The 55,847-nt window shown below is 70.0% G+C and carries 52 protein-coding genes and 1 pseudogene (1 of these 53 running past the window's edge); 24 read left to right on the top strand and 29 right to left on the bottom strand.

What is annotated here, in order from left to right; genetic code table 11:
- Positions 1-1,467, bottom strand: the 5' portion of a protein-coding gene (locus CG740_RS34270; protein WP_100579218.1) for an NACHT domain-containing protein. It extends 918 nt beyond the left edge of the window; the window shows 1,467 of its 2,385 coding nt (coding positions 1-1,467); the start codon lies at positions 1,465-1,467; the stop codon falls past the left edge of the window.
- 155 nt (positions 1,468-1,622) lie between these two features.
- Here CG740_RS34270 and CG740_RS34265 point away from each other — a divergent pair, with 155 nt between their 5' ends.
- From CG740_RS34265 to CG740_RS34245, 5 genes are all read left to right on the top strand, one after another.
- The gene (locus CG740_RS34265; protein ID WP_100579217.1) at positions 1,623-2,675 is read left to right on the top strand and encodes a BTAD domain-containing putative transcriptional regulator; all 1,053 of its coding nucleotides are present in this window, start codon (positions 1,623-1,625) and stop codon (positions 2,673-2,675) included.
- Positions 2,672-3,400 carry a hypothetical protein gene (locus tag CG740_RS34260; protein ID WP_100579216.1) on the top strand — a complete coding sequence of 243 codons (729 nt, stop codon included), beginning with the start codon at positions 2,672-2,674 and terminating at the stop codon, positions 3,398-3,400. The genes CG740_RS34265 and CG740_RS34260 overlap by 4 nt, the downstream gene beginning before the upstream one ends.
- Before the next feature lie 162 nt (positions 3,401-3,562).
- Positions 3,563-3,958, top strand: coding sequence for a hypothetical protein (locus CG740_RS34255; RefSeq protein WP_100579215.1), 396 nt, complete (start codon positions 3,563-3,565; stop codon positions 3,956-3,958).
- 20 nt (positions 3,959-3,978) lie between these two features.
- Positions 3,979-4,620, top strand: coding sequence for a hypothetical protein (locus CG740_RS34250; RefSeq protein WP_100579214.1), 642 nt, complete (start codon positions 3,979-3,981; stop codon positions 4,618-4,620).
- 127 nt (positions 4,621-4,747) lie between these two features.
- Positions 4,748-5,968 carry a metallophosphoesterase gene (locus tag CG740_RS34245; RefSeq protein ID WP_100579213.1) on the top strand — a complete coding sequence of 407 codons (1,221 nt, stop codon included), beginning with the start codon at positions 4,748-4,750 and terminating at the stop codon, positions 5,966-5,968.
- 8 nt (positions 5,969-5,976) lie between these two features.
- Here CG740_RS34245 and CG740_RS34240 read toward each other — a convergent pair whose 3' ends face one another.
- The 3 genes from CG740_RS34240 to CG740_RS34230 form a co-directional block, all read right to left on the bottom strand.
- Positions 5,977-7,173: an acyltransferase family protein gene (locus CG740_RS34240; RefSeq protein WP_100579212.1), complete on the bottom strand. Its 1,197-nt coding sequence runs from the start codon at positions 7,171-7,173 to the stop codon at positions 5,977-5,979.
- Positions 7,174-7,440: 267 nt separating this feature from the next.
- Complete coding sequence (locus CG740_RS40515) at positions 7,441-8,343, bottom strand: hypothetical protein (protein WP_199846657.1); 903 nt, start codon at positions 8,341-8,343, stop codon at positions 7,441-7,443.
- The gene (locus CG740_RS34230; RefSeq protein ID WP_100579211.1) at positions 8,340-8,675 is read right to left on the bottom strand and encodes a PadR family transcriptional regulator; all 336 of its coding nucleotides are present in this window, start codon (positions 8,673-8,675) and stop codon (positions 8,340-8,342) included. The genes CG740_RS40515 and CG740_RS34230 overlap by 4 nt, the downstream gene beginning before the upstream one ends.
- 110 nt (positions 8,676-8,785) lie before the next feature.
- Here CG740_RS34230 and CG740_RS34225 point away from each other — a divergent pair, with 110 nt between their 5' ends.
- Positions 8,786-9,430 (top strand): GNAT family N-acetyltransferase, encoded by a 645-nt coding sequence (locus CG740_RS34225; protein WP_100579210.1) that lies wholly within the window; start codon positions 8,786-8,788, stop codon positions 9,428-9,430.
- Positions 9,431-9,512: 82 nt separating this feature from the next.
- On the opposite strand, the gene CG740_RS34220 is transcribed toward CG740_RS34225, so the two are convergent.
- Positions 9,513-11,351: a gamma-glutamyltransferase family protein gene (locus tag CG740_RS34220; RefSeq protein WP_100579209.1), complete on the bottom strand. Its 1,839-nt coding sequence runs from the start codon at positions 11,349-11,351 to the stop codon at positions 9,513-9,515.
- A gap of 136 nt (positions 11,352-11,487) precedes the next feature.
- Between CG740_RS34220 and CG740_RS34215 the strand changes: the two genes are divergently transcribed.
- Complete coding sequence (locus CG740_RS34215; RefSeq protein ID WP_100579271.1) at positions 11,488-12,054, top strand: GNAT family N-acetyltransferase; 567 nt, start codon at positions 11,488-11,490, stop codon at positions 12,052-12,054.
- 90 nt (positions 12,055-12,144) lie between these two features.
- On the opposite strand, the gene CG740_RS34210 is transcribed toward CG740_RS34215, so the two are convergent.
- Positions 12,145-12,633: an ATP-binding protein gene (locus CG740_RS34210; RefSeq protein ID WP_100579208.1), complete on the bottom strand. Its 489-nt coding sequence runs from the start codon at positions 12,631-12,633 to the stop codon at positions 12,145-12,147.
- A 101-nt stretch (positions 12,634-12,734) separates the two neighbouring features.
- A complete protein-coding gene (locus CG740_RS34205) occupies positions 12,735-13,082 on the bottom strand; it encodes an STAS domain-containing protein (RefSeq protein ID WP_100579207.1) in 348 nt (115 codons plus the stop codon).
- Between the two features lie 226 nt (positions 13,083-13,308).
- Here CG740_RS34205 and CG740_RS34200 point away from each other — a divergent pair, with 226 nt between their 5' ends.
- Both CG740_RS34200 and CG740_RS34195 read left to right on the top strand, forming a co-directional pair.
- On the top strand, positions 13,309-14,544 hold the full coding sequence (locus CG740_RS34200) for a phosphodiester glycosidase family protein (RefSeq protein WP_100579206.1): 1,236 nt from the start codon (positions 13,309-13,311) through the stop codon (positions 14,542-14,544).
- Between the two features lie 64 nt (positions 14,545-14,608).
- Positions 14,609-14,824: a hypothetical protein gene (locus CG740_RS34195; protein WP_100579205.1), complete on the top strand. Its 216-nt coding sequence runs from the start codon at positions 14,609-14,611 to the stop codon at positions 14,822-14,824.
- A 78-nt stretch (positions 14,825-14,902) separates the two neighbouring features.
- On the opposite strand, the gene CG740_RS34190 is transcribed toward CG740_RS34195, so the two are convergent.
- Entirely contained in the window at positions 14,903-15,559 is a 657-nt protein-coding gene (locus CG740_RS34190; RefSeq protein WP_100579270.1) for a GNAT family N-acetyltransferase, read from the bottom strand.
- A gap of 202 nt (positions 15,560-15,761) precedes the next feature.
- The gene (locus CG740_RS34185) at positions 15,762-16,418 is read right to left on the bottom strand and encodes an FMN-dependent NADH-azoreductase (protein WP_100579204.1); all 657 of its coding nucleotides are present in this window, start codon (positions 16,416-16,418) and stop codon (positions 15,762-15,764) included.
- A 100-nt stretch (positions 16,419-16,518) separates the two neighbouring features.
- Between CG740_RS34185 and CG740_RS34180 the strand changes: the two genes are divergently transcribed.
- Entirely contained in the window at positions 16,519-16,902 is a 384-nt protein-coding gene (locus CG740_RS34180) for a winged helix-turn-helix transcriptional regulator (RefSeq protein ID WP_100579203.1), read from the top strand.
- 73 nt (positions 16,903-16,975) lie between these two features.
- On the opposite strand, the gene CG740_RS34175 is transcribed toward CG740_RS34180, so the two are convergent.
- The 4 genes from CG740_RS34175 to lanL form a co-directional block, all read right to left on the bottom strand.
- Positions 16,976-17,866 carry an ABC transporter permease gene (locus CG740_RS34175; RefSeq protein WP_199846656.1) on the bottom strand — a complete coding sequence of 297 codons (891 nt, stop codon included), beginning with the start codon at positions 17,864-17,866 and terminating at the stop codon, positions 16,976-16,978.
- Positions 17,863-19,044, bottom strand: coding sequence for an ATP-binding cassette domain-containing protein (locus CG740_RS34170; RefSeq protein WP_100579202.1), 1,182 nt, complete (start codon positions 19,042-19,044; stop codon positions 17,863-17,865). The genes CG740_RS34175 and CG740_RS34170 overlap by 4 nt, the downstream gene beginning before the upstream one ends.
- Positions 19,045-19,158: 114 nt before the next feature.
- Positions 19,159-19,314: a VenA family class IV lanthipeptide gene (locus tag CG740_RS40510; RefSeq protein WP_189389786.1), complete on the bottom strand. Its 156-nt coding sequence runs from the start codon at positions 19,312-19,314 to the stop codon at positions 19,159-19,161.
- Positions 19,315-19,381: 67 nt separating this feature from the next.
- Positions 19,382-22,054 carry a class IV lanthionine synthetase LanL gene (gene lanL, locus CG740_RS34165; RefSeq protein ID WP_100579201.1) on the bottom strand — a complete coding sequence of 891 codons (2,673 nt, stop codon included), beginning with the start codon at positions 22,052-22,054 and terminating at the stop codon, positions 19,382-19,384.
- Between the two features lie 1,410 nt (positions 22,055-23,464).
- Between lanL and CG740_RS34160 the strand changes: the two genes are divergently transcribed.
- Positions 23,465-24,127, top strand: coding sequence for a deoxynucleoside kinase (locus CG740_RS34160; protein WP_100579200.1), 663 nt, complete (start codon positions 23,465-23,467; stop codon positions 24,125-24,127).
- 138 nt (positions 24,128-24,265) lie between these two features.
- Here CG740_RS34160 and CG740_RS34155 read toward each other — a convergent pair whose 3' ends face one another.
- The 4 genes from CG740_RS34155 to CG740_RS34140 form a co-directional block, all read right to left on the bottom strand.
- Positions 24,266-25,387 carry an aminotransferase class V-fold PLP-dependent enzyme gene (locus CG740_RS34155; RefSeq protein WP_100579199.1) on the bottom strand — a complete coding sequence of 374 codons (1,122 nt, stop codon included), beginning with the start codon at positions 25,385-25,387 and terminating at the stop codon, positions 24,266-24,268.
- A 112-nt stretch (positions 25,388-25,499) separates the two neighbouring features.
- Complete coding sequence (locus CG740_RS34150; RefSeq protein WP_100579198.1) at positions 25,500-27,227, bottom strand: thiamine pyrophosphate-dependent enzyme; 1,728 nt, start codon at positions 27,225-27,227, stop codon at positions 25,500-25,502.
- 143 nt (positions 27,228-27,370) lie between these two features.
- Positions 27,371-28,957, bottom strand: a complete 1,587-nt coding sequence (locus CG740_RS34145) for an FMN-binding glutamate synthase family protein (RefSeq protein WP_100579197.1) — start codon at positions 28,955-28,957, stop codon at positions 27,371-27,373.
- A 75-nt stretch (positions 28,958-29,032) separates the two neighbouring features.
- Complete coding sequence (locus CG740_RS34140) at positions 29,033-31,297, bottom strand: SpoIIE family protein phosphatase (protein WP_199846655.1); 2,265 nt, start codon at positions 31,295-31,297, stop codon at positions 29,033-29,035.
- Positions 31,298-31,875: 578 nt separating this feature from the next.
- Between CG740_RS34140 and CG740_RS34130 the strand changes: the two genes are divergently transcribed.
- Positions 31,876-32,313 (top strand): hypothetical protein, encoded by a 438-nt coding sequence (locus CG740_RS34130; RefSeq protein ID WP_100579195.1) that lies wholly within the window; start codon positions 31,876-31,878, stop codon positions 32,311-32,313.
- A gap of 82 nt (positions 32,314-32,395) precedes the next feature.
- On the opposite strand, the gene CG740_RS34125 is transcribed toward CG740_RS34130, so the two are convergent.
- Entirely contained in the window at positions 32,396-33,055 is a 660-nt protein-coding gene (locus tag CG740_RS34125; RefSeq protein ID WP_100579194.1) for an MSMEG_1061 family FMN-dependent PPOX-type flavoprotein, read from the bottom strand.
- A 78-nt stretch (positions 33,056-33,133) separates the two neighbouring features.
- A complete protein-coding gene (locus CG740_RS34120; protein ID WP_100579193.1) occupies positions 33,134-34,057 on the bottom strand; it encodes a quinone oxidoreductase family protein in 924 nt (307 codons plus the stop codon).
- An 89-nt stretch (positions 34,058-34,146) separates the two neighbouring features.
- Here CG740_RS34120 and CG740_RS34115 point away from each other — a divergent pair, with 89 nt between their 5' ends.
- Positions 34,147-34,629, top strand: coding sequence for a MarR family winged helix-turn-helix transcriptional regulator (locus CG740_RS34115; protein WP_100579192.1), 483 nt, complete (start codon positions 34,147-34,149; stop codon positions 34,627-34,629).
- A 178-nt stretch (positions 34,630-34,807) separates the two neighbouring features.
- Here the strand turns inward: CG740_RS34115 and CG740_RS34110 are convergent, their stop codons facing one another.
- The gene (locus CG740_RS34110) at positions 34,808-35,548 is read right to left on the bottom strand and encodes a class I SAM-dependent DNA methyltransferase (protein WP_100579191.1); all 741 of its coding nucleotides are present in this window, start codon (positions 35,546-35,548) and stop codon (positions 34,808-34,810) included.
- Positions 35,549-35,823: 275 nt separating this feature from the next.
- On the opposite strand from CG740_RS34110, the gene CG740_RS34105 reads away from it, so the two are divergent.
- The 3 genes from CG740_RS34105 to CG740_RS34095 are packed head-to-tail and all read left to right on the top strand — an operon-like array spanning position 35,824 to position 38,556.
- Positions 35,824-36,600, top strand: a complete 777-nt coding sequence (locus CG740_RS34105) for an ATP-binding cassette domain-containing protein (RefSeq protein WP_199846654.1) — start codon at positions 35,824-35,826, stop codon at positions 36,598-36,600.
- Positions 36,594-37,901 carry a DUF7224 domain-containing protein gene (locus tag CG740_RS34100; RefSeq protein WP_100579190.1) on the top strand — a complete coding sequence of 436 codons (1,308 nt, stop codon included), beginning with the start codon at positions 36,594-36,596 and terminating at the stop codon, positions 37,899-37,901. Before CG740_RS34105 ends, CG740_RS34100 begins: the two co-directional genes overlap by 7 nt.
- Complete coding sequence (locus CG740_RS34095) at positions 37,888-38,556, top strand: hypothetical protein (RefSeq protein ID WP_234376644.1); 669 nt, start codon at positions 37,888-37,890, stop codon at positions 38,554-38,556. The genes CG740_RS34100 and CG740_RS34095 overlap by 14 nt, the downstream gene beginning before the upstream one ends.
- Here CG740_RS34095 and CG740_RS42020 read toward each other — a convergent pair.
- From CG740_RS42020 to CG740_RS34080, 4 genes are all read right to left on the bottom strand, one after another.
- Entirely contained in the window at positions 38,486-39,214 is a 729-nt protein-coding gene (locus CG740_RS42020) for a hypothetical protein (RefSeq protein WP_442802867.1), read from the bottom strand. The two genes, CG740_RS34095 and CG740_RS42020, sit on opposite strands and share 71 nt — an antisense overlap.
- Positions 39,175-39,465: an alpha/beta fold hydrolase gene (locus tag CG740_RS41255; RefSeq protein ID WP_234376643.1), complete on the bottom strand. Its 291-nt coding sequence runs from the start codon at positions 39,463-39,465 to the stop codon at positions 39,175-39,177. Before CG740_RS41255 ends, CG740_RS42020 begins: the two co-directional genes overlap by 40 nt.
- A gap of 193 nt (positions 39,466-39,658) precedes the next feature.
- Entirely contained in the window at positions 39,659-41,776 is a 2,118-nt protein-coding gene (gene glgX / locus CG740_RS34085) for a glycogen debranching protein GlgX (RefSeq protein WP_100579188.1), read from the bottom strand.
- Between the two features lie 204 nt (positions 41,777-41,980).
- Positions 41,981-42,367: an ATP-binding protein gene (locus CG740_RS34080; protein ID WP_159030477.1), complete on the bottom strand. Its 387-nt coding sequence runs from the start codon at positions 42,365-42,367 to the stop codon at positions 41,981-41,983.
- 240 nt (positions 42,368-42,607) lie between these two features.
- On the opposite strand from CG740_RS34080, the gene CG740_RS34075 reads away from it, so the two are divergent.
- The gene (locus CG740_RS34075; RefSeq protein WP_100579186.1) at positions 42,608-42,958 is read left to right on the top strand and encodes a cupin domain-containing protein; all 351 of its coding nucleotides are present in this window, start codon (positions 42,608-42,610) and stop codon (positions 42,956-42,958) included.
- 300 nt (positions 42,959-43,258) lie between these two features.
- Here CG740_RS34075 and CG740_RS34070 read toward each other — a convergent pair whose 3' ends face one another.
- Positions 43,259-43,882 (bottom strand): class I SAM-dependent methyltransferase, encoded by a 624-nt coding sequence (locus tag CG740_RS34070; RefSeq protein WP_100579185.1) that lies wholly within the window; start codon positions 43,880-43,882, stop codon positions 43,259-43,261.
- A gap of 154 nt (positions 43,883-44,036) precedes the next feature.
- On the opposite strand from CG740_RS34070, the gene CG740_RS34065 reads away from it, so the two are divergent.
- Positions 44,037-44,774, top strand: coding sequence for a hypothetical protein (locus CG740_RS34065; protein WP_159030476.1), 738 nt, complete (start codon positions 44,037-44,039; stop codon positions 44,772-44,774).
- A 101-nt stretch (positions 44,775-44,875) separates the two neighbouring features.
- Here CG740_RS34065 and CG740_RS34060 read toward each other — a convergent pair whose 3' ends face one another.
- The 3 genes from CG740_RS34060 to CG740_RS34050 all read right to left on the bottom strand — a co-directional run bounded on the left by CG740_RS34060 (position 44,876) and on the right by CG740_RS34050 (position 48,034).
- Positions 44,876-45,451 carry a dihydrofolate reductase family protein gene (locus tag CG740_RS34060; protein WP_100579183.1) on the bottom strand — a complete coding sequence of 192 codons (576 nt, stop codon included), beginning with the start codon at positions 45,449-45,451 and terminating at the stop codon, positions 44,876-44,878.
- A gap of 651 nt (positions 45,452-46,102) precedes the next feature.
- Positions 46,103-47,074, bottom strand: a complete 972-nt coding sequence (locus CG740_RS34055) for an MBL fold metallo-hydrolase (protein ID WP_100579182.1) — start codon at positions 47,072-47,074, stop codon at positions 46,103-46,105.
- A 90-nt stretch (positions 47,075-47,164) separates the two neighbouring features.
- Positions 47,165-48,034 (bottom strand): MmyB family transcriptional regulator, encoded by an 870-nt coding sequence (locus CG740_RS34050; protein WP_100579181.1) that lies wholly within the window; start codon positions 48,032-48,034, stop codon positions 47,165-47,167.
- Positions 48,035-48,282: 248 nt separating this feature from the next.
- On the opposite strand from CG740_RS34050, the pseudogene CG740_RS41250 reads away from it, so the two are divergent.
- From CG740_RS41250 to CG740_RS34035, 4 genes and pseudogenes are all read left to right on the top strand, one after another.
- A pseudogene (locus tag CG740_RS41250) lies at positions 48,283-48,363 on the top strand (helix-turn-helix domain-containing protein); the annotation flags it as partial.
- A 252-nt stretch (positions 48,364-48,615) separates the two neighbouring features.
- Complete coding sequence (locus CG740_RS41245) at positions 48,616-49,002, top strand: hypothetical protein (protein WP_234376652.1); 387 nt, start codon at positions 48,616-48,618, stop codon at positions 49,000-49,002.
- 588 nt (positions 49,003-49,590) lie between these two features.
- Complete coding sequence (locus CG740_RS34040) at positions 49,591-50,424, top strand: MmyB family transcriptional regulator (protein WP_234376641.1); 834 nt, start codon at positions 49,591-49,593, stop codon at positions 50,422-50,424.
- Between the two features lie 78 nt (positions 50,425-50,502).
- Entirely contained in the window at positions 50,503-51,549 is a 1,047-nt protein-coding gene (locus CG740_RS34035) for a PhlD (RefSeq protein ID WP_100579180.1), read from the top strand.
- A gap of 614 nt (positions 51,550-52,163) precedes the next feature.
- Here the strand turns inward: CG740_RS34035 and CG740_RS34030 are convergent.
- Positions 52,164-52,556 carry a winged helix-turn-helix transcriptional regulator gene (locus CG740_RS34030; protein ID WP_100579265.1) on the bottom strand — a complete coding sequence of 131 codons (393 nt, stop codon included), beginning with the start codon at positions 52,554-52,556 and terminating at the stop codon, positions 52,164-52,166.
- A gap of 125 nt (positions 52,557-52,681) precedes the next feature.
- On the opposite strand from CG740_RS34030, the gene CG740_RS34025 reads away from it, so the two are divergent.
- Complete coding sequence (locus tag CG740_RS34025; RefSeq protein WP_100579179.1) at positions 52,682-53,893, top strand: pyridoxal phosphate-dependent aminotransferase; 1,212 nt, start codon at positions 52,682-52,684, stop codon at positions 53,891-53,893.
- Positions 53,894-54,198: 305 nt separating this feature from the next.
- Positions 54,199-55,434 (top strand): hypothetical protein, encoded by a 1,236-nt coding sequence (locus CG740_RS34020; protein ID WP_100579178.1) that lies wholly within the window; start codon positions 54,199-54,201, stop codon positions 55,432-55,434.
- Positions 55,435-55,847 lie beyond the last annotated feature (413 nt).

Genomic DNA, 55,847 nt, shown 5'->3' with positions numbered 1-55,847 from the left:
TCGCCACCATTCCAGGTCGGGCGTGTCCAGCCGGTTCAAGTGGTGGGCCAGGTAGCCGAGCCAGTACCGGGCGCGGTCCGGGTCCCAGGTGCGCAGCGATCCGCCGCTGAGGCGCTGCCCGGGTCGGGGGCGGTAGGCGGCCGCGGTGAAGTTGTCGAGGAGGTGGTCCTCCAGATCCTCAGGGGTGCCGAAGCGGCTGCTGTCGAGGAGCGTTGCCGGGTCGCTGCCCGGGGTGTCGCTGTAGACGGCGCGGGCGAGGGTGACCATCAGCGGAGTGGTCAGCACCGCGGCGAGGTTGGCGCCGGGTGGACCGTGCGGCCGCTCGCGCAGTTCGCTCAGGACGGGTTCCCATGCGGTCTCCGACGGGCTCTGGCCGCGGGCTTTACGGGTGGTGCGGGGCAGGTAGGCCGCCAGGTCTTCCAGGGTGAGATCGGACAGTTCGACCGCGGCGGCAGAGGTGAGGACATCGGTTTCGGCCACCGCCGCGGCGTACTCGGCCGGACGGCTCGTCAGGAGCAGCGGCAGCGTGGTGGCGTTGAGGGCTTCCAGCGCGGGGCGGCGCAGGCCGTCGGCCATCTCGTCGAAGCCGTCCAGCACAGGGAGGATGCGGCCGGTCTCGACGAGCGCGCCGGCCAGGTTCGTACCGCCGGGTCCCAGGGCGGCGAGGCCGGGGTGATCGCGGGTCAGTTGCGAGGCGAGCCAGTCCCGGAACGCGGCGGCGGTGGGGTCCCACGAGCCGATGCTGAAGATCACCGGTACGGGATCGGCGAGGCCCCTGGCCTTCAGCTGGTCCAGGACGAACCGCACGGCCAGGATCGTCTTGCCGGAGCCCGAGCGGCCAAGGACCACCAGCCGTCCGGACGGGATCCGCCGGTACACCTCCACGATCGCGTCCACCTGGCCGCTCAGATCCAGGGGGCGGTGCCCGCTGCCCGGGGGCAGGCGGCGGATGTTGGCCCAGTGGTCGGTCAGTTCCTCGGCGACGGGACGCCAGCGCACCGGCAGCGGATAGGGATCGTGGACCTGCCGCTGTTCCTCCTCGCGCTGCCAGCGGGCGGCCACCGTCTGCGCGACCTGGTCGCAGACATCGGTAAGGGTTCGGTGCAACGGCGATCCCGGCGGGCCGCCCACTGTCGGCCCGGACGTGCCGAGCGGAAGGGACGGCCCGGGCGGCGGAGTTGGCAGCGATCCAAGGGGCGAGTCGGATGGAACGGCCGATTCCGCCGGTCCGTCGCCGTCCGGGGTCCGGCGGACGGCAGCCGCCAGCAGCCGTTCGCGTCCCTCGGAGCTGAGGTCGAGCGCGTCCGCCAGGAGCCTCACGGTGGTCATCCGCGGGTCGGCGCGCTCGCCGGTCTCCAGCCCACGGATGGTGCGGACGCCCACTCCGGCGCGCTCCGCCAGCGCCTCTTGTGTCAGGTTCGCCTCAAGCCGAAGCTTCTTCAGCAGCGCGCTGAACTCATTGTTCACGGGTCTCGGCCTTCCCCCGGCACGTCGATTTCCCCAGGTGAGGGACTCTAGCGTGGCCACCGGCCGCATACGGCCGGTCGGTCGGCCTGTCCGATTCCCCGCCCTGTGACCAACGTCGACGGCAACGCCCGCCCCCTCATGCCAGGAGCGCACGCATGCCGACGACCATGGCCCTCGGCCGTCCAGCCGTCCCCCAGCTCACCCGCCTGGAGCGCGAGTTGCTCCGCGCCGTCGGCTGCGGTCTGGCCGACCAGGAGATCGCCCGTGCCCTCGCCCTCTCGGAGAGCGGGGTCGACGTCCACCTGCGCGGGATCCTCACCAAGCTCGGGCTGCGGGACCGGGCCGCCGCCATCGTCCACGCCTTCGACAGCGGGCTGGTCGTTCCCGGCCGTGGCCCGCGGGTGCCGGTCCTTCCCGTGCGGCGGTTGGCCGTCCGCGAACGGCCGGTGCGCATCTCCCTGCTCGGCCCGCTGCGGGCATGGCGCGGCGGGCAGCCGGTGGACCTGGGGCACCTCCGCCAACAGGCCGTGCTGGCGCGGCTGGCGCTGTGTCGGGACCGCACGGTCAGCAAGGATGAACTCCTGGACGGAATCTGGGGGATGGAGCCCCCGCTCACCAAGGTCGTGCCGGTCTACATCTACCGGCTTCGCAAGGTCCTCCAGGCGGAAGACGGTACGGATTCGGTCATCAGGCACGACCGGTGCGGCTACCGGCTGGTCCCCGGCGCGGTCGAGGTGGACGTAACGCGCATGGAAGAACTGGCCGGTGCGGCCGCTGCGGCCGAGCGGTCCGGCGAACTGGCCGAGGCAGCAGGGGTCTGCGCCCAGGCGCTGGACCTGTTCCGCGGCGAGCCGCTGGCCGGACTGCCGGGCCCGTTCGCGGAGTTGGAGCGGCTGCGGCTCACTGAGCACAGGACCGGCCTGACGCTGCGCAAGCTGGATCTGCAACTCAGGCTGGGCCGTCACTCCGAGGCGGTCGGCGAGTTGTCGGCGCTGGCCGCGGCCCGGCCACTGGACGAGCCCGTCGGCGCGATGCTGATGCGCGCGCTCTGCCTCAGCGGGCGGCAGGCCGACGCGTTGCGCGTGTTCGAGCGCACCCGGCGCCGGCTGGCCGACGAGCTGGGAGTGGCACCGAGCCGCCTCCTACGGCGGACGCACCGGACGATCATGCTCGGAGGCGACGGCGGCCTCTCCCCGGCCGCGCCATGACGGGACCGACCTCGCGTACCCGCGACGAAGAGCTGCTCCTGGCACGGATCTCCGCGGCGGCCGGCCGCGCACGCCTCGGCAGACGGCTGGCCACCCACACCGCGACCGCGTACCGCCCCCTTACCCGCATCGGCCGCCACCTGGCGATCCGTCGTCTGTCGGCCGGAGCCCGGTACGGCCCCTCCGCCACGACGAGCCCGAGCCCGAGCGCCCGACTCGACCTGTATGCGCAGGGGATGACCGTGGTGGTGAAGGGCCGTGTCCACGTCGTCCGGTACGACACCACCTCGGTGTTCCAGCACAGCACCGGGCGCCGCGGCTCCTCCTTCGCGGGCGCCACCGTCATCCACACGCTCAGCGACGTCGCGGGCAAGCGCCTGGTGCTGTACGGCGGCCCCGGGGGCGGAGGTGACCCGCAGGGCTGGGAGCGCGTGGCGGAACGGGCGATCACCTGTGCCCTGCTGCCCGGCGCCCTGGCCGCGCTCCACCGGGGCGAGCGTGTCTGGTTCGGTGACGTCTGGCTGACCACGGAGCACATCGGACACCAGGACGCGGGCACGGCGTGGCCGTGGTCACAGGTGCAACGGGTGGGCGCGGCCGGGGGGTTCCTCACAGCCACCGTCGACGGGCGTCGGCACAGACTCGGCCCGCCGCTGTCCAGGATCCCGAACGTCTTCGTGCTCCGGGCCCTTGTCGAACACTGCCGCGGCGGGGACGCCCCCTGACCTCCGCAGGGCGGGTCCGCCCGCATCGGGGTTTCATCGCCATTTCAACACACCCCGCCACAGTGGGGCGGGGCGCCGAACAGCCGGTCGCGCACCCGCAGCGCGCTTGACGCGTATCCACTGACGCCCATCCTCTCCACGTCGAGTGAACAGGTCTCCCCCATGAACGATCTCTTGCACAAGCTCGTCTCCGCGCTCATCACCGGCGCACTCATCGCCCTGGTCGGATACATCAGCGTGACCGTGCGCAGGCGCAGGGTCGCCCGCGAGGAGGCCGCCGCGCCGGTTCCCGTCGCGGATCCGACCCAGGTTCTGCTCCGGCAGGCCCAGCAACTCGACCTCAGTCGCGACGACTTGGCCACCCACGGGCGGGCTCCGGAAGCGCTGGCCCGAGCCGGGGAAGCCGCCGACGCCTGGCGCAGGCTCACCGAGGCCCGGCCGGGTCGGTTCCGGGCGGAACGCAGGGCGGCCCTCGGGCGGCTGAGCGAACTGCTGGACGCCGGAGGCCAAGGCCAGCAGGCGGCCAGGGTCCGCCAAGAAGCCGCCGGCCTCTCCTGACCGAGCGGAGGAGACCGCCCATGCCCGCCGCAGTCTGGACCGGCCGGAACGCCACCCCCGAGCAGGCCGCCGTCGACATCACCACCGCACTGGCAGACGAACTCGCCCTGACGGCAACGCCGTTGAGCACGATCCTGCCGGCCGAGAGCACCGGCACACCGGCCGGAAGCCTGCTCCCGCCGCGCCCACGACTCAGCGGCATGCCCGCGCCGACCCACTGCTTCCTCTACATCGACGCCCAGTCCCCCCGGCCCTTCGAACTGCGCGCCTCCGTCCTGACCGGCCGCTCGGGAATCCGCCGTAGCCTGGGACTGGGGCACCTCTGGTACGCGGTGCCGCTGACCCCACCGGTTCCCTCTCCGCTCGAACTGAGCGTCCCCGGCGGCGGCGCCCCCGGCCACTTCGAGGGAGACCCCGCGGTCGCGGGCCGCCTCAACGGGAACACGCCCCTCCTCGATGCCGCCCGTGCGCTGACACCCGCCACGGCCGGCCCCGACCGGAACCACACCTGGCAGGCGGCAAGCCGGCTGGCGATCGAGCCGCTCCCCGAGGGTTCGGTCCTACGCGTCCAGACCCTGCATCGCCCCACTGCCCGCGCCTGGTCCCTCGGCTCCCGCGCGGTGCTGGACTTCGCCGCCCGCGTGGAGTCGTCCCTCGGATAGCACGCGTCGACCACCTCGTGGGCGACCCCACGAGCACCGCTCCTCCGGCCGGCCGAGGACAACCGGTTACAGTGCGCGCAACGGCAGCCCGGTTGACCGAGGACCTGGTTGATGGAGGAGGGGAAGCGTGACCGACACCAGCAACACCCGATCCGCGGACAGCGCGGCGGACGAACCCAAGCCGAGCCGGCTGCGCCGCGTGATGCGCTGGCTGCCCCTGATCGCCCCCATCCTCCTCTGGACCGTGCCCTGCTGGGTGCTGCTGTACGCCGGTCAGCAGTGGCCGCTGCCCGTCACTCTGGCCGGAACCGCCCTGTTCGCCCTCGGCCTGGTCGGCATGCCGCTCGCGATGATCCGCGGTCACGGCCGGCGGCAGCAGGACTGGGCGGCGATCGTCGGGGACACCCTGCTGGGCGCCATCTGGGTCCTGTTCACCTGGTCGGTCCTGCTCGGCATCCTGCTGCGGCTCGCCCTGACCGTGGCCGGTGTCGGCGACGGCCAGGACCGTGCCCGGAGCGTCACCTGGGCGGTCCTCGGCACCGCCGCCGTGCTGCTCGCCTGGGGGTACGCCGAGGCCCGCCGTGTCCCCCGGGTACGCAGCCTCGACGTACAACTGCCGCGCCTGGGAGCCGGGTTGGACGGCACGCGGGTCGCCCTCATCACCGACACCCACTACGGCCCACTCGACCGTGCCCGGTGGTCGGCGCGGGTCTGCGAGACGGTCAACACGCTGGACGCCGACCTGGTCTGCCACACCGGAGACATCGCGGACGGTACGGCCGAGCGCCGCCGCGCCCAGGCCGCCCCACTCGCCACCGTGCGGGCGACGCGCGCCCGGGTCTACGTCACCGGCAACCACGAGTACTACGGGGAGGCCCAGGGCTGGGTCGACCTGATGGACGAGCTGGGCTGGGAGCCGCTGCGCAACCGCCATCTGCTGCTCGAACGCGGCGGCGACACCCTTGTGGTGGCCGGGGTGGACGACGTCACCGCCGAGTCCTCCGGCCTGGCCGGCCACCGCGCCCACCTCGCCGGAGCCCTGCACGGCGCCGACCCCGATCACCCCGTCCTGCTTCTGGCCCATCAGCCCAAGTTCGTCGACCGGGCGGCGGCCGGCGGGGTCGACCTCCAGCTCTCGGGCCACACGCACGGCGGCCAGATCTGGCCCTTCCACCATCTGGTCCGCATCGACCAGCCCGCCCTGGCCGGCCTCAGCCGCCATGGTGCCCGCACCCTCCTCTACACCAGCCGCGGCACCGGCTTCTGGGGCCCGCCCTTCCGTGTCTTCGCCCCCAGCGAGATCACCCTGCTCGTACTCCGCTCCCCGCAAGCGGCCCCCTCGTCTTAAGGACACGGCTAGGCCCCTCGGCTCGGCCGGTCGGGAGCCACGGGGGCGGGGTCGAGGGCGGCGGTCAGGTGGCGCCGGAAGGCACGGCCGAATCTCCGGTCGACCTGATGGTTCAGGAGGGCGGCCAGGAGGAGGGAGAAGCTGAGGCCGACGGCGATCGAGGGGAGCAGCCCGAGTCCCGGCACGGATTTGAGGACGCCCCGGGTGGCGGGTATGCCGAGGCTCTGGTGCACCAGATAGAAGGGGTAGGTCAGGGCGCCGGCGTGGACGAGGCCCCTCCATTGGAGGTGGCGCAGCGGGCCGCAGGCCAGGGCGAGGAGTACGAGGAAGCCGGTGAGGACGGTCGCGCTCAGCCCCCAGTTGGAAGTGGAGTGGGTGGCTACGCGGTCCTCAAGGACGGTCAGGGTGTAGCACCAGGCGAAGCCCAGCAGCAACCACAGGAGCAGGTTGTGGCCGAAGCGGTGCATCAGGTAGAGCGCGATCCCGGCCACGAACAGCCCCGCGTACTGGCTCAGCAGGAACTCGTCCACGACGGTGGAGTGCAGTTCACGGCCGACGGACGCCAGCACCAGCCAGAGGAGCCCGAAGGCCACGACGCGTCGGTAGGTCAGGCCGATCAGCAGCAGCGCGCCCATGAGCAGGTAGAAGCGGGCCTCCACCCACAGCGTCCACGCGACCCCCGCGGTGAAGTCCACGCCCAGCGGCTGCGGAATCATCGTGAGGTTGCCGAGCGTGGTGCGCAGATCCGTGGGTGCGCCCGACCGTTGTCCGACGAGCACGGTGACGGTGCCCATCACGACGATGATCAGCACGACGGCCCAGTACAGCGGGAAGAGGCGGGCGATGCGTGACACGGCGAACTGCGCCGGAGTGCGGCCCCAGCAGCTCATACAGATGACGAAGCCGCTGATGAGGAAGAACGCCTCGACACCGAGCCAGCCGTAGCCACTGATCGCATGCAGCAGGGGCGCAGCCTGTGGCAGGTCGTAGGTCTCGCCCCAGAAGCGGGGAGTGGGGGTGCCCAGGTAGTGGTAGGCCGCAACGCCGGCCGCGGCGAACAGCCGCAGTCCATCGACGGCGGCCAGTCGTCCTGCCCCGCTCGGCGCCCGGGACGTGCGCGGCCCCGCTGCCCGGCGTAGGCGGCTCGAACGGGCGGCCGCGCCCAGTTCGGCAGCGGGCACGGACGCGGTCACGGACGCGGGCATCGGAACTCCTGTGGTGGGGCGGCCGGACGAGCTCCGGCCGCTGATGCGGAGGGAAGATGGGCATGCCGCTTCGGACCGCCGGGGAAAGAGGCGGCCGAAGAAGTGGCATGAGGGGTGCGGGCGGCCACGCCCACGAGCCGAATCACTGGCGCCGGTCGACTGGTCAGCCGCGTGGCCCGATCCCTCGCACGCCGAGCTTCAGGACCCGCTTCGCGGGCCGAGGTCCTGTGATCGGCAGTCGGCCGTCGGGCGACAACAGGCCGTGGATCAGGCGGGGTTGATCCGGTCGGGGGCGCTGCGGCGACGCACTCGCAGGACCACGGCAGTGGCCGCGAGCGCGCCGATGACGGTGTAGATCTCGTCGCTTTGCACCCAGCCCGAGAAGTACATGGTCACGATGAACGGGACTGCCGCGACGGCGAGTTGGCCTGTGGTACGGATGCCGGTAAAAGCTCGACGGCCCACCAGGGCCAGGGCCGCGACCACGGGGACGCCGAAACGCCAGGGAATGAGCAGGCCGATGCCGAGCGGATCGATCACGACGAGGGCAGCCACCAGGAGGACTGCCCACACCGCGAGCACGAGCACGCCCAGCGCCCCGCGCACGCGCCGGGCCGGACGAAGGTCGGGCGGGCAGGCCAGCGGAAGGGCGGCGATCAGGACCGGCGCGAGCAGGAAACCCACGAGTTCCCACCTCAAGTCGGGCGGAGTGAGCCAGACCGGGTAGAGGAAACTCACCGAACTGCCGACCGCCCCGACGATCGCGGCCAGCACTCCGGGGACATGACGCCCGGTGAGTGCGACCACCGCGCCGATCAGGGTCAGCAGATAGCCGGCGTTCATGAGCGTCGTCAGCGCCCCGGCGTCACCCGCGGCCCCCGCGGTGCGCATGACGTACCAGTCGCCCGCGCTTCCGACGAGGTTGAAGGCGGCGTATGCGGCCGTCGCGGCCAGGCTGAAGGGCGCCGCGGTGGCCAGGAGCCGTCCGGCGGAGTGCGCGGAGCCGATGCCGAGGCGCAGCCGCAGGGCGTGCGCGACGACGTCGGCGGCTTCACGGAGGCGGGCGCGTGACCCCGCCCCCGCGGTCGCCTCCCGGTAGGACTCGGCTATCTCGTCGCCGAAGGCACGGCGGAAGCCGGCGGGATACAGGCGCAGCAGGACCGGGTTCACGCGGTGGCCGCCTTGCCGACTCCCAGGCGCCGGGTCGCCTCACGCGCCGTGGCCGCGATCCGCTCCGCCTCGCCTGCGAGTACGGTGCGCCCCGGCGAGGTCAACGTGTAGGTACGCCGCAGCCGACTGTCGACGACCTCCTCGCTGTGCACCTCGATCAGCCCCTGTTGCAACAGCCGCTCCAACGCCCCGTACAGGGTGCCGGTCCGCAGCTTCACCCGGCCGCCCGAGATCACCTCCACCTCACGCGCGATCGCGTAGCCGTGACGTGGCTCGTCCGCGAGCGCGGTGAGAAGGAGCAGGGTCGGTTCCTGCATTGCCCGGTCAGTCATGGCACCACCATATGTCATTGACCGGCATATAGCGGCGCCGGGCCCCTGAGAAGGCCGGCCTCGCGGAAAACGGGATGCGGCGCGCGGGACCGACTGGCTAGGGTCCCGGCGTGCCTCACACTTATCCCCCGCTGAACGTCGAAGTCCGCACACCGCGCCTGACGTTGGCCGGTGCGTCCGACGAGTTGCTGGAACGGCTCGTGCCGCTCGTACGGGCCGGGGTGGCCGACGCCGAGCCGTGGCCGTTCGACGATCCGATCTCGTTCTACGCGGACAGCCCCGAGCGCGAATGGCAATGGCTGCGCTCCATCTGGGCGGGTCGCGGCCGGGTGAGCCAGGATTCGTGGCGGCTGTACTTCGCCGTACTCGTTGACGGTGAACCGGTCGGAATGCAGGATCTCATCGGCACGAACTTCACACGCTTCGGCACGGTGTCCAGCTTCTCGTGGCTGGCCCCGGGCAGCCGTGGACGCGGGCTCGGCAAGGAAATGCGGGCGGCCATCCTGCACCTGGCTTTCGCCGGACTGTCCGCACGCGAGGCCGGCAGCGACGCCTTCACCGACAACGAAGCCTCCAACCGCGTTTCCCGTGGCCTGGGTTACCAGCCCAACGGCACGGACTGGGACACCCGCCGCGGCGAGCCGGCACGGATCCAGCAGTGGCGCCTCACCCGGGACGACTGGTCACGCGTCCGACGGGACGACATCGAACTGACCGGCGTCGAGGAATGCCTGGCGGTCCTCGGCATCCGCTAGCGCCCTTCGCCCGGATCACCGGCGGGCAGTCCCCCTGGCCTGCCCGCCCCACCCGCTGAACAGCTGTAACCGCTGTAACCGCTCAACGGCCGACCGCGTACCCCTGCATCCCCCGCGGATTCGCGGCCGCCGACAGGACTCCCGTACGCACATCGCGAGCGACCGCGCACAGCCTGCCCTCCGACCAGGGCTCCCCCACCAGCACGTCGTGGCCTCGTCGGCGCAGCTCCTCCACCACCTCCGGCTTCATCCGTGACTCGGCGGCGACCAGCCCGGGGCGCATGCCGCGGGGAAAGAAGGAACTCGGAAAACTCTCGTTGTGCCAGTTCGGCGCGTCCACGGCACCCTGGAGGTCGAGGCCGCCCCTGACCTCGCCACGCAGCGCGACCGCGAGGAAGAAGTGCAGCTGCCACTGGTCCTGTTGATCGCCTCCCGGAGTGCCGAAGGCCAGCGTGGGCACTCCGTCGCGCAAGGCTACGGTCGGGCTGAGAGTGGTGCGCGGACGGCGGCCGGGGGTGAGCGAGTTCGGGAGTCCCCGGTCCAGCCAGGCCATCTGGAGCCTCGTACCGAGTGGAAAGCCCAGTTCGGGAACGACGGGGTTGGATTGGAGCCAGCCCCCGCTGGGCGTGGCCGCAATCATGTTGCCCCATCGGTCCACGACATCGAGGTGGCAGGTATCGCCAACCGTGGCACCGTCCTGCGCCACGGTCGGCTCCCCGGAGCCGGTGCCCGAGCCGTGGCCCAACGGACCACCGGCGACCGTGGGTTCCCCCGCTCCGAGGAGGTTGTGGCCCGACGAGGCGACCCCGGCCTCGCGCAGGTGCCTGCTCAGCCGCGGTGTCCGCCCGCCGGGACTGCCGGGCCGCAGTGCGTAGGACGCCTCGGGGCCGATCAGCGACCGCCGCTGTTCGTTGTACGCGGGTGCCAGCAGGTCCTCCAGGGACACGTCGGCCGCATCTCCATACCAGGCCTCGCGGTCGGCCATGGCGAGCTTGCATCCCTCGATGAGGACGTGGGTGTACTCGGCCGAGCCGAGAGTGGGCAACTGCGTGGGCAGGAGCGCGAGTTGCTGGAGCAGCGCAGGTCCTTGACTCCACAGGCCGGGCTTGCAGACGGTCCATCCTTGCCAGTCGTGGACCGCCGGAGCCTCGTACGTCGCGGACCAGTCCGCCAGATCCGCGGCCGTGAGGGTTCCGGTGTGGTGCTCTCCGCTGGTGTCCATGGTGGGCTGCTGAGCCTGGCGCACGAGTGCCTGGGCGATGAAGCCGGATCGCCAGATCTCCCGAGCCCTCTCGATCTGCGCAACCCTGTCCCCCGCACCGGCAGCTTCGGTCACCAGACGCTTCCAGGTCGCCGCGAGTACTGGGTTGCGGAACAACTCGCCAGGCCGGGGCGGCCTGCCGTCCGGCAGGTATATCGCCGCGGAGGAACGCCACTCCGTCTCGAACTGGGCCCGGACCGTCGCCACCGTCTCGCCCACGCGCTCGACCGGCGCGTGCCCGTGCTCCGCATAGCCGATGGCGTACTTCAGCACGTCGGCGAGCGGTTTGCTGCCGTAGTCGCGCAACAGCAGCATCCACGCGTCGAAGGCGCCCGGCACCGCGGCCGCCAGGGGGCCCGTACCCGGTACCAGGTCCAGGCCGAGTCCCTTGTAGTGCTCGATCGTGGCCCCGGCCGGAGCGACCCCCTGCCCGCACAGCACCTTGACCTCACCGTCCGCCGGGGCCAGCAGAATCGGAACCTCTCCCGCCGGACCATTGAGGTGCGGCTCGACCACATGCAGGACGAAACCGGCGGCGACGGCGGCGTCGAACGCGTTGCCACCGTCCTCCAGGACGGCCATGGCGGACTGGGATGCCAGCCAGTGCGTGGAGGACACCATGCCGAAGGTTCCCTGAAGGGTGGGGCGGGTCGTGAACATGCGGTGCCACCTCTCTGCTGCGCGGTGCCGGGACATCAACTCACCGTCCGAATATGGCATTCCGGCCCGTGCCGTGGCTCCCCCGTCCCGTGCGGAACCATTGAACTGTCCGCCCCGCCTGTGCATGATCGGCTCGGTGGACACCTACTTGGAGACCGAGCGCCTGACCTTGCGCCCCTTCACTGCCGACGACGCGGACCTGCTGATCGAGTTGGACAGCGACGCCGCGGTGATGCGCTACCTGAGCGGGGGCATGCCCACCGCCCCCGAGGTTGTCCGCGAGCGCAGCCTGCCCAACATCCTCGCCGGCTACGAGCGGTGGCGGGGCAGGCTCGGGCTGTTCGCCGCGCACGAGAAGGAGGGCGGCGCGTTCATCGGCTGGTTCTGTCTGCGTCCGCAGCCGCAGGGCCCGCTGGAGGAGGTCGAACTCGGCTACCGGCTCCGCCAGGCGGCTTGGGGCAGGGGCTATGCCACCGAGGGTTCGCGGGCCCTGCTGCGCAAGGCGTTCACGGAGCTCGGTGTACGCCTGGTCTGGGCCGAGACGATGGTCGTCAACCGTCCCTCGCGCAATGTCATGGAGAAGCTCGACATGAAACTCGCGAAGGCCATCCCCACTCCGCCCGGCATGGAGAGAGTCGAGGGCTCCGAGCAGGGAGGCGTGCGCTTCGAGATCACCAAAGAGCAGTGGGAACCGCAGGAATAGCGGGAGTAGCTGGAGTAGCGGGGCCAGGGAAAGGGCAATGGCGGTCGGCCATGGCCCCGTGGCCTCGCTCAGCAGATCGAGGGAGCCGGATCACCGCATCGTTGTCGGATCGTCGTCATCGCCGTCAGTGGCGGCCGCGGCGCTGCCCAAAGAGAGGCGGGCGATGATCTGCTTGCCGGACGCCAGGGTCCTGGTGTGCAGCTGCTCGCACAACCTGATGACCAGCAGCAGACCGTGTCCACCGATCCGCCCCGCATCGGGTGCCTGGGGTCGAGGCGGATTCGGGGAGCCGTCGCGGACGGTGATCTCCAACAGGTCCGCGCCCGGGCTCACTTCCAGCGCGAGGCTGCCCGGGCCCGGTGCGTGGCGCAGCGCGTTGGTCACCAGTTCGCTCACGACGAGCTGAGCATCCAGGCAGGGTTGGGCGTCGGGCCTGTGACCGGCTTGGAGGAGCAGCATGCGCACGGCCGTTCTCGCATCGGCGATGGAAAACTCGGTCGTCTGCCAGGCGGTGCTGTATCGCAGGGGCACCGCGGAGTCCTGTTCGATTGATGCGCGGTTTTCGAGGGCAGCGACCATGGAGCTGTTTCCGTAAATCCTTGATCGACGTTTCATCACAAGCTGTCGTCTCTCGCAAGCATTCGCCTACCCCCAACCGTGCTGTCCATGAGAGTCATGCGCTAGCTGATCGGCGCGGGGCCGGTGTCGGCGATCGTGAAGTAATCGAGCGTGCCGCTGACGTCGAGGAGCCGGTGGACGGCCGGCTGCAAGGGGCCGAGGAGAATGAGGTCGCGGCCGTCGGCATCGTGGCGATGCTTGGCTTTGAGGAGGGCGCTCAGGAGCATGCTGTCTCCGAAGACCAGTTGGGAGAGGTCCAGGGCGGTGGTGGGCAGCATCGCGTGATCGGCCGCGTCCCAGGCCGCCTGGAGCGCCGGGGCGTCATCGTGGTCCACCTCCCCCCTCAACGTGATGACGAAGACCTCTCCGTGCCGAATGACGTGGATATTGCCATCGGAAGCCTCTTGCATGGGCCCATTTTCACACCCCGCGCTCCCCGGCCGAACAGGTGCCCCGCCTTCCTGCGTCCCCGAGGCCTGACGCGCGAGCTGGGCCGCAGGCCCCAACAGCCCCCGGAGGGCCCGGACCCGATCACCGGGCCGAGCGAGTGGCAAGGGCCGTGCCATGCGGGTGGTATCAGCCATGCTTGTGTCACGCCTGTAGTCACCAGGCACCGGCCGGCGGGATGTTGGGCGCATGAACCGGGCCCGCGTCGCTGCCGCCGTCCTTCTGCTCACCCTCTCCCTGTGCACCGCCCGCCCCGCGCAGGCGACCACTCCCCTCGACGCGAGCGCCGTCGAGCGCATCGCCCCGGGGGTCGAGTACCGCGCGTTCACCCTGACCACCGCGCACGGACCGACCCGGATCCATCTGCTGACCGTCGACCTTCGACATCGCGGAGTACGGGCCGGCCTGTTGTACCCCGGGGCGGTCGCCGAGCGCGCACCCGTGTCCGTCATGGCCGAACGCCAGGGAGCCGTCGCCGCGGTCAACGGGGACTTCTTCCACATCACCGAGGACCAGCATCCGGGCGTCCCCGCCACCGGCGCCGCCTCCGGAGCCTCCGTACTCGAAGGCCGGCCGTTGAAGGCCGCCGTCCCCGAAGGCCAGCGCTTCGGTGGCGCGTTGCCCCCGGGCGACACCGCTGAGGACGTCCTCGGGGTCGGAACGGACGGCAGAGCCCGCACCGGGCGCCTGACCCTGCACGGTCAGCTCCGTACGGCGCGGACCACACTGCCGGTGCGAGGCCTCAACCAGTACGCGCTCCCCGAAGGGGCGATCGGCCTGTTCACCTCGCAGTGGGGCAGCGTGTCACGTGCCCGCGCCGTCTGCGGAACCGACCACAACCGGGCGGCCCCCTGCACCCACAAGGTCTTCGAGGTGACCATCCGGCACGGTCGCGTCCAACGCACGAGCACCACCCCCGGCACCGGTCCCATTCCGCCCGGGACCACCGTCGCCCTCGGCCGCGAAGGGGGCGCCCGAGCGCTGCGCTCGCTCACCCCCGGCACCGCGGTCGAGGCCGGCTACCGCCTCGCCTCCACGAGCCGAATCCCCTTCGCCTTCGCACTCGGCGCCTACCCCCTGCTCAAGCACCGCCAGCCGCTACCCGGTCTGAACGCCGTCACCGCCGAGCCCCGTACCGCAGTCGGTGTCGCCGACCACGGGCGGTCGCTGCGTTTGATCGCCACCGATGGCCGGGAATCAACGGCCACCGGACTGACCCTGGCCGAACTCGCCCGTCTGCTGCGGTCGTTGGGCTGTGACGAGGGCGCCTACGTCGACGGAGGCGCATCCACCACCCTCACCACCCGCGATCCCGTCACCGGACGGGCCACCGTACGCAACACGCTCGACCACGGCCAGGAACGCCGGGTCCCCAACGGGATCGCTCTCTACGCCCTGCGCCGCAGCGACGGAGCGGGGAGCTAGGGAGGGGCGAAGAGGGCTGAGCGGGTAGGAGAATCGGACGGACCGCGACTGATGGAGAAGACCTGTGACCAGCGATGAGCTGCATAACCGCATCACCCAGCTTGAGGCGCAGCTCGCCCGGCCGACACCGCCCCCGATCGGCGGACAGGTCAGCATCCCGCTTGATCCGATCCGCCACCACGTCTACACGGGTGACGGCGGCCCCTGCACCACCAGCCTCTTCGGCGAGCAGTGCGCCGAGCCGGCCGACCACCACGAGAAGCACGACGTACGCCCCTGAGGGCCGGGGGCTCACCGTCGCCGCCGTCGCCGTTTGCCGTCGCGCAGGGCCCCGTACCGCCCTCTCGGTCCGGTGTTGTCACCGCGCGGCATCCCCGGGAACGCGTGCAGGGTCCGCATGGGGCCGTCGTGGGTCACCGCCCCGACGGATATGTGAGGCGCCGTCGACCGCCACCACGGAGCTGTCCGATGCCCTTGCCACGTCGGGAGCCGGCACCGCCTTCTCCAACAGGGTGAACGACTTGGGTACGCCGCCGGGTTGGGGCTTGCCCTCCTTGCGCCCGACGACCTGATAGCCGGCGTCCAGGTAGTACCCGGTCAGACGCGCGTTGCCCGCGAGGCAGTCCAGGCGTACCCACGCCCGCCCCGCCGCGCCGACCCTGCGCTCGGCGGCCTGGAGCAGCAGCCGTCCCGTTCCCGGCGGGGCATGGCTTCGGTCCACCATCAGGCGGTGGACGTAACCGGCCTCGGGCGGCTGTGTCCCCCAGGCGTCCTCGTCCGCCCACCACAACTCCCAGGCCCCGACCGGTCGATCGGCCGTTTCCGCGAGCCACACCTCTCCGCTCACCATGACATCGCGGAAGTGGTGCTCGTCCAATTCGCCCGGCTGCCACTGGCCCATGATTTTCTGCGCCAGCATCCATCGGGCGGCGTCGTCACGTAGACGCACAAGGAAGGCCAGGTCCGCTTCGGTGGCGAGGCGGAAGTGCAACTCCGCCTCGCGGCTGAAGGTCATATCGGTCATACGACGGAACCGTACGTCGAACGCCTCGCCGCCTTCGCACGGGGGCGCAGCATCCTGGCGATGCACTTGGGCACACGATTTTTGATGTGTCGGCGAGGGTTCCGTCCCGACCGGACCACGGCAGTCGGCCAAGCCCCGGCGGCCGCAGTCGCCCGGCACCCCCATCCGGGCGGTGCCGGGCGGCGCAGCATGGTCAGGCTGCCGAACCGACCCTCGCGGCAAGGGACTTGCCCTTCGCGGCCGCGTCCGAGAGGGCCTTCTCGCGGGATGCCTCCGCGAGCGGGATCAGCTCGGCCATCGCCGGGTTGGAGGCGGCCAGCGTCAGCTCGGGGACGATGAAGTCGACCTCGGCGCCCATGATTTGGGACAGGATCGCGTCCAAGAGGTTCTGCACGTACTCGAAGGGCTCACGCGGGGTGCCCGGGCCGTACGCGCCGCCGCGGCTGGCGACGATGGTGATCGGAAGACCCTTGACCGTCGAATCGGGACCGGCGGTGCGGCCCATCACGGCGATCTGGTCGATCCACGCCTTCAGGGTGGAGGGGATCGTGAAGTTGTACATCGGCGCACCGATCAGGACCGCGTCCGCCTGCTCCAGTTCCGTGACCAGCTTCATGCGCTCGGCGAAGGCGGCCGCCTGCTCCGGAGTGTGCGCGGAGGGGTCGACGAACGCGGCGGAGGCGGCGAGGCCGTCCAGGTGCGGGACCGGGTCCGTGGAGAGATCGCGGTAGACGACCGTGCCGTCCGGGTGCTGTGCCTCCCATGCCGTGCGGAAGGCATCCGTCACCGCGCGGGACGCGGAGGCCCCGGCGGGGAACAGGGACGAGTCGATGTGCAGAAGGGTGGCCATGAGGATCTCCCAGGTGGTAGCACTTTTCGTGTGCCACTATTGATAGCACAGCTACTTACTTTTTTTCACCCCCTCACGGCAGGGTAGTAGTCTTAAGGCCATGGCGGACCAGCGAAAGCGCGACAGCGGGCAGCGACACGAGCCGGAAGCCTGCGGCCGCGTGGGCGACGGCATCACGCAGGTCTTCGGGCTGCTCGGCAAGCGGTGGACCGGGTTGATCGTGTCCGCCCTCACCCAGGGACTCGACCGCTTCACCGATCTGCGCCAGGCGATCCCGGGCATCAGCGAGCGCATGCTGGCGGATCGGCTGATGGAACTCGTCGCCGCCGGGCTCGTGCTGCGCGAGGTGGACGAAGGTCCGCCGGTGCGCGTCTGCTACCGCCTCACGGAGTCGGGCGCGGCACTGGAGCCCGCTCTCACGGAACTGGCCCAGTGGGCCGAGAAGTACCTGCTCAAGGGCGCCGGCGGCTGCTCACCCGCCTAGATCCCCGGCGCGGCCGCGGCGCGGGCGGGTTCGCGCACGACCCGGATCTCCAGGTCCGGGTCCGCGACTGCCGTCACTCGGGGCGGCTGAACCGGTGGGAGGCCCAGAGCAGGGCCAGGATTCCGATGGTCAGCAGGAGGGTGCCTTCCAGGAGCAAGGGAGGCTGCCACCCGGACCACTCGACCGTCGTGGGGGCCGTCCGGTCCGGTACCCGTACGGCGATGCAGCGGCGGAGCAGATCCACTCCATAGGCGAGCGGGTTGGCGGCGGCCAGGGTGTGGGCCCAGCCCGGCAGGTTCCCTACCGGGAAGAAGCCGCCCGACAGGAGCAGGAGCGGCATCATCACCAGGCCGAGCAGCATGTTGAAGACCTCCGGCCGGTCCAGGCTCACGGCCAGGGTCAGGGCCAGCGCCGTCAGGGTGAAGGAGGTCAGCAGCATGCCGCCGAAGAGCATGAGCAGCAGGAGCGGGTCGTAGGGCAGGCCGATCGCACCGACCAGCGCGAGGAGCACGGCGCCCTGCACCGTGGCGACAAGGGTGCCGCCGGCGCAGGTTCCGAGGAGCAGGGTGGGGCGGTGGACCGGCGCCATCAGGAGTTCGCGCACATAGCCGCTCTGCCGGTCGGTGATCAGACGGATGCCGACCATGATGGCGGGCGTCTGGACCGTCATCATCAGCACGCCGGGAAAGAGGTAGGCCTGGTAGCCGCCCCCCAGCGAGGAGTTGGGGATCAGGGCGGCCAGACCACCCCCGAGGATGAACAGGTAGAGCATCGGCTGGACCAGCATCAGTGCGGTGTGCACGGGCTGGGACGCGAGGCGCAGCAAGTCGCGGTGGACCAGCGCGTGGACGGCACGTAGTTCGTGCCACAGCCGGGGCACCCGCTCACGCCCGGTGTCGCCGGAGACACCGTTCCTGTCAGAAGGGGCCGTGGTGTCCGATGCCGGGAGAGCAGGTGCGGTCACGGGGCCTCCTCGGTCGCGGCCGGGGTGACGCCCGGAGTCGCGGCTGCCGGGATGCGGCCCGGAGTCGTGGCTGCCGGGGTGACGCCCGGGATCGCAGCGGGCGGATCCCCTTGGGACGGCGGGGTGTTGATACTGCGCCCGGTGTGGTGGAAGAACACGTCGTCCAGTGTCGGCGGGGTCGCGGAGGCGGCGTGCACGGCGATGCCGTGGGCCTCAAGTGCCGCGCACAGCCGGGGAATCCAGGTGCTGCCCTCCGGGATCCGCAGCGACACCCCTTCGGGGTCCAGGGTGAGAGCGCGCCCCGTCGGCACCAGCCTGCCGACGACCTGCCGCGCCGCCGCGTCGTCACTGGTGCGCAGCGCCACCCGATCGTCCCCGATCGCCGCCTTCAGCGCGCGAGGCGTGCCCTGCGCGACCAGCCGGCCGTGGTCGATGATGCCGAGGCGGTCGCAGTTCTCGGCCTCCTCCAGGTAGTGGGTCGTGACGAAGAGGGTGTTGCCGTGCTGCTCGCGCAGCGTCCGCAGGTACTCCCAGATCTGGGCGCGGGCGTGCGGATCGAGTCCGGTGGTCGGCTCGTCGAGGAACAGGACCTGGGGTGCGTGGAGCAGGCCGCGCGCGAGCTCCAGCCGCCTTCGCATGCCGCCGGACAAGGTACGCACCCGCGCCCGCCGCCGGTCGGCGAGGCCCACCTTTTCGAGCGTCTCGGTGGCACGCAGGCGGGCGTGCCGGCGGCTGAGTCCGTAGAGGCGGGCGTGGATGTGCAGATTCTGTTCGGCCGTCAGATCCGAGTCCAGCGCGCTCTGTTGGAAGAGCATGCCGACCCTGCGTCGCACCTCGTCCGGCTGTCGGCTCACGTCGACGCCCGCCACGGTGGCCCGGCCCGCTGTGGGACGGGCCAGAGCGCACAACAGGGAGATGGTGGTGGACTTCCCCGCGCCGTTGGGGCCGAGGAAGGCGAAGGTCTCGCCCTCGTGCACATCGAGGTCCAGGCCGTGCACGGCGTGGGTGGTGGTGCCGTCCGGGCCCGGGTAGCTCTTGACCAGACCACGCGTGCTGATGGCGTATGCCGTCGGCGCTCCTGCTCCAGAGGCCTCCGGGCTCGTGGGGGCGGCTCCCGAGAGGGTGGCGGCGGTGCGGGTCGCGCGGGTGCGGGCTTCGTCTTCGGCATGTGGCCGCATGGTCGGTTCCTCGTCTACGGGGTCTACGGGGTGTCGTCCGCAGGCCTGCCGGCCGCAGCGGCCGCACTCCGGCCGACGGCTGCGAGGGCAGCCGCCGGCCGGAGGTTTCATGGGCTAGGAACAGCTCACTCCGACGCAGACGGTGTTCAGCAGCGTCAGCAGACCGGTGCACGCACAGGTCCCGCCGAACTGCGCTTCGTCGACGCCAACCGGGTCGGTCTCCGGAAGGGCGTGCAGGTGCGCCAGAACTTCAAGGTCTTGGTTCTCCATGACTTTCTCCTTCTCTGTGAGGTGTTCGGTGAATGGCGACAGCGGCGATGGCGCGTGCCCCTGTCGCTCAGCCCGGCTTCTGGACCATCCAGTGCCGGGGGCTTGTGAGGCGTGTCCGCAGCAGGAACGCCAGGATTCCCGAGGCTCCGTCGCTCCAGCTCGTCGAAACCTTCCCGTGCTCGTTGGGGAAGACGACGTGGCTGCCGCGGTGGGCCCGTTCGGAGGCGATGAGCGTGGCCAGGTCGTCGGCCACGAGGCGGTAGGCCGGGTCCCCGGTGGCTTCGGCCATGTCGAGGAGGAAGTCCCCGTTCCCCGCGAGACCGTGGCACTGGGTGAGGGCGGCACGGGAGGCGCGCTCGACGACCGCTTGTGCGGCATGGCGGGCGAGATCCCCGAAGCGCTTGTCCCCCGTGGCCTGCCAGAGGCGGATCAGGAACGAGCCGATGCCCGCCGAACCATGGCACCAGTACGGGGCCGTGGGCACGTCCTTGCCTTGGGCCGGCCACTGGGCGGCCTGGCCGACCATCACGGCGTTGGCCACGAGGGACTCGCCCGCCGCCAGCGCCAGCCGCATGTGCTCGGGGCGGTTGGAGACGTCGGCGGCGGCCAGGAGGAAGCAGCCGATGCCGGCCGTTCCATGGGCGAATCCCAGGTAGCGCTTGCCGGCCTCCCGGGAGACGGCCTCCGCCGGGACGGGCCAGCTCACCCCGTCGGGCTCCGCCTGCGCGGCGGCAACCAGCCGGTCGGCGTCGGCGACGACCAGCTCGGCCAGGCGCGGGTCGCCGGTTCGGTGCCACAGGTGGGCGGCGGCGAGTCCGCTGCCGGCGGAGCCGTGGGTGATGTCGTAACTGGGTGTCGACTCCAGCGGGGAAAGGGCCAGGGTCACGGCCCGGTCCGTGAGTTCACGGTCGCCGATCGCGCGTCCGGCGTCGTACAGCGCCCAGGCGGTGCCGCGGCCGCCGAAGTGCAGGCCCGGACGAAGGGGAGCGGTGTCGGCGCGTGCCGCGATCCAATGGCCCGCGGTGGAGAGGAGGTCCGGCAGGCGCGGGTCCCCGGTGTCCTCGAAGTACCGGGTCAGGACGGCCAGCACCCCTGCGGCACCTTGCTGCACGGTGCAGGGGCCGGTCTCCCCCGCCTGGGTGGACACGGGCCACAGCCGTCGGTCGTCGGCCGGGGTCATCGAGTCGACGAGGTGGTTCACCATGCCGGTGATCGCGGCCTGTGTCACCTCGTGGGGCGCTGTTGTACGTCCCTTGTCGGCGGCGGGGTGCGCCTGCCTGTCGGGGTTCACCTTGCGGAGGGCTTCGCGCGCCGCGGCCGGGTCCCAACGCTCGGCCGGATCGTCCCGGGTCAGCCCGAGGATCACCTCGGTCAGCCCCTCCGGCAGCCGCAGCACTCCGGCGCACGCGGTGAGCCACTCGGCGAATCGCGCTTCCGCAGGCCTGGCGGCCGGCTCCTCGGTCAGCAGGTTCGCGACCTTCCCTGCGAGTACGAAGCACACGGTGGCGCCGAGGCTGTAGTAGTCGGCCGTCCGCGAGACGGGGGCGCCGACGAGGCGTTCAGGGGCGCTGAAGCAGGGGGTCCCCACGGTGGTCGGGAGCGGGGCGTCGCCTTCCAGGACGGCGAGCTCCAGGTCGATGAGGCGAAGTTCGCCGTCGGGACGGACCATGACATTGCCGGGCGTGAAGTCCCGCAGGATCCAGCCGTGCCCGTGAGCGGCGGCCACCAGGTCCACGAGGCGGTCGACCTGGGCGAGCGCCTCGGCCCGATAGCGCTCGCTCCCGATGTCCCGGTAGCGCTCGGCGACCCAGGTGTGCAGGGGCACGCCCGGTACTTCTTCCTGCGCCAGGAACAGGTGCCCGCCCGTCTCGAACATCGCCAGCGGTTCGGGGGCCAGTCCGGTTCCCCGGAGCTTCTCCAGCGTGCCGGCCTCGGCCCGTAACCAGTCCCGGACGTCGGAGCCCGAGGCGTCGGCATCGACGTGCGGCCGCGCCTCCTTGAGCACCACGGCTCGGCCCGTGGTGACGTCCGTGCCCCGGTAGACGCCTCCCTTGTTGGTGTGCCGGATCGCTTCCCTCACCGAGAACCGGCCGCCGAGCAGCACGGGACTACGAGCCGCCTTCTCCTGCTGTGGTGGTAGCGGTACCGAGGCGGGGAACGGGCTGACCGCCCAGGGCGGCGGCGAGTACTGGCCGGTCCGCTTGTCCTCCACCGGGTTGCCGTCGGGGTCCTCCATGAACCACACCAGCAGACCGTGCTCCGACAGCCTGCGCCGGCCGACGAATGCTCCGTAGCGGTAGTGCACCAGACTCTGTGGAGCGTACGGCTGGTCGGAGAGGATTCGCGGGCCGGCCAGCCCGAGGGTGGCCTGGTGCAGCTCCAGCGCAATTCGTGCCGCGTCGTCGTCGGACGGCGGGTAAACGGTGATGAACTTGCCGGAACTTCCCCGTGGCGTGGCACGGGAGTTGAGCGCGCCCACCTGTTCGAGCGAGCGGGCGAATTTGAATATCGACTCCTCCCGCACCAACACGCTCAGAGCCCTCACAAGAACTTCCGGCGCCGACGCGGCCGTCGCGGAGACATGCAGTTTCCAGCCCTGCCGGCGACGAATACCGGACGGGCGCGCAAGGCGGCACCACATCTCGTCCACGTCGACCGTCCAGCACTCGCTCATACCCGCGGCCCGTAGTGTCCGGTGCAGCAGAACTTCCAGATCGACCTCGGTTGCGTGACTCGTCATGCGCGTCCCTCTCAACGGTTAAAACCGCTGGTGGAATATGCCTTCGGTAAGAAGAAAGGTATAGCGTGAACCGGCTGGAAGATACTCGCCCAAGCTGGCGCACGGTGGCACTTGAGCGATGGACGGCGCAGTCCGGCGCGAATGGAGGCGCACGGGTTCCGATCTGCGGAAATAATTCACGTGTTCGATGTTCCACCTCGGTCGCTCACGACCCCGGGAAAGCAATCGGTCCAGGATCATTTCTCCACTTCGTAGGGATTCCAGAGGTACCACGAGCCCGAATGAATCATCGGTCGACGGATTCTGCCGACGAACCCACTGGTCAGACGGCTGTTGACGCACTGTCGAGCACGCAGCACTGTCCCTCCGTCCGCCGTTCCCTCGTATCCGTTCGGATCAAGCGGCGAGCCGATCAGCGGCAGCGGCCGATCACATCGGGGGCATTGGCTCGGCCCGCCCGTCGCACAGCTTCGCGCCCCACCCGGCCCCGGGTAAAGAGCGCGATCCCGCCACGGTTTCCACCGCCGAGGTCGCGATCCAGGCCATCGATACGACCTTGAAAACCAGCCTGATTTAGGCCACCCTCTCAAGATATTGAATCGTCAACTCGCAACGCTGGATTCGTTCAGCCAATTGATACCGGGCGGCCGGAGCATTCCTGAATTTGATCAAAAAATGATCAATGGGGCATAGATCAGGTGTGTATTGAATGTTGGCACCCGCCGCTTCAGCGGAAGATCCCGGCCACTGAGGTGCAGCGTTGAAGGAGCTGCGCCGGGAGACCACCGCCGGAGGTGCGGTACGCGGCGGGAAGGCGCGGAGATGGACGACGCATTCGCGCCGCTGTCCATTTCGGCGTCGTTCATGAATTCCTCACACCATAAATGCGCGGTGGCGGGATCACGGCACTCCTGGACTCGGGGGATTCTCGATCCGCACACCGAAAAAATCGAGCGGGGAGTGGTGGGTGCCGCACGGGCGCTGTTTTCGGAGTGTGACGTCTCCTGGACGGCCGGAGAATGCGGGCGCCGCTGGGCCGGCGGGGCCGGCGGGGCCGGCGAGAGATCGCCGCGACCGTGCGCACGTCGGGCGCATCGCGCGCCGGGCGGTTGCCGCGCGCCGATTCCGGACGGAACCGGCCACGGCGTACGCCGGTTCACCGCCTGGCCCAAGTCCGGATAGCAGCGGCTGCGCCGGGGCCGGGGTCAGGCGCAACCCGTGCGGCCGGGGTGGGTACTTCGTCCTTTATGCTTCAGGGCGGCCTCGGGGCGGCGGGTTGGAACAGTGGCTGCACGACGCTGAGCTGAACGTTCTCGGGGAGTCGGCTCTCCGCCGACCGGTGTCCTGGTCGGTGCGGGGCGCCCAGCCTGCCCGCCCGCGAGCAGAAGATCCCCCGGGGAGAAGTGAGGAATGCCAGTGATCTGCGTCGGAGGCATGATCGGAATCGGCAAGACGAGCGTTGCCGAGCTGCTCGCCAAGGAGCTGGGCAGCGCGGTCTTCTACGAGAGCGTGGAAGACAACCCGATCCTCCCGCTCTTCTACACGGCGACCCCGGAGGAGATCCAGGCGAAGCGGTACCCCTTCCTCCTCCAGCTCTACTTTCTTCAGACGCGGTTCGCCTCGATCAAGGAGGCGTACAAGGAGGGCGACAACGTCCTGGACCGGTCCATCTACGAGGACTGGTACTTCGCCAAGGTCAATCATGACCTTGGCCGCATCAGCTCCCTTGAGATGCAGGTGTACGAGGGCCTGCTCAACGAGATGATGCGCGAGATCGACGGCCTGCCGTACCGCAAGGCACCCGATCTCATGGTCTACCTCAAGGCGGACTTCGACACCGTCCTGCACCGCATCGGGCTGCGGGGCCGCGATTTCGAGCAGGACGAGAGTCTCGTCGAGTACTACCGCACGCTTTGGGCCGGGTATGACGACTGGGTGCACAAGCACTACTCGGCCAGCGATGTCCTCGTTGTCGACATGAACCGCACGGATGTGGTGAACAACCCCGAGGACGCAGCCCGCGTGGTGGGAGAGGTCAAGGCCGCACTGGCGGCCGCCACGCCCCGTAGCTGACCCCAGTACGTGCCTGGTTGACCTGGACCGGCTGGTTGACCTGGACCAGCCACGGCCGGCACCTTGATGACAGGGCCGCGATCCGACCGCAGCCAGGGCGGGACGGCATCTCTCCCACGGAGCGGGGCTGTCAACAGATCAGTCCTGTCGGCCGGGAAGGAGCTCGCCGAGCCGGGCGACAATGGTGTCGATCTCGGCCGGCCTCAGGGGCACGAGTTCCAGCAGCAGCTCCTGCGCACCTTGCCGACAGCCGGGCATGACCCGGATCGAGGGCGAGCCCGAGTACAGCGCGCGCTCCAGGGCGGCGGCGTCCATTCCGGATGCGGCGGGGTCCACTTCGATGCGGGCGCGCTCGAAGGGCAGCCCGGTCGGATCCGGGACGGGCCCCGCGGTGATGCCGCGGAGGGCGCCGGCCCGTGTGACGAAGTCCGCCAGTTTGTCCGCCTGTTGCTGCTTCCACTGCGCCACGTCGAGTTCCGCACGCGCTTCCAGCGCGGCGAGGACGCCGATGACGGCCTCCTTGCTCGCCTTCATCGCACGGCCGATCCCCCGTTCCTGCGCCCGGACCGCCGCCACCGGATCCGCCCGGCCCACCACGAGACCGGCGGTCGGCGACCCGAGGTACTTCTGCCCGCTGACGGTCACCAAGTCGGCTCCCGTACGCAGCAGTTCATCGATCCGGAAGTCCTGGGCTGCGCCGTCGACGACGACGGGCACTCCGCGGCGATGCGCGACCGCGACCGCTTCGGACAGCTCCGCACCGGCTCCGCGCACGAGACGCGAGGACACCAGGAGCAGGCACGTGACATCAGGGCGCGCGAGGCCGGCTTCCAGGTCCTCAAGGGTGTACGTCTCATCGGTGCCGACGGTGACCGGAACCGCGCCCGCCAGTCGGACGGCTTGGGTGATGGGGTGGCCGTAATCGACCGCATGGCCGGCGGGAAGGACGACGGCGCGGGGCATGCCGGTGGTGTCCGGCAGCGCCGCGATACGCTCCGCGGACTCCCCCGTCATCGTGGCCGCGACGGCGAGGGTGATCGCCGATGCCGTGCAGTGCACCACTGTCCCCGCCTCAGCACCGGCGAACCGGGCGAGGGCCCGATCGGCCACGTCCTGGAGTTCCTCCATGACGACGAACTCCGACAGGGCCGCGGCGACCGCTGCGGTCACGCCGTCCTCACTGCGCGAGACACCCAGGGGGGTGTACGGACCCCGTGCGTTGATGATTCGGGTGAGTCCATAGGTGGAGTGAAGTCCCATGGACGCCATCCTGCCTGCCGATGTGATCAAGTCCGCGGTGGGGGTGCCGAGTTGCTCAGGAGCTGGGGCGGGCCCGGACCGATCGGCCCGAGCCCGGTGGCGACCGCCGACCTCAACTCCCCGTGCTGCGCAGGTTCTCGCGCACCTTGGCGATGGCGAAGCCCCAGCCCTGCTGAACGGTGGGCTTGGCGGGCACGGCGATCTCGTCGGGGTTGGTGAGCACGTCCAGGAGGACCGGTCCGGGTTCGGCGAAGGTGCGCTCGATCGCCTCGGCCAGATCCTCGGCGCGCTCCACACGGATGCCCTTGATGCCGAGCGCCTGGGCGACCGCGGCGAAGTCCGGGTTGTCCAGGACGGTGCCGAACTCGGGGAGGCCCGCCTGCTCCTGTTCGAGCTTCACCATGCCCAGGCGCCGGTTGTCGAAGACGACGAGCTTGACGGGCAGTCGTTCGGTGTGGATCGTCATCAGGTCGCCGAGCAGCATCGAGAGGCCGCCGTCCCCGCAGAACGCGATGGTCTGGCGGTCGCGGTCCAGGAACTGTGCGCCGATGGCCTGCGGCATCGCGTTGGCCATGGAGCCGAGGTTGTACGAGCCGATCAACCGGCGGCTGCCGCGCATCTCGACGAAGCGGGAGAGCCAGACCGTGGCCATGCCGGTGTCGGAGGTGAACACGGCGTCGTCGGCGGCCGCGGCGTCCACCGCGGCGGCGAGCGCCTCGGGGCGTACGAGGTGGTCGCGGTTGTCGAAGGCGGAGCGGACCTTGCCGATCAGGCCCTTGTCGTGGCCGGGAGCGGCGAGCCGGCGCTGTCCGTCCTGCCAGTGCGTGAACTTCTCGCGCGCGGAGTCGAGGTGCTTGCGGTCCTCGCGGGCGGCGACGCGCTCCAGGAGTCCACGCACGGTGGGGCCGACGTCGGCGGCGAGCGCCACGTCGACGGGCACGCGCCGCCCGATGTGTTCGGCGACCCGGTCGACCTGGACGACCTTCTTGCCCTCCGGGTACCACTCGCGGTAGGGGAAGTCGGTGCCGAGCAGGACCAGGGTGTCCGCGTGGTCCATGGCATGGGCGGCGGCCGGATTGCCGATCAGGCCGGTCTGGCCGACCTGGAACGGGTTGTCGCCCTCGAAGCCCTCCTTGGCCTTGAGGGTGAGGACCATCGGCGCGGCGAGCCGGTCGGCCAGGGCGAGGACGTCGTCGCGGGAGGTCCGGGATCCGCGTCCGACGAGCAGGGTGACCTTTCCGCCTTCATCGATGAGACGGGCGGCCTCGTCGAGGGCGGGGTCGTCGGGACGGTTCTCGGAACGGGCGACGGAGAGCCGCAGCGGTCGGTCCGTCGGCAGCTCCTGGTCGCCGATGTCGCCGGGGATGGTCAGGACGGCGACGCCCCGGCGCCCGATGGCGGTGCGCACGGCGACTTCGAGGAGGGCGGGGAGCTGCTCGGGCGAGGTGACGGTGGCGCGGAAGACGGCGACGTCCTTGAACAGGAGGTCGTTGTCGACCTCCTGGAAGTAGTCGGTGCCGACCTCGGAGCGCGGGACCTGGCCGGCGATGGCGAGGACGGGCGTGCCGCTCTTCGCCGCGTCGTACAGGCCGTTGAGCAGATGGACGGAGCCGGGCCCGACGGTGCCCATGCAGACGCCGAGGGTGTCGGTCAGCTGCGACTGGGCTCCGGCCGCGAACGCTGCGGCCTCCTCGTGGCGGCAGCCCACCCAGGACAGGGAGTCGGAGGTCCTGATGGCGTCGGTGAGCGGGTTGAGCGCGTCACCCACGACTCCGAAGACCTGCCGCACTCCGAGTTCTTCGAGGGCATCGACGAAGAGGCGGGCAACGGTGCGGGACATGGAGGGTGTCCTTTCTGTGGAGCCGGCCCGCGGGACGTGGTCTGCGGGCAAGCGGTGGTCCGGGTGTCGGGTCTGCACATCCGGTGCGCCCGCCACGGATCGTTCAAACGGAATTGCGGCCGATGGGACGGACGGCCGTGTGGTCAGCCGGTGAAGCTGTCGGGGTCGGCGGCCTTCCAGTCGGCGGCCCATCCCGCGGGCGGGTCGAGGGTCAGCTCGCCGGGCTTCAGCCATTCGTAGAGCTCCGCGTAGGAGCGGAAGTCGTCGCCGTCGGTGGCGCGGCGGCGCAGCAGATGAGGGCCGAGATCCCCGGGGTCGGAAACGCCCATCGCGGCCATGATCTTCAGGGCGCTGGAGACGGTCGCCTCCTGGTAGCGCCGGACCCGTTCGGACTTGTCCACGACGTCGAGAGCGCGGGCCCGGCGCGGGTCCTGGGTGGTGACGCCGGTGGGGCAGCGGTTGGTGTGGCAGCGCTGGGCCTGGATGCAGCCGACGGCGAACATCATGGCGCGCGCCGCATTGGTCCAGTCGGCTCCCATGGCGAGCCGTTTGACCATGTCGGCTCCCGTGGCCACCTTGCCGCTCGCGCCGATCCGGATGCGGTCGCGCAGCCCGGCGCCGACCAGGGCGTTGTGGACGGTGATCAGCCCCTCGGTGAGCGGCATGCCCAGGTGGTCGGCGAACTCCAGCGGGGCCGCGCCGGTACCGCCTTCGGCGCCGTCGACGATGATGAAGTCGGGGGTGATGTCCTCGGCGATCATCGCCTTGCACACGGCGAGGAACTGCACGCGGGAGCCGGGGCAGAGTTTGAAGCCGACCGGCTTCCCGTCCGCGAGTTCACGCATCCGGGCCAGGAAGCGCACCATTTCGCGCGGCGTGGAGAAGACCCGGTGGTACGGCGGTGAGACGACCGTCTTCCCCTCCGGAACACCGCGGACCTGGGCGATCTCGCTATTCACCTTGTCGCCGGGCAGCACCCCTCCGATGCCGGGCTTCGCACCCTGGGAGAGCTTGAGGGAGACGCACTTGACAGCAGGGTGGGCGGCCTTCTCGCGGAACTTGTCCGGGTCGAAGTCGCCGTCCTTCGTTCGGCAGCCGAAGTAGCCGGTGCCTATCTCCCAGATGATGTCGCCGCCGGGACGCAGGTGGTACTCGGACAGGCCGCCCTCACCGGTGTCGTGCGCGAATCCTCCCCGCGCGGCGCCCGTGTTGAGGGCGAGGACGGCATTGCCGGAGAGCGAGCCGAAGCTCATCGCGGAGACGTTGAGCAGCGCCATGTCGTAAGGGCGGGTGCAGTCGGGGCCGCCGACCCGCACGCGAGGAGCCTGCTTCGGCATGTCGACCGGGCGCATCGAGGGCACCAGGAATTCGTAGCCGCGGCTGTACATGTCGCGCTCGCTGCCGAAGGGCTCCTCGGCGTCTACGCCCTTGGCCCGCTCGTAGACGATGCTGCGGGTGTCGCGGTCGTAGGGACGGCCGTCGTAATTGCGCTCCACGAAGTACTGCTGGAGTTCGGGCCGGATCGCTTCCAGGAGGAAACGGGCGTGTCCGAGGACCGGATAGTTGCGCAGGACGGAGTGGCGCCGCTGGAGGAGGTCGTAGCAGCCGAGCAGGGCGATGGCCAGCAGCGGAGCGCCCGCGAACCACCACCACGGAGAGACTGCGAACGCCGAGGTCACCGCTGCGGCGGCACACACAATGAGGAGGGCCACGGACCCGAATCGCACCATGGATGACCGGATATCCGGGATCGCGCCATTCATGTACGGCGGCGGTGCGGCACAAGCGCGCCGTGGGCTCCCGCGTCAACCCCGCGAAGGTTCCACGGCCTGCGCACGGGAAGTCGCGGTGGCAGCGGTGGCGGTGGCGGTCAGCACGAGGATGGCTTGGTCGTCGTCGATGTCGTGGCCGCCGGTGAAGGCGTGTACGGCCCGGGTGACCGTGTCGATGACGTGCTGCGCCGCAGGGTGGCCCGGGGCGTCGGCCACCGCGTCCGTCAGGCGCTGGTCCCCGAACAGTTCGTCTTCGCCGCGTGCTTCGGTGATCCCATCGGTGTAGAGCACCAGGCTCTCGTGGGGGCGCAGGTGCAGGTGGTGCGGGGTCAGCTGAGGGTCGGCGACGACGCCGAGCAGGAGTCCGGGCGCGTCGACCGGGTGCACGGCGTGCCGGCTGTCCAGGTGCAGGGGAAGCGTGTGGCCGGCTCGTACCAGCTCGATGGCCAGGCCGGCGGGGGTGGGGGTGAGCTGACCGTAGACCAGGGTGACGAAGCCGGTGCCGTGGCTCCCGGGCCGGTTGATCAAGGCACGGTTGACGGCCTGGACGACGTCGACGGGACCGGGCAGGAGGGGTGCGACGGCACGCGCGGTGTGCCGGACCAGGGCGGTGGTGGTCGCGGCCACGGCGCCACGGCCGCACACGTCCCCCAGCAGGAACGCCCACCGTCCGTCGTCGAGGGGGAAGACGTCGTAGAAGTCGCCGCCGACGTCGAGCCCCTCGCCTGCGGGGTGGTAGTACGTCGCGACGTCGGCGCCGGGCACGTCGGGCAGACCGGGAAGGAGCAGACCGGCCTGGAGATCGCGGGCGAGGGCGGCGCGCTGGGTGAACTGGCGGGCGTTGCGGGCAGCCGCCGCCGCGCGGCGGGCCAGCTCCTCGGCCAGGGCGACGGTGTGCCCGTCGAAGCTGTGGTCGCCGGTGGACAGCAGCGTCAGGGTCGCGAACGCGGTGCCGCGATCGACGAGGGGAACGCACAGGTAACCGGTGACATCGAGATCGTGCCAGGGGCCGGGGCCGGTGGGTGTGCGGCGGGCGATCTCGCTGGTACCTGAGGCCAGGACGCGGCCGACCGCGTCATCGGCGGCCTCGTAGACCGGAATGTGCGAAGCCAGCAGATCCCACTGGGTCTCGGTGGGAGCGGCGGCGGCGACGCGGACAACGCGCCCGCCCTCGACGATGTCGACCGCGCACAGGGGCGCGAGCGCCGGGGCGCAGGCTTCCGCCAGCCGCTTCAGGGCCTCGGCCGCGTCCAGGCTGGTGCTCAGGGAGGTGCTGGCGTTCAGCAGGAAGGCGAGGTCGTCGCGGGCGGCCTTCTCGCGTGCTTCGGCCGCGGTTCGCGCTTGTTCGGCCTGGTGTCGTTCGATGCCGAGGGCGGCCGTGTCGGCGAAGACCCGGGCCAGCGCGAGGTCGGCTTCCTGCGGGGAGCGCGGGGTGCGGTGGTACATCGCGAAGGTGCCGAGGAGGGATCCGTCGCGGGCCAGGATCGGGGTGGACCAGCAGGCGGCCACCCCGGCCTTCTCGGCCAGGTCGCGGAAGTCGTCCCAGAACGGGTCGGCGGTGATGTCGGTGACGATCACCGGCTGGCGGCGGTACGCGGCCGTGCCGCACGAACCGACGCCCTCACCGGTGGCGATGCCGTCGATGGCCTGGTTGTAGAAGGCGGGCAGGCTGGGGGCCGCACCGTGGCGCAGGTGGCGTCCGTCGGCATCGGCAAGCAGCACCGAGACCAGCACCTCTTCGGGCGCGAGCTCCTCGATGGCGCGGGCCATGCCGTCGAGGACCTCGGGCAGGGGCGCCTGGCGGGCGATCTGCTCCAGCAGCACCCGGTGCTCGGCGGTCAGCCGCTGGGCGTGCTCGACCTGGGTGGTCTCCACGCCGATCAGCCGCACCCCCATGACGTTGCCGCCCGCGTCCGTCCGGGGCTCGTAGCTGAAGTCGAAGAACGCCTCCCGCGCACTCGCTCCCCCGCCCAGGAGTACCCGGGCCCCACGGCCGGTGTGGGGCTTGCCCGTGCGGTACACCCGGTCCAGGAGCTCGATGAATCCCTGCTCGACGAGTTCCGGAACCAGCTGCCCCAGCGGCACGCCGGTGCGTGTGCGATCAGGGCCGCCGATGGTCGCGAAGAAGGCCGCGTTCGCCGTCTCCACCATGTGCGCGGGCCCGGCGAGGGAGGCGAAGACGGCAGAGGACTCTCCGAACAGCGCCCGAAGGTCATGGTCGGCGTGCGTGGTGTCAGCGATGCGCGCACCTGCCGTCCCGGCATGCTGGGGGCCGGACCGCCCCGATACGCGCCTCATGTGATCTGCCTCTCCATCGACTGTTCCGAACCGCCCGTGTCGACAGTCACGATGTCACGCCGGTCCAGACCAGCGACCAGAGCCCGGCCCACTTCGCCGTGTACGGCGAAGACGGGGTCGAGCACCCTCAGTGAAAAGGCCCGGGCCACCGCCTCCGACACGGCCGCAAGGGGCCGCACCGGTTCTTGCCCGGCCAGCCGCCGCAGAGGGCTCGGCAAGGCGAAGACGTCGGACCTCCGAACCGGTTGAACCGATGCGCGACGAGGCGCGACGACGCCGCCTGGTTGCCAAGCGCCTCCGGGCCGACCCGGCGAACGGGGCGAGAACCCAGGCTGCACAAGGGGCAGTCGCGTGCCTCGGCTAGATTGCCGCATCCCGTGCAAGCGCCCGAATGACGGCCGTCCTCGATCTTGATCCGGCGTCAACAGACAGGAGAGCAGCATCCCGTGCACATACCCAGCCGTCCCGTGGACCACCCGGCCCGACTCCGACCTGTCTCGTCACCACGTGAACTGCTCCCACCGTGCTCACTCCCCTCGTCCTGTGCACCAGCCCGAAGACCCCTGGTCGTCGCCCTGATGTTGGTACTGGTCATCGCCGCGGTATCGGCCTGCGGAACGAAGAACGACAACAAAGCCGTTTCGGGCACGCGCGGTGATGTCCGGCATGTTCCTCGTCAAACGGTCATCGACCGCCGCCCCGCGTTCCTGACCCAGTGCACCACCCGGACCAAGCAGGTCAAGCACACCTCCACCAGCGGTTCCGGTGCCACGAAGAAGACCCGTACGTGGTACACCACCGAGCCCTATCAGGACTGCAAGAAGGTTCGGCGCGGTACGGAGCCGTACGTCCGCGTCGCTCAAGCCAAGCGCTGGTGCGTCCAGTTGGACGACGTGAACGGGAACACCGGGCGGGACCATGTCTGGTACGAGGTCGAATCCGCCGTGTACGAGCAGGCCGCCGCGACAGAGGTGGGCTCGAAGATGACCTTGCTGCCACTCCGGTCCGGTTGCTGATCACCCCGACGCCACCGGCCACCGCGTCGAAACGGAAGGCGGGGCGAACGGCAACGAGGAGCGCGACGACGGGCGAACTCCCCTACTCGTACCGGTACTTCAGCGAGTCCGCTTCGGCCCGCTCGATGTCGGCGATCGTCAGCTCCGGCATCCGCATTTGGGCCAGCGTCACTTCGGCCGACGCCGGCTGGGCATCGGCCGCCAGCCACTCCTCGGGCTTCCAGGCCGCGCTGCGCAGCAGCGACTTGGGGCAGTGCGGGTAGACCTCCTCGATCCCCACCACCAGTGCGCTGGCAGGCGGCTTGCCGACGGCGGTCAGCTGCGACAGCAGCTCGGGGCGGGTGGAGACGCAGGCCCGGCCGTTCACCCTGAGCGTCGTGGTGCGCCCCGGGATGACGAACAAGAGCCCGGCCCGTCCGGTGGCGATGACGTTCTGCAAGGTGTCCAGGCGCTTGTTTCCGGTCGCGTCCGGTATCGCCACGGTCCGCGCGTCCAGGACGGCGACGAATCCGGCGGGGCCACCGCGGGGTGACACATCGCAGTTGCCCTCGGCGTCCGCGCTGGCGATCAAAACCAGCGAGGAGCAGCCGATCAACCGGGTTGTCTGCTCGGTGAGTTCGGTCATCTGCTTGCGCACGGCCGCGTCGCCGGGTCGCTCGTAGACATGGCGCAGCGACTCCTGATCGGGTACGGCGTCGAGGAGGAGCGAGTCGAAGGCACTGCCTGCAAGGGATGTCGTCATGCCTTCGACCCTAACGGGCCCCGTCGGGGCGCCGACTTGCGATGGACCTCGGCCGACGGGTGGGGAGGCCGGCCCGCGTCAGGGCACGAGGACGACCTTGCCGAGGTTGCGGCGCTGCTCGATGAGAGCGTGCGCCCGGGAAGCTTCAGCAAGGGGAATCTCCTCGTGGACGGCGGTCCGCAGAGTGCCGGCGTCCCGCATCTGCCAGAGTTCGCGCAACCAGCGGGCGTACACGTCGGGATGGCCGGAGGCGACGGCCCGCATCTGAAAGCCGATCATCGAGGCACCGCGGACCAGGAGTTCATACGCCTCCACGGTGCCGCCGCCGGAACTGAAGGCCACCAGCCGGCCGCCTGTCGCCAGAGCCCGCACGGCGGGGCCGAGCAGGTCGCCACCGACTCCGTCGAGGATGACGTCGTACGGGGCGCCCCAGTCGGCGTCGTCGTACAGGACCACCTCGTCGGCCCCCATGCCACGTACGAATCCCGCCTTGTCCGCGCTACCGACCGCCGCGACGACACGTGCCGCCCCGCAGGCCTTGGCACACTGGAGGGCGAGCGTGCCGACCGCGCCGGCCGCCGCCGTGACCATGACCGACTCGCCCGGCTCCACGCGTGCGGCTGCACAGACGCCGCGTGCCACCAGTCCGCTGCGGACCAGCGCCACCGCCTCCACGGCACTCGCGTCGCCCGGGATCCGGGACGTCATCGTGGCGCTCAGGACCGCGAACTCGGCGTAGGCATGGGTGAAACACAGCCCGGTCACGCGCTCTCCGACGGCGAAGGCCGTGACCCCCGTTCCGAGGGCGACGATCTTCCCGGCGACCTCGCCGCCGAGCGAAGTCGGCTCGCGGCCCTCCCGCACCTTGCGCACGGTGGGCAGCGTGACCCCGATCGCCTCGACCCGGACCAGCACCTCGCCGGGGCCCGCCTCGGGTAGGTCGACCATCTCGGTGAAGAGCACCTCCGGGGCACCGTTGACCTCATGGCGAACGCGCAGCACAGGACCTCCCCTGTTCCATTTCATTGGGCATCCCAACGATAGGACCAAAGCCGTAGGGACGTCCAACGACTTTTGGGTATGCTGAGCCGGTGTCCTCAGCACTCCAGCACATCCAGTCCCTGCCGACGTGGCTCATCGGCCGCGTCGCGTCGCGCGGCCGGAGCCTGGTCGGCGACGCGATCGCCGCGGAGGGGCTGAAGCTGATGCACCACGCGGTGCTCGCCGCGACCGCCGAGTACGGCCCCGTGGCCCAGGCCGATCTGGGCCGTCGGCTCGCGATCGACCCCAAGGACATGGTCGGCATGCTCAACCACCTCCAGCAGGCGGGCCTCGTGCTGCGCACCCCGGACCCCGCCGACCGGCGCAAGAACGCCGTCACCGTGACCCCGAAGGGCACGGCCGTCCTCGCCCGCTGCGGCAGGCTGGCAGCGTCCGCGAACGCCGAGCTGCTCTCACCGCTCAGCCCGGACGAGCAGCGCCAGCTGATGGCTCTGCTCACTCGCGTCCACGAGGCACCGTCCCATCCCCGTTCGAGTGCCCGGGCCGACTCCACAGCGCCTTCTACGCATTGAGGCGGAGCCCGGAACCGTCCCGGGCATCCGACCCCGGGTGGACCCACGGTTCAAGCCGGGATTCGACTGGCACGATCCCCGCGCCCTGGAAGCGGAACGCACCGCGGCCAGTGTCGGCGACGACTACCCGAACTCAAGGAGTGGGTTCACCCGGCGAGGAGCCGCCGCGTGCCCGGCCTCAGAGCGGCTTGCGCCATACGGAGATGTGCTTGCCGGAATCCTGCGTGAACGGCGTCCCGTCCCAGTCCGCGACGCGACGTTCCAGCTCAAGCCCCGCGATGCGTGCCATCAGGTCGAGCTCCGCCGGCCAGGCGTACCGGTGCTGGGATCTGTCGCGCCGGTATGAGCCGTCGTCGCCGTCGCGGGTGAAATGGTGCGAGACGAGAACCTGTCGGACCAGGTCGAAGGTGTCGAAGCCCAGGTGCCGTTCGGAGACGTCGAAGGGCACCGCGACCTGCCCGGGAGGCAGGAAGCGAAGCGGCGGCACGCCCAGCTCGATGACGAATCGGCCACCGGGCCGCAGATGACGCGCGGCGTTGCGAAAGCACTCGACCTGCTCCTCCTGCGTGAGCAGGTTCGAGAGGGTGTTGTAGACCAGATACACCAGGGCGAACTCGCCGGGGACGACCGTGGTGGCCATGTCTCCGATGACTACCGGAAGGGTGTCCTCGTCGATCTTGCGACGCAGGACCGCCGCCATGTGCTCGGACAGCTCGATACCCGCCACCGGCACACCGCTTTCCCGGAGCGGGACACCCACGCGCCCGGTCCCGATGGCGAACTCCAGCGCCCGGCCGTCCCCGGCGACCTCGGCGAGGAAGGCGATGGTCGGTCCGAGCACGGCGGCCGAGGACATCTCGGTCTCGCCGGCGTCGTAGCGGTCGGCGGCCTCACGACTCCACAGCTCACTGCTCGTCATGGGCCGACACTCTGCCGGACACCGAGAGAGCACGTCGACACATTTGCCTTCCGCCGGCCACGCCCGCGACGCTCCGTTCGGACCACCACGACTCCTTCCGATGCGCTCGCGCCCGAGACCAACTCCCCACCGCAAAGGCCCAGTTACTCGCCCTGCCGCAGCACCCCTCAGTTGGCCCATGGCACGGTCGCTCCCCGAACATCGATGGTTCGCCAGCGCTGCTCTGCGCCCGCTATAAAGGGCGGACCCACAAGTCACTTCGGGGGAATCTCTTCATGACGACTCATGCCGTCGCCCGTCTGACGGCGGTCACACAGGGGTACGGGGGCCGCGAGGTCATCGACGGCCTCGACCTGTCCATAGAACCGGGTGTCACGGGTCTGCTGGGCCCCAACGGAGCGGGCAAGACCACCCTGTTCCGTACCCTCGCCACGATCGCGCCGCCCCGGAGCGGAACGCTGGAACTCTTCGGCAGGCCCGTCATCAGCGAACAGGACGCCCGGCAGGCCCGTCGACGCATCGGCTACCTGCCTCAGGACTTCGGCTACTTCCCGGGATTCTCCCTCACGGATTTCGTCCGCTACTGCGCCTGGCTGCGCGAGGTCCCGTCGAAGCGGGCCGACTGCGCCACCCAAGAGGCGCTGGCAGCCGTCGGGTTGGCCGACCGGGCCCGCGACCGCATGAAGTCGCTGTCCGGTGGCATGCTCCGCCGGGCCGGGATCGCCGCGGCGATCGTGGGTTCCCCGTCGCTGCTGCTCCTTGACGAGCCCACGGTCGGCCTCGACCCCGCGCAGCGCCTCGATTTTCGTGAACTCATCCGTTCCCTCGCCCGTGGGGGCGCAGCCGTTGTCCTCAGTACTCATCTCGTCGAGGACGTGGGCGCCGCCTGCGACAGCGTCCTCGTGCTGAGCGGGGGCAGCGTCGTCCACCGGGGTACGCCACGGCAGTTGGCGCAGTTGTCCACGGCCTCGGCCCCGGGCGACAGCCCGCTGGAGCGCGGCTACATGACCGTCCTGAGCAGTCGTGGTCCGGCCGAGGAAGCCGCATGCTGAACGCATACCGCATCGAGCTGCGGCGCTCGCCCCTTCTCACCGCCTTCCCCGTGATGATCGCCGTGGATCTCGTGGTGCTCTTCGGACGGTCCCGGTACTGGATCGGTGTGTGGCCCGAGGCGAGTGTGGCCGCGCAGGTCGGCACGCTGTTCCTGGGCTCGGTTCTGGCAGGTGTCTCCGCCTGGCAGGCCGGCCGGGCCTCCCGGGCGAAGATGCCCGAGTTCCTTCTCGGCGCGGCCCGGCCCGGCTGGCGGATCGAGGCCGTGCGGCTGGCCGCGACACTCACGCTCGGGTTCCTCGCCTACGGCGCCGGGTGTCTCGTCGCCGCGGCGGTCTCGTTCAGAGACGCCGGACCGGGCTTCCTGTGGCCGTCGTACCTGCTGCTCGGGGCATCGACGCTGATCATCTTCGCGTCCGTGGGACACCTGGCCGGTCGCTGGTGGCCTTCGGCAGGGTTCACCCCCGTCGTGTGCGCGCTGGGCTGCTTCATCAGCATGCTGGCCCTGCCGTTCAAGTTCGACGTCCTGGCGGGACCGCCGGACACCCACCTGCGCCCGCTGCCGGTCGCGCTCCGTCTGCTGTGGGCCCTCGCGTTCGCGGTGCTGGCGGTGACAGCACCGGCGCGGCGGAGCAGGTCGGCGGACGACATACCCCTTCGGAGAATGCCTCGGCACGTCCTCGGTGTCGCGGTCGTCTCCGCGATGTGCTGCCTCATCGCCGTGGCCGCGGTTTCGGCCGCCGGCGAACTGAGCGTGCAGCGCCCGGCGTCAGCGGTCACACCGCTGTGCGACCGCGCCGACGAGGGCGCCCCGCGCGTGTGCGTCTGGCCCGAACACCGGAAGTACCTGCCCGATCTGACCCGCATGGCACAGCGCCTCGGCCAGACTGCGACGGCACAGCCCGGCGTCGAAGTGCCCGCCGGATTCTCGGAGTTCGGGCTGCACCGCACCATGCTGGGCGACCGGGGATTCGACATCACCGAAGGGCACGTACGCACCGCCGCGATTGCCATGGCACACGACGTGTTCACTGCCTCGTTCGGCCAATGCCGGCCACCTCCGTCGGAGTTCCGCGCGTGGCAGGCGATCGACAACCTTCAGCTCTGGCTCGAATACCGGTCCATGGGCCAAGACCCGGCCACCGCCGACCAGGGGATTCACACCGAAGGAGGTTCCGAAGCCCAGCGCGAGGCGAGCGGCGCCGCACGCATGTCATCGGCCGAGCAGGAGAAGTGGGTCGCGCGGGAGCACACCCATCTTCTTCGCGATCCTTCCTGGTGTAAGCCCCGTGAACCTCGCTGATCTGCTCCGCTACGCCCGAGTCCACCGGGGCGGGGAAGTTCTCGCCGCAACGGCAGTGGTCGCCCTGGTGTCGGCGCTCTTCGGCGGAACGCACATCGCCCTGCCCTCCATCGGCAGCGGAGGCATTACCACGGGGGTGCCCTACCGTCAGCAACTCCCGCTCCTTTCGGCCGTCTTCCTCACGGCCGCGCTCGACGGAGCGATGTCGGCGCACGATGCGATGGGAGCAGTCGCCATGCACCGGATGCGCGCCGTGTACCGAACCGCACTGGCCCTGGTGGTCTGCGCGCTCTCCTTCACTACGGAGGCGCTGGCCGTAGGGCCGGAGGCCGGCGCCGTCTTCGTACGCTCGGTCCTCATCTGGCTCGGCCTGGCCCTGCTCTCCGTCCGGCTGCTGGGACAACGGCTCAGCTGGGCCGTCCCACTGGCCTCCGCACTCCTCCTGGTCTGGTACCCCCTCAACTGGTGGGACTGGACGGCCACTTCACCCGTCGATGCCTTTAGTTGGACCCTGGCCGCCCTCGCGCTGCTGACCGGTATCACTACGATCGCCGCGACTCCCTGGCGACTGAGGGGCCTCGCACTCAGGACAGGCTTCCTGCGCAGAAGGAGTGCTTCCGCGGATGCACCGCGCCGAGACAGGTCCGCAACCTGAACGGGGACGGTGAGCCCGGTCGGCCCGGCACGAACGGCATCGAGAATTCCCCGAACAGGTCGTGCAGGGCGGGGAGTTCGCCCTCAACGCGGGAGCCCGCTCCTCCGTGCCAGATCGACGACGGTACGCACCGCCGCCGTGACGGCTTCAGGGCGGCTTTCGTGGATGTAGTGGCCGGCCTGGGGCACCACCATGTGTTCGCCACGGACCGCCGTGGCCGCGATCCCGGCCTGCAACGAGGTCCTCGCGCGCGCATGCCCTTCGGCAGACCCTGGCTCGCGCTCAGGACGCGCACGGGCACGTCGGGCAGTTGCGAGCGCGTACGGAGTCGCCGGACAGCCGCGGCGCGGCTGCGGAGCCGCCGGCTCTCCGCCGCGCTGGTGCGCCTTTGGTGCGCCTGCGCGGCGCAGGCCAGTTCTGCCTCGACGAGCAGGCTCCGAGCATGCGGGCCGTCGCTCCTCCGGTCCGCTTCGCGCACCGCCTGCGCCCGACGCGGGCGATCAGCCGATCCGACGGCTCTCCTCAGGGCGGACGGCAGGGCGAGTGCTGACTCGGCTGCGCGGATCGTCCAGGGCTGGAAGTCCTCGTGCGCGGGGTCGACCAGGACCAGGCCGGCTATCAGGTTCGGGTGCCTCCAGGCGACGAGTTGGGCCGGCATGCCACCCCAACTGTGGCCGACCACCACGCATGGCCCGTCTCCCTCGGGGACACCAGCGCTGCCAGGTCGTCGATCCGGGAGTCGATCGTCAGCGGTGCCGCAGGGTCGCTCACGCCGAGCCCGGCTCGGTCGTAGGCGATGACCCGGGTGTGCCGGGCGAGTACCGGCAGGATCGGCGTCCAGGTCAGAGCGGGTGTACCACTGGCCGCGTCCAGGACAACGGCCGGACCGCCGGAACCTGCCTCGACCACCTCAACACCCGTCCTCTGCGGTCCAGTTCACCCCGCTTTACCCCGCTTCACTCCGCCAGGGGTAACAGCGGACGTTGCCTGTGCGATCGCGTCCATCCGTCGAGCCTTTGACGGTTCGGGCTGCGGTGGACCGCAAGATCCGGGAGAACAGCGCTACACAACCGCCGCCCGCCCAGAGGGCCTCCCCCGCACTTCACTCCCGGCGGTCGCGGCGCAGTACCCGGAGGGAGTGCGCCTCCAACGGGAACTCGGTGTCCGGTCCGAACACCGTCTCCTCCTCGTCCGCCGACGGCCTCGCGGTGTCCAGGGCGACGTGCCACTTCTCGCCGTACGCGGCCGGGGGCAGGCGGAATTCGACCGGATCCGTGCTGCTGTTGAACAGGAGCAGGAACGTGTCGTCCGGGAGCGGCCGGCCCTGCGTGTCACGTTCCATCGGCCGATCGGCGCACAGGTACACCGCGAGGGCGTGCGCGTCGCCGCGCTCCCAGTCCGCGTCACCCATCTCCCCCGCGTCGGGCCGCAGCCACACCACCTCGGCCTGCTCCGGTGGGGTGTCCGGGGTGGATCCGACGGGGAAGTGCCGGCGGCGCAGCCCCGGGTGCGCGTGGCGCAGCGCGACCGCCCGCCGGGCGAAGTCGAGCAGTTCGCGCCGCTCGTCATCCAACTCCCAGTCCACCCAGGAGATTTCGCTGTCCTGGCAGTAGGCGTTGTTGTTGCCGCCCTGGGTGCGTCCCAACTCGTCGCCGTGCGCGAGCATCGGCACGCCCTGCGAGAGGAGGAGGGTCGCGATCATGTTGCGCTGCTGGCGCAGGCGCAGCTCCCGTACGCCCGGGTCATCGCTCTCGCCCTCGGCGCCGCAGTTCCAGGACCGGTTGTCGTCGGCACCGTCCCGGTTGTCCTCTCCGTTCGCCTCGTTGTGCTTGCCGTCGTAGCTGACGAGGTCGCGCAACGTGAAACCATCATGCGCCACAACGAAGTTGACGCTTGCTCGGGGCCGTCGCCGATCGTGCTGGTAGAGGTCGGAGGAGCCGGTGAGGCGGGACGCGAAGTCGGCGAGGGTGTTGTCCTCGCCCCGCCAGAAGCCGCGCACGGTGTCCCGGTAGTGACCGTTCCACTCCGACCACAGTGCGGGGAAGTTGCCCACCTGGTAACCGCCGTCCCCGACGTCCCAGGGTTCGGCGATCAGTTTGACCCGGCTGATCACGGGGTCCTGCTGCACCAGGTCGAAGAAGGCGGAGAGGCGGTCCACCTCGTGGAACTGCCGCGCCAAGGTGGCCGCCAGGTCGAACCGGAACCCGTCGACGTGCATCTCGGTCACCCAGTACCGCAACGAGTCCATGATGAGTTGCAGGACGTTGGGGTGCCGCATCAACAGGGAGTTGCCGGTGCCGGTCGTGTCGAAGTAGTGCGCCGGGTCGTCATCGACGAGACGGTAGTACGCGGCGTTGTCGATGCCCCGGAACGACAGCGTCGGCCCCTGCTCATTGCCCTCCGCCGTGTGGTTGAACACCACGTCCAGGATCACCTCGATCCCGGCGGCGTGCAGCGCCTTCACCATCTCCTTGAACTCGGCGACCTGCTGGCCCCGGGTGCCGCCGGCCGCATAGCCGTTGTGCGGCGCGAAGAACCCGATGGTGTTGTAGCCCCAGTAGTTGGAGAGACCGCGGTCGACGAGGAACCCGTCCTGGGTGAACTGGTGCACCGGCATCAACTCGACTGCCGTGACGCCGAGTTCCTTGAGATGCTCGATCACCTCGGGATGGGCGAGGCCGGCATACGTGCCGCGCAGCTCCTCCGGGACGCCCGGATGACGCATCGTCAGGCCACGCACATGTGCCTCGTAGATCACCGACTGGTGGTAGGGGTGGTCCGGCCGCCGGTCCCCCTCCCAGTCGAAGTCCCGGTCCGTGACCACGCCGAACATCCCGTGCCCGGCGCTGTCCAGGCCGTTCAGCGTCCCGGGCTTCTCAGGATCGGTGCTGAGCAGCGAGGGGTCGCCGTCGAGTTGCCCGTCCACGGCCGTGGCGTACGGATCGAGCAGCAGCTTGCTGGGGTCGCAGCGCATCCCCTGGTCGGGCCGGAACGGGCCGTGCACCCGGTAGCCGTACCGCTGCCCGGGGCCCACCCCCGGCAGATAGGCGTGCCAGACCGCGCCGTCCACGTCGGTGAGCGTCACGCGCCGCTCCTCGCCCGCCTCGTCGAACAGGCAGAGCTCCACCCGTTCGGCGACCTCGGAGAAGAGAGCGAAATTGGTTCCGGCGCCGTCGTGGACGGCACCGAGCGGATAAGGACGACCAGGCCACGTCTCCATCCGCGCATCAAAGCACGACAGCCCCGACCATGGAATCCGACGCGACCGCACGTCGATCGGTTACTTCTCCCCCTTCGCCCGAACGTCGGCCGCCTGCCGCCCCCGCTCGACCTGACGTCGGACGACTGCCGGCTCCGGCTCCGGCTCCGGCTCCGGCTCCGCTAGCGATGGCACCCCGGAGGTGGACCCGTGCGCCTGCGCCGTTCAGGCAAGGCTCAGAACGGCGCAGATCTCCTTGCCGCCGGAGGGCAGGGACCTCAGAGAGACCCGGTCGGCGAGGGTCTGCACGATGGACCAGCCATAGCCGCCTTCCGACGGCTGGCAGTCGGGTCGGCTGGGAATCACGGGCAGCCGGTCGCTGTGGTCTGCGACATGGAGAAACAGGCGTCCGTTCTGCACTTCCTGCTTGCAGGCCGACAGCCCTTCACCGTGCCGCACCGCATTCGTGATCAGCTCGGTCACGACGAGGAGCGCGTCGTTGACCCGGTCCTCGGAGGTGGCGGGGGCCGTCTGCCGGATGGCGTCGACGACCTGCGCACGGGCCCGAGCAGTCTCCGGTGCCTCGGCCGTGGTGCAGACGCGCTGATGCATGGTGCTCTCCCTCGGGACGCGGGCCCCCTGCGAGGGGCGACGGAATGCGAGCGGCACGGTTCTGCCGTCACCTATCAGCCTCCCCGCCGCACTCCCCCGGCAGGCGCGGCAGAGGTCCCGATTCCCGGGGTCCATCGGCTTCCGGAAGCGGCATCGCATCTCCACCTATCGGCCGATGCGGCAGGCCGGATGCCTGCCCGTACGATCTAGGCCTCTTTTGGATCCTGTGAGGAGCCCTTCTTGGAAATCTTCCGCTTCGACCGTGCGGAAAAGGCCATCGAGCGCTTCGGCAGTGTGAGCGCCACCGCGTCCCCCATCGCCGCCGGCACGGGGTCCGTGCATGTCACCTGCCTGGCCATCGAGCCCACCGGCACCATCGGCAGCCACCCCGCACCGGTGACCCAGCTCTTCCTGGTCATCGCGGGCGAAGGCTGGGTAGCCGGCCCGGACGGGCGCCGGATCCGCGTCTCAGCCGGCGACGGTGTCCGCTGGGAACCCGGCGAGGAACACGCCTCGGGCACCTCGACCGGCCTCACCGCCCTGGCACTCGAAGGTGCATCCCTCGACCTCTTCACCCCGGACGCGCCCTGACCGCTGGCGGCGTGCAAGTGGCACTGCGGCCGCCGAGTGCGGAAGCAGCCACCCGGTACGCGCTGATCGAGGCGAAGCTGCGCGCGGCAAGCGTGGACGTCCCCCAGTCGGAGACGCGACCGCGGACGCAGTCGTGGTGGTGGCGGACAGATGTGGTCGCCGCTCACGCGGGAGGGTTAAGCGAGTGGGTCCACCATGGCCGAACTGGCCTCCGCATGAGGGGAGTTGAGCCGAGTCACCGTATCGGCACGAGCGCACGTCATCGGCCTGGGGGTACGGACGCATCGTCGCGGGATCTCGTCAGTCGACAGCGGTGTCCCGCTCCAGGCCCACATAGCTCCAGTGCACACCTTGGCGACCGTGCGGGTCCGCACGCTCGCTGAGGTGCACGACGTGCAGGCCCTGGCCACGAGCCAGCTCGACCGTCTCGTCCGCCGAAACGTCGAACATCCGCCGCCCGGCCGGGACGGGGCCGTGCCGAAGGGAGAGGACCACGCGCCCCTGCGGGAGGAGCATCTGCGCGACCGCCCCCATCGCCAACGACCGCTGCTGTGCATCGAGATGCATCCACACGGCCGTCAGAAGAATCAGGTCGAAGCGCGCGCCGCGACCACGCAGAACCCTCATCTCCGGCAGTGAGTCGTCGACCCACTCGATGTCCCGATCGGCATGGATCCGCTGCCCCAGCCTGCGAAGCTCATCGGTGGGCTCGGCAGCGACGACCACGTGTCCCTGACCGGCCAGCGCCGCGGCATCGCGGCCACTGCCCGCGCCGATGTCCAGGATCGTGCCGGGCCGCGAGGGGAACAGGTGCAGTACGTCGCGGTGGACGTCGCCGAAGGTGACGCTCTCGTACTGCTCGACGAGCACGTCGGCGGCTTCGCCATAGCCGGCCGTACTGACAAGGGGCTTCGGATCGACCATTCGCAGAGACTAGCGAGCGCTGCCCGACGGCCCGAAGCCTGGCCGCGCGGCAACGGGCCCGCGGGGGTCGCTGAGGGTGGCCGCCGCGGCCGCCGGCCACCCTCGTACGCTGGTACCTCCGGCGGGGGAGCCGGGGGAACGGGGAGTGGAGCGGATGGCGTTCGGAAGAGACAAGGCGGTCGAGCCCTTCGAGCCGATGCACTGGTCAGAGATGACTCAGTTCACCGTGGGCCGGGCCATGCGGTACACATTCCGCAAGTCGAAGCGGGGAACCGGCCCGCATGCGATCCGGTTCCCCAGGGCCCGCGGGGGCGACCAATACTTGGTGCCCGGCCTCTACATCGTCCCCGCCGCGGGCGACGCGTCCCTCTCCAAGGCGGGCTTCCGTCTCTTCGAGGACGAGGGCGGCCGGCATCTCCTGTGCAGTGCGCTTCCGGACGGCTCCGATCGCTACCGAGTGAGGGACCCCCACGGGCAGGAGCTCGGCTCGGTGCGCCGTACGCCGCTCAGCAGGCGTCTCACCCACCAGGGCCTGTGGCTGGACCCGGTGGGGCACCCGGCCGTAGTGGCCCGCCACAACTGGGCGAGGGATGGCGTACGGGCCGCCATGGGACGGGGCGTGGGCCACGCCGCGGAGAGCCTTCTGGACTCCCTGGTGTCGTTCGGGGACGACGGGGGCTCCGACAGCGGTGCCGCGCCCAAGCCGGCCGTGTGGGCAGTGGAGACGGACGACTCAGAAGGGCAGCTCGGGGAAGCGGTGCTGACCCTTCCGCGGACCGGCCAATTCCCAAGGTGGTACTTCGTCGAGCGGGACAGCCGGCTGGACAAGCGCCTCGCGTTCGCGCTGGTGGTACTGCGCGAGAGCGAAGCCTTCGGCGCCGACCGTCGCTGAACGGCGACTGCGGCACCCCGCTGGACGTGCCGGGCAGCTGGACCAGATAAACCGGATGGGACGGCTGTAGCAGCTGTGGCAGGCGTGGCTGACGTGGCAGATCAGTGGAGCGTGGGTCGGTAGATCAGCTCCTGGATGTGACCATCGAGCGTCCTGTTCTCCACCAGCTCCAGGTCGAAGTCGGCCGCGCCTTGGAAGATCGCGTCCAGACCGGTCCGACCGGTGATGACGGGGAAGAGCGTCACCTGCACGAAGTCGACCAGGCCGGCGGCCATCAACGCCCGGTTCATGGACAGGCTCCCGTGCGAACGCAACGGCACTTCGGATTCCTCCTTGAGCCGGGCCACCACATCGACGGCGTCCCCGCTCACGACGGTGGCGTCCGGCCAGTCGAGAGGCGCCCGTAGCGTGGTCGACACCACGGTCGTCGGCATGTTCCGCATTCGGGTGACCCACTCATCACGCACTTCGCGCTGTTCGTCGCCCGCGGCCAGCATCTCCGCGAAGGCCCGGTAGGTGTTGGCGCCGAAGACCATCCGCCGCTCGGTTCCGTACAACTCGGCGCGGCGGTCCAGCAACTCGGGTCCCTGTTTGCCCCAGTATCCGCTCCAGTCGGCGCTGGCCGCGCCGAAGCCGTCAAGACTGGAGAACACGTCGAAGGTGTAGGTGGCGGCCATGGCGTACTCCTCGGATCGTTTGGTCGGCGGCCTGAACGCGGGCGCGTGAAGTACGGGCGGCAGAGCGCCTGAGGCGTGGCGCGTTCCGCCGGACGTCTCACACAACGTCTTACACATAGACCCCGGACGCCTCCGAAAATCATCGCCACGCCGCGCGCGGTCTCCGAGGGCGGCCGTCAGACGCCACGGCGCCTTCCGACGGGACGTCCCTGACCTGCGCGCGCGTCCGGAGCAGGGACCCGCGCGCGTCCGGGGCAGGCCGAGGTAGGTGAGGGCCAGTCCGACCTGGCTCAGCGCGGCGCTCACCAAGCCGGTCCGGCGAAGGCCTTCGGCGTGCCGCCGCCAGGGGGCTGGCGACGGCATCCGGAATCGAGCCCAGCACGCATCGCATACTGCTCGACCGCGCACGTCATCGGGCGTGGGAGAGCCCTCGGTGCCTGGGCGGCGTCCCCCGAAGCTGCACGGCACCGCCCGTCTGGGCGACTTCACCGCGCTGCGCCTCGCAGGTCAATACGCTCCCGGGTGAAGCAAGTTCATATTTCAATGATTGGAACGGGGGTCCTGCCGCCGTTCCGCTCACTGGAACGGCGGCAAGAGTGAGTCCCCTTGGGCGCGCCCGTAAGGCGTGTGGTGCCTCATGCCATACGGGGCTTACTGCGTCGGAGCGTCGGCCGACGCGATGTCCCACGCGACGCGGGCGGCCTTGTCCACCAGTGCGACCAGGTCGGGAGCGGAGGAGTCCTGGCTCAAGTGCCGGAATTCCGTGCCCAAGGTGATCGCGAGCCGCTCCGGAAGCCCCAGTCCCGGATAGCGCCCTTCCTTGAGCAGAATGCGTACGGCGTCGGCCGCGGTCCGCCCCTGGGCGTGCAGCAGCTGCGCCTGGCCGACGAGGTCGTCGAGGTATGCCTGGTGCGTCCGCAGGGCGTCGGCGTTCATGAGCGGTCCGTGGCCGGGCACGATCCACTCCGGGTCGAGTGCCAGGATCCGTGCGCAGGCGGCCGAGACCCGCTCGATGGGGCCGGCCCAGTGGCAGGGGTGGTCGCCGGCGAAGACGATGTCACCCGCGAACACCACGCGCTGCTCGGGCAGATGAACGATCAGGTCACCGACGGTATGGGCGGGCCCCACCTCGATCAGCTCGACGGGTATGGCGCCGACCTCGATGTCGTGCCGGCCGGTGAAGGTGGTGGTCGGAGGAACCACTCGTATGCCCGAGAAGTCGAACTGCCCGAAGTGCCTGCGGAAGTACCAGCCCAGGGGCTGCTCCGGGTCGCTGTCACGGCTCAGCGCGGCGAGTTGCTGAGGAGTCGGCTCAAGGCACTGGTGTTCCAGGGCGGCTTGAGTGGCGATGATCTCGGCGTCGGGAAGTTGTTGCAGGCCCCAGGTGTGGTCGCCGTTGGCGTGGGTGACGGCGACCCGGTTCAGCGCTGTGTGGCCGACCGCCGTGCGAGCGGCGTCGAGGAACTCGTCGGTCAGGGCCGGGGTATAAGGCGTGTCGATCACCAGCGCCTCGCCCTCGGAGGCGATCAGACCGCAGTTGGCGAGCCCCCATCCCCCGTCCTGGCCGGGCCGCCACGCGTATGTTCCGGGGGCGATCTGTTGCAGTTCAGAAACACGTGTCATGGGAATGCATTGTGGTCCCGGCGGGCGGTCCGGCGAAAGTTGCCGCCTCGCGGGACCCGCCTGGCGGGACCCACCTGGCGGGTCCCGCCTTCAGGGCTTGGCGTCGAACACCAGGAAGAAGAACCGCGCGCCCGGGCTCAGGAGCGGCTGCGCGGTGCACATCGTGACGTTGCCTCGCTGTGAGGGGGCGTGCCGGTCGCAGCACCGGTCCCGGGTGTCGGGGCTGTTCGGCGGGACCACGTAGGCCGCGTGGCGCATGGTGCGGGTGTCGCCGTCGGGATGGACGTAGGCGATGCTGCGGCGGTAGATCGGGCCCGCGACCGGGTCTTCGTTGACTTCGTGGTCGAGCCGCTGGAGGTCCTCGTTGTCGGGATAGGAGGCCACAGCGGTGCGCAGTTGTGCCGCCACCGGCACGGCCCATTGCTGTTCCCAGTCGACCAAGTGATGTTCGCGCGCGTCCTCACGGAGCAGCATCCAGCGCATCAGGTTCCGTTCCGGCAGACGCGGGGGCCGGCCCACTTCCTGGGGGAACATCGAGATGAAGTCCTGGTTGGCCGCCAGGACGTTCCAGGCGACGTCATTGATGTAACAGGGCTGGCCGGAGACCTGGTTGACGGCCTTCTGCCACGCCGGCCCCACGTTCTTTCCCGCCGCGGGGTCCATGGGGATGGGCGGCTCGTAACCCAGCGAATAGATGTAGAGCGCGGCGCGCTCGCGCTCCGCCATGCGCAGCACCCGGGCCACGGCGTCGAGGAACTCCCGACTGGGCGCCGTCATCTCTCCTCGCTCAAGGAGGCCGTAGGTGCGTTCCGTCACGAAGAGTGCCTGTGCCACCTGCGCCTGTGACAGCCCGGGAGACCGCCGACCCCGACCGGTCCGCTTGGGTATGCCAAGCTCCGACGGGTCTATCTCAGCGCGCTTCCCCTGCAACAACTGCTGTAGAGCAGCCCTGTTGTTCATGCCGTATCCCCTCCCCGACGTTCCCGCCGCGGTCGGCCGCGGCGAATTACCGGAAGCTCCCTTTCCTGAAATTCGCAGACCTGAAAATTCAGAGCCTGGTGAACGGGATCTTGTCCGGGAACACTCGACCCCTGGGCCGAACGTGCGTTGTGGGAGACGCACTGGTCCCTTACCGCGAGGGGGAGTTCGCGTTGCTGCACCCTGCTGTCACAGCACCCGACCGCACCGTCGGCGCCGTGGGCCGCACCATGGCGGTGCTCCGTGCGCTGAGTCGGCTCGGTCCCGCTGAACAGCCGTTGGCCGCGATCGCCGAGGCGGCGGAACTTCCCGCTGCCACCGCTCACCGATATCTCCGGGCCCTGGTTCGCGACGGTGCCGTCGTACAGCGGGGGCCGCGCGCTGCGTACACGCTGGTCGACGCCCTGCACCGTGCCCCCTTTGCTCGTGCGGCCGACCCATCAACGGCGGCTGATGCCCCCTCACCTGCGGTGAAGGCTGAACTGGTCACACTACAGTCGAGGACGGGTCAGATCGTATTCGTTTACCGTCCCCATTTGATCGGCGCTCCGCGGAGGAACTGCGTGGAGCGGGTATACGGCGCGCACGGCGAGGAATTGCTGACGGCTTCGCAGAAGGCTCTGCGGGCTCTTGAGTCGGCGCCGCTCGAAGCCGACGCCGCGGGACTCGCGATCCTTGCCTGCCTCGGCACCGCGACCGGCACCAGGAGCGACGTTTCGCGCATCCGCCAGGAGGGACATGCGGTAGGGCCTTCCCCGCTGCCGGGCCGAGTCATGGTCGCAGCCCCCTTCTGGTACGGCTCGGCAGTGGCCGGGTCGGTGGCGCTGCTCCCCGTCGAGGCCCAGATGCGAAGGGAGGCCATCCGCGCCCGGTACGTCGCCGCCACCATGGACACCGCTGCCGCGCTGAGCGGCCACCTGACCCGCTCGGGAGCCCGTCGAGCCGGCTGACGGACCGCGGCCCGGGCCTAGATCGACGCCAGGCACGCCGCGGTACCAGCCGACACCAGAGGCGGAGAAGGGCTCATGCCCTTCTCCGCCTCTGGTGCGCATTCCCCTGTCACTCAGCACTGATCACCGGCGGCCACCCCCACGGCCGCGATGAAGCCCCACTTCGGCGCATCCGGGTCGCCATGCACCCGATACCGGCCTTACGAGGCCACCTCTCCGAGGCTGCCCCTCCGAGGCCGCCCCTCCGAGACTTCCCCTCCAAGGCCGCCCCTCCAAGGCTGCCGCCGTCACCAACGGCCCCGGCCGCGAGCGTGGCTTTCGGCCGTCTGCCAGGACCACAGCCGGTGCGTCGCACGCGCCCCAGCGGGAGCCGACCGCCGCCAGGCCGGAAGGAAACCCTCCGCAGGGCGACAGGGCCGAGGAGCCAGGGGCACGGCCCCACCCTGCTCCGGCCCGCCTCGGGCAGCGTGCCCCGGGTCGAGCCGTGAATAATGGCCGCCGAGGGTCGGATGATTTTTCCACTGAAATACCCACTGCTTAAAGGGTATTGATCACTTGCCGTCGATCTGCTAGGAGGGCAGGCACCCCGTGGACAAGGCTGCACTCAAGAACTTGCTGGAACAGAAGCGGGCCGAAATCCGTCCGGAGGACATGGGTCTCCCCCGCCCATCCGCCCGCCAGGGCCGTCGGGCACCCGGCCTGACGCAAAGTCAGATCGAGCGTCTCCTCAACCGGGCCGACGGGGTCTACCAGCGCCTTGAGTCCGGCCGCTACGCCAACCCGCCCGCCGACCTGATCCAGGACGTGGCCCGACTGCTGGGCATGAACGAGCACGAGTGGGACGCCTTGTGGCGCTACGCGACCGGCACCGAAGCCCCCCACCCGCTGCACCCGAGTTCAGGACAGACGGTCTCCGACGTGTGGCTCAACGTCCTGCCGCATTTCAGCGACATGGCGTACATCAACAACGAGAGCTGGGAGGTCCTCGGCGGCAACGACGTCTGGAAACGGCTGTTCCCCGACCACACGCCTCCGCAGAACACCATGCGGTGGATGCTGCTGCATCCGGACGCCCACAGGATCCTCACCGACTGGGAGACCGCCTGGGCCCCACTGGTCATCCCACAGTTGCGTGCGGCCCTTGCCTCGCGCCCGGACGACGAGATCCTCCGGACGATCGAGAAGGACGTACTCGCAGATCCCGTCGTCGGCCCGCTCTACAAGTCGGTCCCGGACCGTTTCGTGACGCTCGACGGCGATGAACGGCCCCTGCTGCACCCCGAGCACGGCCCTTCCTGGGTCACCGTGTGCGCTGCCGAACCCGTGGGCAGCCCAGGGGCGCGACTGATCATCCTGCGTCTTTCCTCCGAGTCAAGACTGGGCAATCCAACGCCACAACTCAAGCCGGAAGCCGGCATATAAAGCTGCATATGACGCTGCATATGACGGTGTTTTGCATGCAGTTGCCGGCCGAATCGGACTACGACACTCGGGAACCACATGCGCCCCAGCTACGTATCACGCCCCGCCGTCTTCCTCCCCGAACACCGGATCAGCACCGACGAGATCATCCACGACATCGCAGCACACCACCCCGGCCATCCCCGCCTGCGGGCCCTGCGGCGCATCATCGAGAACACGACCGTGACCAGCCGGCACTTCACCCGCCCCCTGGCCTCGGACGTCATCTCGGGCACCGCCGGCCTGGAAGCACGTGTCGCCGCGGCCTTCGCCGACGCCCTGTCGATGGCCGAACGCGCGGCACGCCGGACACTCGACGACAACGGTCTCAAAGCCACTGACATCGACGCCGTGGTGACCAGTCACTCCACCTCGTGGGCCGTCCCCCAGCTGGACATCCGCCTCATCGGCTCGCTCGGCATGAAGCCGACGACGCGCCATCAGTCCCACACCACACTTGCCTGCGCAGGAGGCACCCAGTCGTTGATCGGGGCCGCTCAGACAGCAGCAACGCTGCCCCGCGGGGCGAAAGTCCTCGTCGTGGTCTCGGAAGTCATCAGCAGCGTCTACAACCACGCGGACGACAGCATCGAGTCCATGGTCTACAAGGCACTGTTCGGCGATTCCGCGGCTGCCTGCATCGTGTCGGACACTCCCCTGGGACCGGGCCTGCGCATCGAGGATTCCTGGCAGTACCTGCTGCCCGACAGCATCGACCGCTACAGCGGGCGCCTGGACCCCACCGGGCTGCATTTCGACAGCTCAAAAGAAGCGCCCAGAGCCGCAGCGGAGGTCATGGGCCCGCTGGTCGACTGGCTCGGACCCTGGCGCCCCACCGTTCCCGTCATCCACCCGGGAGGTCCCGGCATCATCGACACGGTGTCCGCGAGCCTCGGCCTGGACCCGCAAGCGGCCAGGCATTCCCGCGACAGCCTGGCGGAGAACGGCAATCTGGGAGGCGCGGCCGTACTCGACGTTCTCCGGCGGACCCACCGCGATCCCCCGGCGCCCGGAGACGGGGCGCTCATGGTGGCGTTCGGCCCCGGGTTCTTCGGGGTGGCCTGCCGCGGAACCTGGCTCAACTGATGTTCCGGTCAACGGAACACTCGCCTCATCCCGGTTTCGCCCCCTGAAATATGAACTGCTCCGCGCAGTCGTGGGTTGCCGTGCAGCCGTCCCACGGGGTGAAGTACTTCTTGTCGGCGCGTCGGGGGACACACGGGGGAGCGCCGCTCAAGCACGGCCGCACATGCACGGGAGACACCTCCTGTGCCCGATGGCCGTGCACGGTCGAGCAGCACGCCTCGCGTGGCTGGACTCGATTCCGGATGCCGCCGCCGACCTCCTGGCGGCGGCATCCGTTTGCCATCCGACGGACCGGTGCGTCATTTCGGTGAATGGAACGGCCGCCGCGTTTCATTCCGCGCATCGAGACAGGGCGGGTGTTCGCGACCGTCCGCCTTGCCGCCCGCCCCCACGGCGCGATGAAGTACGGGAGTCGACGCGCCGGGTGCACCGGGGGGGCGTCGCACAGGCACCGAGGGCACTCCCACGCTGGCCTACGTGCGCAGTCGTGCAGCAATGCCGGACAGCACGATTGCGGGGGCTGTCGCCGTTCCCCCGGGGACGGCCCCCACTCGGGGCGGCCTCCGTTTCGGACACGAAACGGAGGCCGCCGGCCTCAACCAACTGACGAGACGTCAGGATTCAGGTGACGCCGGCAGGCGTCCCCCCTCGGTGAACCAGTGCCGTCGTACGGCATCCGTCGGCGTGGGGTCGCCGAGGGCGTCACGGCCCCAGACCGCCAAGGCTTCGACGACCTCGCGCAGCGCCAGGCCACGCGGAGTGAGCGTGTACACCATCCCGCTGGCAGGCCGCTCCAGCTGGCGCCGCTCGACCAGACCATCGCCCTGTAGTTGCTTGAGGCGTGCGGCCAGGACATCGGTGGAGACGCCCGGAAGGTCTGCGTGCAGGTCGGTGTAGCGCCGCGGCCCGTGCAGCAGCTCACGGACGATCAGGAGGCTCCAGCGCTCCCCCACCGCGTCCAGGGCACGGGCCACCGCGCAGTACTGGTCGTAGCTCCGGTGTGGCATGACGGACAGCATAGCCGAGGGGTTGGACTTTCCAAGTAGCCACTTGGTAGAACAAAGCAATCACGCGGGTGCGGGTGACATCACCAGTGACAGTGACAGTGACAGTGACGGTCGGGAGGCCACTGATGGAGTTTCGGCAGTCCAGCAAGCTGAAAGACGTGTGCTACGAGATCCGGGGCCCCGTGGTCGACCAGGCCAACGCCCTTGAGGAGGCCGGGCACAGCGTCCTGCGGCTGAACACGGGCAACCCCGCACCGTTCGGCTTCGAGGCGCCGGAGGAGATCCTCCAGGACATCATCCGCAACCTGCCCCAGGCCCACGGATACAGCGACGCACGGGGCATTCTGCCCGCCCGACGCGCGGTGGTGCAGTACTACCAGCAGCGCGGTGTCGCGGGTGTGACGGTCGATGACGTCTACCTCGGCAACGGGGCTTCCGAGTTGATCCAGATGGCCGTTCAGGCACTGGTCGACGACGGCGACGAAGTGCTGGTGCCGGCCCCGGACTTCCCACTGTGGACAGCGGTGGTACGCCTCGCCGGCGGCCGTGCCGTGCACTACATGTGCGACGAGGACGCCGACTGGTACCCGGACCTCGACGACATCGCCGCGAAGATCACCGACCGCACCAAGGCCATCGTCGTCATCAATCCCAACAACCCCACCGGCGCGGTCTATTCGAAGGAGCTCCTGGAAGGAATCCTCGAACTCGCCCGGCGGCACGGGCTCATGGTGCTCGCGGACGAGATCTACGACAAGATCCTCTACGACGACGCCGAGCACCACTGCCTGGCCGCGCTCGCCGACGACGTGCTGACCCTTACGTTCAACGGCCTCTCCAAGGCGTACCGGGTGGCCGGGTTCCGCAGCGGCTGGCTGGTCGTTTCCGGCCCCAAGGGGCAGGCCAGGGACTACCTCGAAGGCCTGTCCATGCTGGCCGGAATGCGGCTGTGCCCGAACGTTCCGGCGCAGTACGCGGTCCAGGCCGCGCTCGGCGGCCACCAGTCGATCCACGACCTCACACTGCCCACGGGCAGGCTCACCGAGCAGCGCGACGTAGCCTGGCGAGCACTGAACGACATCCCGGGCGTGAGCTGCGTCAAGCCCAAGGGTGCCCTGTACGCATTCGCCAAGCTCGATCCTGCGGTGCACAAGATCGTCGACGACGAGCGTTTCGTCCTGGACCTGTTGCTGCGCGAGAAGATCCACATCGTGCAGGGCACCGGCTTCAACTGGCCCCGGCCGGATCACTTCCGCTTCGTCACACTCCCCCGCACCAGCGACCTGGAGACCGCGATCAGCCGCATCGGCCGTTTCCTCGCCACCTATCGCCAGTAGCACGTTGGCGATCGCCCCCACCGTCTGCCGCGTCAGTGGTCCTCGATGCCGCCGCTCTGCCCCAAGTTCCAGCGGGGCGCGGCATTGTGGGCCTCGCTGAGAGGAGAAGCAGTGGAGCGAGCACACCTCACCTGAGTGCCGTGGGTCGCCGGACACTCAAGCGCGGATGGAGAAACGACCGGCCCCTGCGCATATCCGCCACACCGAGAGCCCGAAGAAAGGGCTACCGCTGGGCCCGAGCAAGCTGCTAAATTGCACCCGTTCGCCTTCGGCGCCCCAAGTAGGTGCGCGCGGAGGCTTTTTTCATGCCTTCTGCCACACCTGTCCCTACCGCCCTTCCCACCACCAGCTACCGTGCCCTGCTCCGCAACCGCGAGTTCGCGGGGCTGTACTCCAGCTTCACCCTGACGGTCACCGCGAACACCCTGTCGGGCTTCGCCCTCGGCATGCTGGTCAGCCACCAGACCAGATCCCCGTTCCTGACAGCCGTGAGCATGTACGGCGCCACGTTCGCGACGGTGCTCGGCGCCTTGACGCTGATGTCGGTCGCGGACGGAAACCGACCGCGGCGAACCCTCTTGGCGCTCCAGTGCGTCTCGCTCGTGGGCGTCGCCGCACAAGCGATTCCGGGCCTTCCGCTGCCCGTCCGCTTCGGACTGCTCCTCGTGCTGGGCTTCTTCCAGTCGCTCGGGACCGGAACACGGATGGGTCTGCTCGCCGAAGTGGTGCCGAACTCCGCCTACGCACTGGCACGTTCGCTGCTGAACATCACCTCGGGCGGCATGGCCATCCTCGGCTACGCCATCGGCGCCGTGCTTCTGCGATACCTGAGTCCGCAGGAGGTCTTCACCACCGCGACGGTCCTGACCGGAGTCGCGTTGCTCATCGTGGCGGCCACCGTCCGGGAACACTCGATCCGTCTGACCCGCCGCCCCGGGCTGCGCCAGACCTGGACAGCCAACATCGCCCTGTTCTCTCACTCCGGGCAACGCGCTCTACTGCTGAACCTGTGGGTCCCGAACGGCCTGATCGTCGGCTGCGAGGCACTGTTCATCTCGTACGCCCCGCACAACGCCGGCACTCTCCTGGCCGCTGGATCGGCAGGCATGCTCGTCGGCGACCTGACCGTCGGACGACTGCTCTCGGCTGAGCGGCGGCGCCGCTGCGCCTTCGCGCTGCGCCTGCTGCTCGCCGTGCCATACCTACTGTTCGCCGCCCATCCTCCGCTACTCCCCGCGGCCTTCGCGGTGTTCGTCGCCAGTGCCGGGTTCGCCGCCACCCTGCCACTCCAGGAGCAGCTTCTCGCGTTGACCCCGGACCCGGTACGTGGCCAGGTCCAGGGGGTCGAGTCGGCCGGCCGGATGACCTGGCAGGGCATCGGGGCCGCGATCGCCGGTGGCGCTGCCCAGTACCTCACGCCCGGCGTGACCATCACGGCCGTGGCGGCCGTCTCCGTCGCCGTCACCGTCTTCACCCGGCCCCTTGTGCTCCGCGCCCAAGCCGTCCGCATCGGCGCGGAGGCTCCCGCGGACAACGCATGAGCCCGCCGAACCGCACCCGGCGGCCCGTCACAGCGGCCGGAGCGCCGTTCCCCCGCCCATGTGCGCATCGGAAGCGGATGTCGGCGGTTCAAGGGAAGAGGGACGAGGCCCAGGTCAAAAATGGCTCTGGTGTGGCGCGTGCCCTTCCCGACCCCAGGCAGGGCACGCGAACCGTCTCCAGCACCGGTTCGACCTGCGGCAAGGCTCCCCACTGCCCTGCTGTCACCACGACCGACAGGAGACTTGCCCCTGCTGGACAGCCCAGAGATGCAGCTTGCCGGTGAACCCATCCGCGAATCCATCCGCGCGAGCACCGTCGATCAGCTGCGCCGAAGTCAGGGGCCTTTGGCCCCTAGGCCGTGTCCGTAAAGTCGATGGTTCGTTGCTCCGTTCGTGGTGCGTCGACATGAACT

The sequence above is a fragment of the Streptomyces sp. CB01201 genome (assembly GCF_002803085.1).
Lineage (GTDB): Bacteria > Actinomycetota > Actinomycetes > Streptomycetales > Streptomycetaceae > Streptomyces > Streptomyces hundungensis.
Note: the sequence above shows the minus strand (reverse complement) of the source record. Positions and strands in the feature narration are given on the sequence as shown.

Bases quoted from the DNA above. Each gene is read 5' to 3' on its own strand.
- CG740_RS34130 (WP_100579195.1), top strand. From the start codon at position 31,876: ATGTTGGTACTGGTCATCGCCGCGGTATCGGCCTGCGGAACGAAGAAC.
- CG740_RS34060 (WP_100579183.1), bottom strand. From the start codon at position 45,451: ATGGCCGCCACCTACACCTTCGACGTGTTCTCCAGTCTTGACGGCTTC.
- lanL (WP_100579201.1), bottom strand. From the start codon at position 22,054: ATGACGAGTCACGCAACCGAGGTCGATCTGGAAGTTCTGCTGCACCGG.
- CG740_RS34170 (WP_100579202.1), bottom strand. From the start codon at position 19,044: ATGCGGCCACATGCCGAAGACGAAGCCCGCACCCGCGCGACCCGCACC.
- CG740_RS34055 (WP_100579182.1), bottom strand. From the start codon at position 47,074: ATGACACGTGTTTCTGAACTGCAACAGATCGCCCCCGGAACATACGCG.
- CG740_RS34145 (WP_100579197.1), bottom strand. From the start codon at position 28,957: ATGGTGCGATTCGGGTCCGTGGCCCTCCTCATTGTGTGTGCCGCCGCA.
- CG740_RS34035 (WP_100579180.1), top strand. From the start codon at position 50,503: ATGCGCCCCAGCTACGTATCACGCCCCGCCGTCTTCCTCCCCGAACAC.
- CG740_RS34185 (WP_100579204.1), bottom strand. From the start codon at position 16,418: ATGGCCACCCTTCTGCACATCGACTCGTCCCTGTTCCCCGCCGGGGCC.
- CG740_RS34240 (WP_100579212.1), bottom strand. From the start codon at position 7,173: ATGCCCGCGTCCGTGACCGCGTCCGTGCCCGCTGCCGAACTGGGCGCG.
- CG740_RS34150 (WP_100579198.1), bottom strand. From the start codon at position 27,227: ATGTCCCGCACCGTTGCCCGCCTCTTCGTCGATGCCCTCGAAGAACTC.
- glgX (WP_100579188.1), bottom strand. From the start codon at position 41,776: ATGGAGACGTGGCCTGGTCGTCCTTATCCGCTCGGTGCCGTCCACGAC.
- CG740_RS34080 (WP_159030477.1), bottom strand. From the start codon at position 42,367: ATGCATCAGCGCGTCTGCACCACGGCCGAGGCACCGGAGACTGCTCGG.
- CG740_RS34180 (WP_100579203.1), top strand. From the start codon at position 16,519: ATGGCGGACCAGCGAAAGCGCGACAGCGGGCAGCGACACGAGCCGGAA.
- CG740_RS34265 (WP_100579217.1), top strand. From the start codon at position 1,623: ATGCCGACGACCATGGCCCTCGGCCGTCCAGCCGTCCCCCAGCTCACC.
- CG740_RS34105 (WP_199846654.1), top strand. From the start codon at position 35,824: ATGACGACTCATGCCGTCGCCCGTCTGACGGCGGTCACACAGGGGTAC.
- CG740_RS34160 (WP_100579200.1), top strand. From the start codon at position 23,465: ATGCCAGTGATCTGCGTCGGAGGCATGATCGGAATCGGCAAGACGAGC.
- CG740_RS34190 (WP_100579270.1), bottom strand. From the start codon at position 15,559: ATGACCTTCAGCCGCGAGGCGGAGTTGCACTTCCGCCTCGCCACCGAA.
- CG740_RS34020 (WP_100579178.1), top strand. From the start codon at position 54,199: ATGCCTTCTGCCACACCTGTCCCTACCGCCCTTCCCACCACCAGCTAC.
- CG740_RS34255 (WP_100579215.1), top strand. From the start codon at position 3,563: ATGAACGATCTCTTGCACAAGCTCGTCTCCGCGCTCATCACCGGCGCA.
- CG740_RS34065 (WP_159030476.1), top strand. From the start codon at position 44,037: ATGGCGTTCGGAAGAGACAAGGCGGTCGAGCCCTTCGAGCCGATGCAC.
- CG740_RS34140 (WP_199846655.1), bottom strand. From the start codon at position 31,297: ATGAGGCGCGTATCGGGGCGGTCCGGCCCCCAGCATGCCGGGACGGCA.
- CG740_RS34220 (WP_100579209.1), bottom strand. From the start codon at position 11,351: ATGTTCACGACCCGCCCCACCCTTCAGGGAACCTTCGGCATGGTGTCC.
- CG740_RS34250 (WP_100579214.1), top strand. From the start codon at position 3,979: ATGCCCGCCGCAGTCTGGACCGGCCGGAACGCCACCCCCGAGCAGGCC.
- CG740_RS34260 (WP_100579216.1), top strand. From the start codon at position 2,672: ATGACGGGACCGACCTCGCGTACCCGCGACGAAGAGCTGCTCCTGGCA.
- CG740_RS34030 (WP_100579265.1), bottom strand. From the start codon at position 52,556: ATGCCACACCGGAGCTACGACCAGTACTGCGCGGTGGCCCGTGCCCTG.
- CG740_RS34230 (WP_100579211.1), bottom strand. From the start codon at position 8,675: ATGACTGACCGGGCAATGCAGGAACCGACCCTGCTCCTTCTCACCGCG.
- CG740_RS34050 (WP_100579181.1), bottom strand. From the start codon at position 48,034: ATGAACAACAGGGCTGCTCTACAGCAGTTGTTGCAGGGGAAGCGCGCT.
- CG740_RS34125 (WP_100579194.1), bottom strand. From the start codon at position 33,055: ATGACGACATCCCTTGCAGGCAGTGCCTTCGACTCGCTCCTCCTCGAC.
- CG740_RS34100 (WP_100579190.1), top strand. From the start codon at position 36,594: ATGCTGAACGCATACCGCATCGAGCTGCGGCGCTCGCCCCTTCTCACC.
- CG740_RS34200 (WP_100579206.1), top strand. From the start codon at position 13,309: ATGAACCGGGCCCGCGTCGCTGCCGCCGTCCTTCTGCTCACCCTCTCC.
- CG740_RS34110 (WP_100579191.1), bottom strand. From the start codon at position 35,548: ATGACGAGCAGTGAGCTGTGGAGTCGTGAGGCCGCCGACCGCTACGAC.
- CG740_RS34210 (WP_100579208.1), bottom strand. From the start codon at position 12,633: ATGGTCGCTGCCCTCGAAAACCGCGCATCAATCGAACAGGACTCCGCG.
- CG740_RS34155 (WP_100579199.1), bottom strand. From the start codon at position 25,387: ATGGGACTTCACTCCACCTATGGACTCACCCGAATCATCAACGCACGG.
- CG740_RS42020 (WP_442802867.1), bottom strand. From the start codon at position 39,214: ATGCCGGCCCAACTCGTCGCCTGGAGGCACCCGAACCTGATAGCCGGC.
- CG740_RS34205 (WP_100579207.1), bottom strand. From the start codon at position 13,082: ATGCAAGAGGCTTCCGATGGCAATATCCACGTCATTCGGCACGGAGAG.
- CG740_RS40510 (WP_189389786.1), bottom strand. From the start codon at position 19,314: ATGGAGAACCAAGACCTTGAAGTTCTGGCGCACCTGCACGCCCTTCCG.
- CG740_RS34025 (WP_100579179.1), top strand. From the start codon at position 52,682: ATGGAGTTTCGGCAGTCCAGCAAGCTGAAAGACGTGTGCTACGAGATC.
- CG740_RS34070 (WP_100579185.1), bottom strand. From the start codon at position 43,882: ATGGTCGATCCGAAGCCCCTTGTCAGTACGGCCGGCTATGGCGAAGCC.